General features: G+C 66.2%; 47 protein-coding genes and 1 pseudogene (1 of these 48 running past the window's edge). 23 read left to right on the forward strand and 25 right to left on the reverse strand.

Annotated features, from left to right (window positions below; all coding sequences use genetic code 11):
• The first annotated feature begins 143 nt into the window (after positions 1-143).
• Both HYQ63_RS00005 and HYQ63_RS00010 read left to right on the forward strand, forming a co-directional pair.
• Positions 144-428 carry a hypothetical protein gene (locus HYQ63_RS00005; RefSeq protein ID WP_179931914.1) on the forward strand — a complete coding sequence of 95 codons (285 nt, stop codon included), beginning with the start codon at positions 144-146 and terminating at the stop codon, positions 426-428.
• 47 nt (positions 429-475) lie between these two features.
• Positions 476-937 carry a hypothetical protein gene (locus HYQ63_RS00010; RefSeq protein ID WP_179931915.1) on the forward strand — a complete coding sequence of 154 codons (462 nt, stop codon included), beginning with the start codon at positions 476-478 and terminating at the stop codon, positions 935-937.
• A 97-nt stretch (positions 938-1,034) separates the two neighbouring features.
• Here HYQ63_RS00010 and HYQ63_RS00015 read toward each other — a convergent pair whose 3' ends face one another.
• Positions 1,035-1,310, reverse strand: coding sequence for a hypothetical protein (locus tag HYQ63_RS00015; RefSeq protein ID WP_179931916.1), 276 nt, complete (start codon positions 1,308-1,310; stop codon positions 1,035-1,037).
• Positions 1,311-1,369: 59 nt separating this feature from the next.
• Between HYQ63_RS00015 and HYQ63_RS00020 the strand changes: the two genes are divergently transcribed.
• The 4 genes from HYQ63_RS00020 to HYQ63_RS00035 all read left to right on the forward strand — a co-directional run bounded on the left by HYQ63_RS00020 (position 1,370) and on the right by HYQ63_RS00035 (position 3,841).
• The gene (locus tag HYQ63_RS00020; RefSeq protein ID WP_179931917.1) at positions 1,370-1,675 is read left to right on the forward strand and encodes a hypothetical protein; all 306 of its coding nucleotides are present in this window, start codon (positions 1,370-1,372) and stop codon (positions 1,673-1,675) included.
• Between the two features lie 226 nt (positions 1,676-1,901).
• Positions 1,902-2,435, forward strand: coding sequence for a Ku protein (locus tag HYQ63_RS00025; RefSeq protein ID WP_257231482.1), 534 nt, complete (start codon positions 1,902-1,904; stop codon positions 2,433-2,435).
• Between the two features lie 215 nt (positions 2,436-2,650).
• Complete coding sequence (locus HYQ63_RS00030) at positions 2,651-3,199, forward strand: GNAT family N-acetyltransferase (RefSeq protein WP_179931918.1); 549 nt, start codon at positions 2,651-2,653, stop codon at positions 3,197-3,199.
• 69 nt (positions 3,200-3,268) lie between these two features.
• On the forward strand, positions 3,269-3,841 hold the full coding sequence (locus HYQ63_RS00035; RefSeq protein ID WP_179931919.1) for a hypothetical protein: 573 nt from the start codon (positions 3,269-3,271) through the stop codon (positions 3,839-3,841).
• Positions 3,842-3,991: 150 nt separating this feature from the next.
• Here the strand turns inward: HYQ63_RS00035 and HYQ63_RS45780 are convergent.
• From HYQ63_RS45780 to HYQ63_RS00045, 3 genes and pseudogenes are all read right to left on the reverse strand, one after another.
• Positions 3,992-4,237: pseudogene (locus HYQ63_RS45780) on the reverse strand (IS5/IS1182 family transposase); the annotation flags it as partial.
• Between the two features lie 22 nt (positions 4,238-4,259).
• Positions 4,260-4,922, reverse strand: coding sequence for a trans-aconitate 2-methyltransferase (locus HYQ63_RS00040; protein WP_179931920.1), 663 nt, complete (start codon positions 4,920-4,922; stop codon positions 4,260-4,262).
• A 564-nt stretch (positions 4,923-5,486) separates the two neighbouring features.
• Positions 5,487-5,681 (reverse strand): hypothetical protein, encoded by a 195-nt coding sequence (locus tag HYQ63_RS00045; protein WP_179931921.1) that lies wholly within the window; start codon positions 5,679-5,681, stop codon positions 5,487-5,489.
• 309 nt (positions 5,682-5,990) lie between these two features.
• Here HYQ63_RS00045 and HYQ63_RS00050 point away from each other — a divergent pair, with 309 nt between their 5' ends.
• The 3 genes from HYQ63_RS00050 (at position 5,991) to HYQ63_RS00060 (ending at position 8,167) form a co-directional block, all read left to right on the forward strand.
• Complete coding sequence (locus tag HYQ63_RS00050; protein ID WP_179931922.1) at positions 5,991-6,440, forward strand: hypothetical protein; 450 nt, start codon at positions 5,991-5,993, stop codon at positions 6,438-6,440.
• 681 nt (positions 6,441-7,121) lie between these two features.
• Complete coding sequence (locus tag HYQ63_RS00055; RefSeq protein WP_179931923.1) at positions 7,122-7,352, forward strand: hypothetical protein; 231 nt, start codon at positions 7,122-7,124, stop codon at positions 7,350-7,352.
• 59 nt (positions 7,353-7,411) lie between these two features.
• On the forward strand, positions 7,412-8,167 hold the full coding sequence (locus HYQ63_RS00060; protein ID WP_179931924.1) for a helix-turn-helix domain-containing protein: 756 nt from the start codon (positions 7,412-7,414) through the stop codon (positions 8,165-8,167).
• Positions 8,168-8,265: 98 nt separating this feature from the next.
• On the opposite strand, the gene HYQ63_RS00065 is transcribed toward HYQ63_RS00060, so the two are convergent.
• The 9 genes from HYQ63_RS00065 to HYQ63_RS00105 all read right to left on the reverse strand — a co-directional run bounded on the left by HYQ63_RS00065 (position 8,266) and on the right by HYQ63_RS00105 (position 21,002).
• Positions 8,266-9,018, reverse strand: a complete 753-nt coding sequence (locus HYQ63_RS00065; protein ID WP_179931925.1) for a hypothetical protein — start codon at positions 9,016-9,018, stop codon at positions 8,266-8,268.
• A complete protein-coding gene (locus tag HYQ63_RS00070; protein ID WP_179939583.1) occupies positions 9,015-11,234 on the reverse strand; it encodes a Mucin-19 in 2,220 nt (739 codons plus the stop codon). The genes HYQ63_RS00065 and HYQ63_RS00070 overlap by 4 nt, the downstream gene beginning before the upstream one ends.
• Positions 11,235-11,283: 49 nt before the next feature.
• Positions 11,284-11,892, reverse strand: a complete 609-nt coding sequence (locus HYQ63_RS00075) for a helix-turn-helix domain-containing protein (protein WP_257231483.1) — start codon at positions 11,890-11,892, stop codon at positions 11,284-11,286.
• Positions 11,893-12,871: 979 nt separating this feature from the next.
• Positions 12,872-14,824 carry a DUF3732 domain-containing protein gene (locus HYQ63_RS00080; RefSeq protein WP_179931926.1) on the reverse strand — a complete coding sequence of 651 codons (1,953 nt, stop codon included), beginning with the start codon at positions 14,822-14,824 and terminating at the stop codon, positions 12,872-12,874.
• 29 nt (positions 14,825-14,853) lie between these two features.
• Positions 14,854-15,330 carry a three component ABC system middle component gene (locus HYQ63_RS00085; RefSeq protein WP_257231484.1) on the reverse strand — a complete coding sequence of 159 codons (477 nt, stop codon included), beginning with the start codon at positions 15,328-15,330 and terminating at the stop codon, positions 14,854-14,856.
• A gap of 2 nt (positions 15,331-15,332) precedes the next feature.
• Positions 15,333-16,538: an ABC-three component system protein gene (locus tag HYQ63_RS00090; protein ID WP_179931928.1), complete on the reverse strand. Its 1,206-nt coding sequence runs from the start codon at positions 16,536-16,538 to the stop codon at positions 15,333-15,335.
• Positions 16,539-17,336: 798 nt separating this feature from the next.
• On the reverse strand, positions 17,337-19,295 hold the full coding sequence (locus HYQ63_RS44140; protein ID WP_179931929.1) for a DUF3732 domain-containing protein: 1,959 nt from the start codon (positions 19,293-19,295) through the stop codon (positions 17,337-17,339).
• Positions 19,296-19,299: 4 nt separating this feature from the next.
• Complete coding sequence (locus tag HYQ63_RS00100) at positions 19,300-19,869, reverse strand: three component ABC system middle component (RefSeq protein WP_257231485.1); 570 nt, start codon at positions 19,867-19,869, stop codon at positions 19,300-19,302.
• Positions 19,818-21,002 carry an ABC-three component system protein gene (locus HYQ63_RS00105; protein WP_179931931.1) on the reverse strand — a complete coding sequence of 395 codons (1,185 nt, stop codon included), beginning with the start codon at positions 21,000-21,002 and terminating at the stop codon, positions 19,818-19,820. The genes HYQ63_RS00100 and HYQ63_RS00105 overlap by 52 nt, the downstream gene beginning before the upstream one ends.
• 291 nt (positions 21,003-21,293) lie before the next feature.
• On the opposite strand from HYQ63_RS00105, the gene HYQ63_RS44145 reads away from it, so the two are divergent.
• Positions 21,294-21,533, forward strand: a complete 240-nt coding sequence (locus HYQ63_RS44145; protein WP_257231486.1) for a DUF6207 family protein — start codon at positions 21,294-21,296, stop codon at positions 21,531-21,533.
• A 168-nt stretch (positions 21,534-21,701) separates the two neighbouring features.
• On the opposite strand, the gene HYQ63_RS00110 is transcribed toward HYQ63_RS44145, so the two are convergent.
• The gene (locus HYQ63_RS00110) at positions 21,702-22,889 is read right to left on the reverse strand and encodes a serine/threonine-protein kinase (protein WP_179931932.1); all 1,188 of its coding nucleotides are present in this window, start codon (positions 22,887-22,889) and stop codon (positions 21,702-21,704) included.
• 239 nt (positions 22,890-23,128) lie between these two features.
• Here HYQ63_RS00110 and HYQ63_RS00115 point away from each other — a divergent pair, with 239 nt between their 5' ends.
• The 3 genes from HYQ63_RS00115 to HYQ63_RS00125 all read left to right on the forward strand — a co-directional run bounded on the left by HYQ63_RS00115 (position 23,129) and on the right by HYQ63_RS00125 (position 25,508).
• Entirely contained in the window at positions 23,129-23,785 is a 657-nt protein-coding gene (locus HYQ63_RS00115) for a hypothetical protein (protein WP_179931933.1), read from the forward strand.
• Positions 23,786-23,819: 34 nt separating this feature from the next.
• Positions 23,820-24,332, forward strand: a complete 513-nt coding sequence (locus HYQ63_RS44150; RefSeq protein WP_257231487.1) for a hypothetical protein — start codon at positions 23,820-23,822, stop codon at positions 24,330-24,332.
• A gap of 777 nt (positions 24,333-25,109) precedes the next feature.
• Positions 25,110-25,508, forward strand: coding sequence for a hypothetical protein (locus HYQ63_RS00125; protein WP_179931934.1), 399 nt, complete (start codon positions 25,110-25,112; stop codon positions 25,506-25,508).
• 67 nt (positions 25,509-25,575) lie between these two features.
• Here the strand turns inward: HYQ63_RS00125 and HYQ63_RS00130 are convergent, their stop codons facing one another.
• Entirely contained in the window at positions 25,576-27,480 is a 1,905-nt protein-coding gene (locus HYQ63_RS00130; protein ID WP_179931935.1) for an AAA family ATPase, read from the reverse strand.
• Between the two features lie 353 nt (positions 27,481-27,833).
• Between HYQ63_RS00130 and HYQ63_RS00135 the strand changes: the two genes are divergently transcribed.
• Positions 27,834-28,676 carry a MerR family transcriptional regulator gene (locus tag HYQ63_RS00135; protein ID WP_179931936.1) on the forward strand — a complete coding sequence of 281 codons (843 nt, stop codon included), beginning with the start codon at positions 27,834-27,836 and terminating at the stop codon, positions 28,674-28,676.
• A 189-nt stretch (positions 28,677-28,865) separates the two neighbouring features.
• Here HYQ63_RS00135 and HYQ63_RS00140 read toward each other — a convergent pair whose 3' ends face one another.
• Positions 28,866-29,093 carry a hypothetical protein gene (locus HYQ63_RS00140; protein ID WP_179931937.1) on the reverse strand — a complete coding sequence of 76 codons (228 nt, stop codon included), beginning with the start codon at positions 29,091-29,093 and terminating at the stop codon, positions 28,866-28,868.
• A gap of 276 nt (positions 29,094-29,369) precedes the next feature.
• Between HYQ63_RS00140 and HYQ63_RS00145 the strand changes: the two genes are divergently transcribed.
• The gene (locus HYQ63_RS00145) at positions 29,370-29,708 is read left to right on the forward strand and encodes a hypothetical protein (protein WP_179931938.1); all 339 of its coding nucleotides are present in this window, start codon (positions 29,370-29,372) and stop codon (positions 29,706-29,708) included.
• A gap of 145 nt (positions 29,709-29,853) precedes the next feature.
• On the opposite strand, the gene HYQ63_RS00150 is transcribed toward HYQ63_RS00145, so the two are convergent.
• Both HYQ63_RS00150 and HYQ63_RS00155 read right to left on the reverse strand, forming a co-directional pair.
• Complete coding sequence (locus HYQ63_RS00150; protein WP_179931939.1) at positions 29,854-30,786, reverse strand: phosphotransferase; 933 nt, start codon at positions 30,784-30,786, stop codon at positions 29,854-29,856.
• A 4-nt stretch (positions 30,787-30,790) separates the two neighbouring features.
• Positions 30,791-33,451: an ATP/GTP-binding protein gene (locus HYQ63_RS00155; protein WP_179931940.1), complete on the reverse strand. Its 2,661-nt coding sequence runs from the start codon at positions 33,449-33,451 to the stop codon at positions 30,791-30,793.
• A 503-nt stretch (positions 33,452-33,954) separates the two neighbouring features.
• Here HYQ63_RS00155 and HYQ63_RS00160 point away from each other — a divergent pair.
• Positions 33,955-34,848: a carbon-nitrogen hydrolase family protein gene (locus tag HYQ63_RS00160; RefSeq protein ID WP_257231488.1), complete on the forward strand. Its 894-nt coding sequence runs from the start codon at positions 33,955-33,957 to the stop codon at positions 34,846-34,848.
• 761 nt (positions 34,849-35,609) lie between these two features.
• Positions 35,610-36,854 (forward strand): hypothetical protein, encoded by a 1,245-nt coding sequence (locus tag HYQ63_RS00165; RefSeq protein ID WP_179931942.1) that lies wholly within the window; start codon positions 35,610-35,612, stop codon positions 36,852-36,854.
• Positions 36,855-37,184: 330 nt separating this feature from the next.
• On the opposite strand, the gene HYQ63_RS00170 is transcribed toward HYQ63_RS00165, so the two are convergent.
• The 3 genes from HYQ63_RS00170 to HYQ63_RS00180 form a co-directional block, all read right to left on the reverse strand.
• Positions 37,185-38,477 carry a hypothetical protein gene (locus tag HYQ63_RS00170; protein ID WP_179931943.1) on the reverse strand — a complete coding sequence of 431 codons (1,293 nt, stop codon included), beginning with the start codon at positions 38,475-38,477 and terminating at the stop codon, positions 37,185-37,187.
• A gap of 42 nt (positions 38,478-38,519) precedes the next feature.
• Positions 38,520-39,416, reverse strand: coding sequence for a hypothetical protein (locus tag HYQ63_RS00175; protein ID WP_179931944.1), 897 nt, complete (start codon positions 39,414-39,416; stop codon positions 38,520-38,522).
• Positions 39,417-39,814: 398 nt separating this feature from the next.
• Positions 39,815-40,294, reverse strand: coding sequence for a hypothetical protein (locus HYQ63_RS00180; protein WP_257231489.1), 480 nt, complete (start codon positions 40,292-40,294; stop codon positions 39,815-39,817).
• A 253-nt stretch (positions 40,295-40,547) separates the two neighbouring features.
• On the opposite strand from HYQ63_RS00180, the gene HYQ63_RS00185 reads away from it, so the two are divergent.
• The gene (locus HYQ63_RS00185) at positions 40,548-41,252 is read left to right on the forward strand and encodes a hypothetical protein (RefSeq protein WP_257231490.1); all 705 of its coding nucleotides are present in this window, start codon (positions 40,548-40,550) and stop codon (positions 41,250-41,252) included.
• A gap of 340 nt (positions 41,253-41,592) precedes the next feature.
• Here the strand turns inward: HYQ63_RS00185 and HYQ63_RS00190 are convergent, their stop codons facing one another.
• From HYQ63_RS00190 to HYQ63_RS00200, 3 genes are all read right to left on the reverse strand, one after another.
• Positions 41,593-41,937, reverse strand: coding sequence for a hypothetical protein (locus HYQ63_RS00190; RefSeq protein WP_179931889.1), 345 nt, complete (start codon positions 41,935-41,937; stop codon positions 41,593-41,595).
• Positions 41,938-41,946: 9 nt separating this feature from the next.
• Complete coding sequence (locus tag HYQ63_RS00195) at positions 41,947-48,852, reverse strand: polymorphic toxin-type HINT domain-containing protein (protein ID WP_179931946.1); 6,906 nt, start codon at positions 48,850-48,852, stop codon at positions 41,947-41,949.
• 120 nt (positions 48,853-48,972) lie between these two features.
• Entirely contained in the window at positions 48,973-53,289 is a 4,317-nt protein-coding gene (locus HYQ63_RS00200; protein WP_179931947.1) for a LamG-like jellyroll fold domain-containing protein, read from the reverse strand.
• A gap of 535 nt (positions 53,290-53,824) precedes the next feature.
• On the opposite strand from HYQ63_RS00200, the gene HYQ63_RS44155 reads away from it, so the two are divergent.
• The 3 genes from HYQ63_RS44155 (at position 53,825) to HYQ63_RS00210 (ending at position 55,691) form a co-directional block, all read left to right on the forward strand.
• On the forward strand, positions 53,825-54,037 hold the full coding sequence (locus HYQ63_RS44155) for a DUF6207 family protein (RefSeq protein WP_257231493.1): 213 nt from the start codon (positions 53,825-53,827) through the stop codon (positions 54,035-54,037).
• Positions 54,038-54,184: 147 nt separating this feature from the next.
• Positions 54,185-54,697, forward strand: a complete 513-nt coding sequence (locus HYQ63_RS00205; RefSeq protein WP_179931948.1) for a GNAT family N-acetyltransferase — start codon at positions 54,185-54,187, stop codon at positions 54,695-54,697.
• Between the two features lie 556 nt (positions 54,698-55,253).
• The gene (locus HYQ63_RS00210; RefSeq protein ID WP_179939590.1) at positions 55,254-55,691 is read left to right on the forward strand and encodes a lamin tail domain-containing protein; all 438 of its coding nucleotides are present in this window, start codon (positions 55,254-55,256) and stop codon (positions 55,689-55,691) included.
• Positions 55,692-55,739: 48 nt separating this feature from the next.
• Here HYQ63_RS00210 and HYQ63_RS00215 read toward each other — a convergent pair whose 3' ends face one another.
• The gene (locus HYQ63_RS00215; RefSeq protein WP_179931949.1) at positions 55,740-56,651 is read right to left on the reverse strand and encodes a Ku protein; all 912 of its coding nucleotides are present in this window, start codon (positions 56,649-56,651) and stop codon (positions 55,740-55,742) included.
• A 106-nt stretch (positions 56,652-56,757) separates the two neighbouring features.
• On the opposite strand from HYQ63_RS00215, the gene HYQ63_RS00220 reads away from it, so the two are divergent.
• Positions 56,758-57,264, forward strand: coding sequence for a DUF6233 domain-containing protein (locus HYQ63_RS00220; RefSeq protein WP_179931950.1), 507 nt, complete (start codon positions 56,758-56,760; stop codon positions 57,262-57,264).
• A 347-nt stretch (positions 57,265-57,611) separates the two neighbouring features.
• Positions 57,612-57,671, forward strand: partial view of a maleylpyruvate isomerase family mycothiol-dependent enzyme gene (locus tag HYQ63_RS00225; protein WP_179931951.1) — the beginning only. It continues 741 nt past the right edge of the window; the window shows 60 of its 801 coding nt (coding positions 1-60); the start codon lies at positions 57,612-57,614; its stop codon lies beyond the right edge, outside the window.

Here is a 57,671-nt window from a genome sequence, read left to right on the forward strand (position 1 = left end):
GCACCCCATGCGGTGGACAGGGCGAACGAGCTCGAGCACGGCCAGGAGCAGCGGCAGGATGACAGCACGACGGTCGGGAACAGCGCGGCGGCGCGGCCGCGGGATTGTGCGAAGTCGCCGCGTCGTATCGGTGGTGGGGTGAGGTGCCGTGGGCGCTGGCGTCGAAGTCGCAGTTGGGGCGGGCGGATCTGCCGCGTGAGCCGGGCGGGCCGGTGCGCGGCTGGGTGACCGGGCGGGATTTCCGCGGCCGTGAGATGGACATCGAGCTGTACGCGGTGGCCGAGTCGGTGCCGACGAAAGCGAGCGGCGGGCAGCTGGCGGCCGCCGACCGGCGCCGGACCGCCACGGTGCGCGCGTGCAAGGCCCTCCAGGCGGCCCTGGGTGGCCGCAGGCGCATCACCTGGACGGCCGATACTTCAAGCCCGTGACGGAGCGTCTGGCGGCTCTGGGGCACCCTGTACAGCTTGGTCCGGCCATGCCGCACGGTCCCGCCGAGACGGAAGTCTGGAGCCCGCACCGCAGGGTGTGGCCGGGGCAGGTACGCGACCGCCTCGCGCAATGGCGCGGCGAGCTGGACCCGGCGACCGGGGAGCTGCGCGTTCCATGGCTGCCCGGCACCGCCGACCGACTCCTGCTCTGCCTCCAGCGCATCGCCGACGGCACCGGCGCGGGACGGCCCGGGAGCAGCCGGGGAGCACTCCGCGAGAACGAAGGCGCCCGGCCCGAGGGCGCGTACGAGGTGCGGATCGCGGTCACCGGCCCGGCCGGCGCCGCCGAACGCCTCGCAGGAGTCCTGGCCGCCATGGGCGCCGCCGAGCACGGCTCCCTGGCCGGACCGGTGCCCTCCCGCGAAGTACCCGGCGCCCAGGTGACGTACTTCGCCGGGAACCCCGAGGTACTGCTGCCCGGGGATGAGCCCGCCGGTACCGCGCAGTGATCAAGGTATGGCGTCGCGGCGCGGCGTGACAGTCAGCGTGACACCTGGCGTGACAGGGCCAGCGTGACAGCCGTCCGGGCGTCTACCTGCCCCGTGATCAGCGTTCCAGCTGCCACCTCTTGAGCGGGGGGATCAGCGCCATGGGGCGATGCCACAAGCGCCACCTGCCATTCACGTCGATCCGGGCTACCCAGGCGAAGTACGCGACCCCATCCATGAATTCCGCACTGTTGCGGAAGGTGTTGGCCAGCCAGAAGGGGTGGGAGGGCGGACAGCGCGCTTCCAGGTCTTCGACGGACTTCCGCAAGGTCCAGGGCTTGTACCAGGAACGCAGAAGTGCGAGCTTCTCTGGCTCCTCCAGGTCGTTCCACAAAGAATTTCCTGGGGTGGCTCGGTCTGACGGGCGGTGGCCGGGCCGTAAAAGTGGGATTCGTGGGCTTCTTCCAGGGCGTCATCGTCGATGTTCTCTGGATACCAGTCCTTGTACAGGCTGTCGCTGGCGAACGGCGGGCCGACGATGCGCCAGAACAGGTGCCGTGCGGCGTCGCGTACGTCCCTGGGCGCGCGCAGTTCGATGGCGTGGAGGGCGGCGTACAGCTCGTCCACGCGCAGGGGTATGTCGTCTCCGCCGTCACGGCGCAGGCGGTAGAAGGTGACGCACAGGGCCAGGAAGCGGTCGTAGACGACTGCCCGGTCTTCTCTGCGTCCGTGGCGTACTGCCACCAAGGGGTTTGTTGAAGCCTGAGCCATCCGCATCGCCTGGGCTGTCGCCCGCATTGCTGCGCCTGTGACCGGTTCCGCCATGCGCGGACCGTAACAGCCCCGGGGGGTACTTTCCTGGGGCTTGCACGGCCCAGGGTTCCCGATATGCACGGTCAACCTTCAGTGGCAATCGTTCAAGGATCGATGGCACGGGACATCTGCGGGCGTTGCGATCATCGCTGCTCAGGGGTGGGATAGAAGCGTGCCGCAGACGATCGTCCGCTTGCCCATCGTCTGGGGTCTGGTGAGCATCCCGGTGACGGTGCACGCGGCTGTCGAACCCCATTTGGTGCCGCTGCACCAGGTGCATACCCGGTGCGGTGGCGGGCGGGTGCGCCTGCGCCGGTACTGCGAGCGGGAGGGGATTGAGATCCCCTACGAGGAAGTGGCACGCGGGTACGAGGCCGCCGACGGCCGCTTGGTTGTCCTGAGCGAGGCCGATCTGGCTGACCTGCCGCTGCCGGCCGCTCGGAGCATTGAGGTCCTGGGCTTCGTCGACGCGGGCCGGATCGACCCGCTGGCCTTGGACCGGGCGTACTTCCTCGGCCCGGGCGAGGCGGCGGTGGCCCGCCCGTACACGCTGCTGCGGGACGCGATGCGCGAAGCCGGGCAGGTAGCGGTGGTCCGGGTGGCGCTGCGCACGCGGGAGTCGCTCGCTGCGGCTGCGGCTGCGGCTGCGGCTGCGGCTGCGGAACGAGGTTATCGGCAGGTTCGGATATTCGACAGTGCGGAATAGCTACTGACCCAGACCTTGAGAGCGCCAGGGCGTCCACACCCAAAGTCGGAGAAATGCATTGCCGTGCCAGAGGTTCGGTCGGCATGCTCACGGCTGTGATCGCTGCAGAAAAGTCAACCGATGCCACTGTCGTTGGTGAGGGTGGGGCCCGGGCCGGTGGCTTGATCGGTCTGCGAGTCTTGATCGCTGCCGAGCCTGCTGATTAGGTGGCTGGCATGCCTGAGCTCGGACTCATCGCCTGGCCACTTGCCCCGATCAGGACCGAGAGGCTCGTACTCCGTGAGCCCGAGGCCCGGGACCGTGCGGCGTTCATCGAACTGCTCGCCTCACCAGAGGTGCACACCTATCTCGGTGGCCCCCGCCCACGTGACCAGCTTGAGCGCGAAATGCCCGGGGCGCCCGAGCGGTGGCCCGGGAGTTTTGTCGTTGATCTCGACGGGGCGATGATCGGCCAGATCCTGCTCAGGAGAGCACCGGAGCACCGTCGCCCGGCTGCCGAAGGGAAAGTCGATCTCGGCTACCTGTTCCTGCCGCGGGCGTGGGGATTCGGGTACGCCGCCGAGGCGTGTGCTTCGGCACTCGACTGGTTCGACAGCGTCCTTCCCGGCGAGCCGGTGGTGCTCACCACCCAGACCGCCAACGTCGGCTCGATGCGCCTCGCGGCGAAGCTGGGGTTCACCGAGGTAGAGCGATTCCAGGCCTGGGACGCCGAGCAGTGGCTCGGCATGCGGTCCCCGGTCACGCCCTCTGAGAAACCATCTTGAACTCCGGTGGGCGTCTTCGCCGATGACGGGTTGGGATCCTTGGCCTCTTGGCCGGGTGGAGGAGGACGCGTGACTGTCGAGGAGTCGTGGGAAAAGATCGAACGCTGGATAGCCCAGCACGCCCCGGAGGAAGCTCCATTACCGGCTCCCTGTACTCGCGCAGACCTGGAGCTCTTGTACGAGTCTCTCGGGGGGCAGCTGCCGGAGGATGTCGAACGCTCGCTGCTACGTCACAACGGTTCAGGCCTGACGGTGATCCTCCCGCCCAAATACACGCTCCTGGGCGTCGAGGACATCCTCAGGAACCGTGCGACCTGGTTGAAGTACGCGGCACCTGATGACGCGAACCTGGAGGAGGGAGACAAGCCCTTCCTGGTTCCGTTCGCGGCGTTGAGCGTTATTCAGCTCCTGGTCGACATCAGGACAGGCCGCCTTGGCTGGTGGGACATCGAGCAGGGCTTCGCCTGGGAACGTGATCCGTTCTGGCGCTCCTTCACCAGCGCCCTGGACTTCGTCGGGAACCTGCTGGCCTCGCCGCCTCCCTGGATCGCGACGCTGCCGGGCGACGAGGAGTGGGAGGTAACGGACAGGCACCCGGATTTCCCCGGGGCGCTCATATGGACCGAAGATCTGGTCGACTGACGGTCAACCGTCTGGAAGCAGGCTGCGAGTACCCGGGCATCGAGCTGGCCTTCCCCTTCCGGGATTTACTCGCGAACAGGCGTCGTGTGATCACCCTGCTTGAACTGCCGAAGCTGGCCGGGGAAGTGCGGCTGTCGGGTGAATGGGCGGTCGGGCGATCCGGCGGGTCATGAGCGTGATCGTGGCGAGGTGAGCATTGCTTCGGAGTGCTCGGGACGGGGCTTGTAGTCGCGCACATTGCGGCGCGCGTGCACCAGCCACGCCGGTGACCTCTCCACAACGACGCGGCAAGATCACGAACACTTGAGCACCCTTGGGCCTGCTCACAGTCTTGATCGTCAGACGGAGGAACGACTTCGCCCAGTCCACGAGCTTGCCTGCCAAGGCCAAGTTGGCTCAGACGATGGGGCCGCGGAAGTCAGGCCGGACTGTGCCCGGCGGGGGCGTCGTAGACGAGGCTGTATCGCCAGAACAGGCGACGCCGGATCCGGGCGCCGGGCAGCTCCTGCGCGGCCGCAGCCCGTATGTCCCTCAGAGTCTCCTGCGGAGCGGTGGTGGGCGCCGTCATGTGCAAGGGCAGCACGGTGGCGCGGGCCGGATGCTTGACCAGCCCCATGACCGGATTCAAGAGCAGGGCCAGCAGGGAGACGAGCAGATCGACGCGCCCTGCCTCCCGATAGCAGCCGACGACCACAAGACGTCCACCCGGAGCGAGACAGCCGCGAAGTTCCCGCAGGCTGGCCACCAGCGGCAGGTGATGCAGGACGGCGACCAGGGTGACGGCGTCGAAGCGCCGGTGCGAGTCGCGCCCGGCGAAGTCGGCTTCCACGATGGTGACCGCCGGGTCGTCGGCGAAGCGCTTCGCCGCCGCGCGGGCCATCCCGGGGTCGGGTTCAAGCCCGGTGACGATGACCGCCCGACGACGCAAAAGCGCGGCAAGATTCCCCGCACCGCACCCGACATCGAGGACGTGGTGAGCCTTGGACGCAGCCACCTGGCCAGCGGTCCAGGGGCCGTAATGGTCGTTGTGGCTCCATGGATGCCGCTGATTGAAACGGTGGAGGTAGGAAAGCAACGCCATGGCGCCACGGTAGACAGAAAAGGCACCTCACGGGGCGTGGTCCCAGGCGACGGGTGGCGGCTACGTTCCAGACCGTAGTCAGCCGCATGGGATCGATCGCGATGCAGACCATGGTGTGGCCGGACGAGCTGCGCTCCACCGAGGACATCGCGGTCCCGAAGACGCCGACGGCCGGGCGCCAGGAGCTGCAGATGGCTCACCCCCTGATGGACGCGCTCGGCAGTGACTTCCGTTTCGAAGAGCAGCAGGACGCCTATGCCCACGCGCTGGAGCGGGTGGTGGCCGCCCGGTTGGAAGGGGCGGAGCCGCCTCACGCGGCCGCCACCGGTGGAAGGCGCACTGGTGGACTTGATGGCTGCTTTAGAGCAGAGCGTGGAGGCTGCGCGGGCGCGCCGTGCCAAGCCGTCCAAGGAGAAGGCGGGGACGAAGAAGACTGCCCGACCCCGTCGGGATGGCTGACGCTGCCGGTCCCGACATGGGTCGGGTCCCGCCGGTTGGCGGGGCCCGGGGTTGTGATGTCCTTCGGAGCGTCCGGGGCCGATTGGCGCGGTCCCGGACGTCTGCTCACTTGCTGTAGCCGAGGCCTCCGTAGTTGTCGCCGTTGACGACGACCGCGCCCAACTCGCTGATGTTGTCGGTGTTGTGGATGTGCACGTTGCCGTTGAGGACCACAGGCCCGGTCGCGCCTTCGATCACGGTGCCGACGTCGCCCGTGACATCCCCGTACTGGTTCTGGCTGCCCTCGTTGTTCCTGGCCATGATGTGTGTGCCTCCTGGGTGGTGATGGTGCGTCTGCTGCTGGGCTGGTTGATCAGACGTCGCGGTTGTACCCGTCGAGCGCGGCGTCGAGCCGCTCGGTGGCCCGCTGTTCGAAGACGGAGTCACCGGACTGCCTGGGCCTCCTGCTGCACCTGGCGGCGGTGGGCGATGCGGGGCCCTCCCACTGCTCCTTGGTCGCGGGGACAGAGCGAGGAGCAGCATGGCGAGACTCCTCCTGGCCTGCCGACCGGTACGCCGTCCCCGCTTGGCCCTGTTCCCGGCGCCGTTGCCCCGCCGGACGAGACCGCGATGGCGTCGTCGGGTGAAGCACAGTCGGGTGAAGACCCGGAGGCGGAGGCGAAGCCCGACGAACACCGCCAGCACTTGCGCGGCCTACTGAAGGCGGCCGCCATTGCGTGTGCCCGGCTGGTGTGCCACCGGGACACCTGGACGTTCGTGATCGAGCAGACCTCCCAGCACCCGCATTTCCGCCATCCAGATCAGGTCAGCGATCTCAACGACGGGCAGATCGAGACGATTCTGTCCGGTCGGTCCCTGCTGGCGATCCTGGTCACGATGCGGAAGGTCCTCGATGACTGTGTCGGAGAGGACTCGGATCTGGCGACCTGGGCCCTGGCCGATGCCGTCTACCGGCGCACGCAGATGGCTGTTGCCGAGGTCAAGTACACCCGCCCTGACGGCAGCGAGGTCACCACCATCGTGCTGGACGATCGGCCCGCGCCTGCCGACGCGTCCTGACCGCCAGCAGACACACTCGTGGCCCGGCCGAACTGGCCGGGCCACACGCGGTCCTCGACTTCGCTCCCTCGATTGGGGTGTGCCGAGAAGTTGGTGGGGGTTCCCGCTGCAACGGAAGCTCCCCGTTTGTCCCTGGTGCGTCCACAGCAATACGGATCGTCGCCCGGGAGCGCGGTAAGCCGCGCTTCAACAGGTAAGAGTGTGGCTGGTCGTCTTGATCAAAAGCAATCTCTCGGCACTGACAATTACGGAACACGAAAAACTTGCCTTGATGACCTGCGGAAACCCGGGTGTGGCATGAGCAACCCTTACCCGTTATTCGCGACAGATCCGCGACACCTCGCGAACAATGCAAGAAAGCGGAGCGCGGATAGTTATTTACCCTCTGTCGGAGGATTGCAAGATTTTCTTCCACCGCAGCTGCAGAGGGTGTGACCTGCAAAAACGCAGCTCCCTGGTTCCCGGAAACCCACCTTCCCGGCGAATCCGCGCAATCTGGCCGACTGCGCAGCGTGCCACGCGTGTCGCGGCGACAGGACATGGTTGACCACGTGTGCGAGTACCGCAACTGCCTCCATACACACGCACGTTGCTCTCAGTAGCGTGAGAAACAGTCCTGTCCACCGGCTGCAACCGGTCCAGGACACGTCCACAGCAATCCCGCCCGGACCTGGAGTTCGCTTGTCCCTGATCCTTCCTGACAACCACGGCACCCCCCAGCCTCCTTCCCAGCCCGAGCCCACGGCTCCGCGCCCCCGCCTGTCCTGGATCGACGTGGTCCTCCTGGTCGTGGTGCTGGGCGCGCTGGTCGCCCTCCTCGCACTGGGGATGGACCTGCCGGAAGCCATGGCCGTGGTAGGCGTTGCCGGGCTCGTCAGCGCCGAAATGCGCCGCCGTTTCACCCAGTCCTGACCCTTCCTCCGGCCCGGGGCCCCGCGCCCCGGGCCGCGGGCTCACGGAAAGGAGACACGGTGGCCCGCCCCATGAACCCCCTGCCCACCAGCGACGGCGAGGACAGCCCGCTGGTGGACTTCGCCTCCACCCTGCGCACCCTGCGCGCCCGGGCGGGGGCACCGACGCTGACCGAGATGGCCCAGCGCTCCGGCGTCTGCACCGCCTCGCTCTCAGACGCGCACAACGGGCGCGCGTTGCCCACCTGGCGCACCGTGCACGGGTACGTCCGTGCCTGTGGCGGCGATCCGGCGCTCTGGCGCTCGCGCTGGGAAGGCGTCCGGCTTGCCCAGCGCACCGGCCATGCCGAGGACCGCCACGCTGCGCTGATGAGCAAATGGGCCCGCACACGGCAGCTGACTCCGCCTCAGTGGGTGAAAAGCGAGGCAGAGCTGGCACGGCTCCTGGACCACATGCGGCGCTTTCGCGGCCTGAGTCTGAGGGACATGGCGCGGCAGAGCGGCGGCTTCTCCCACCACACCTTCGCGGCGGTTCTGCGCGGTGACCGGCCCGTGACCGCCGACATCCTCATGGCCATCCTCCGCGCCTGCAGCGTGGATCCAGGAGCTGCCCAGCGCTGGCTTTCAGCACTGGGCCGTGTGCGGCCCGCAGAGGCACTACGGGTGCAGACGTATAACGCGAGCATCGAAAAGTACCGGCGCACGCGGCTCGCAGGAGGGCGGCCCCGGGCCCCGCGCCAAGACCGGCAGCGGAACGGCTTCACGCCCATGTCCAAGCAGACGGGGGTGGCCTCCCGGATCACGTCGAATGGGTAGTGCTGGATCATCCGTAGACCAACCGCACGGTCGCCGAGCCAGTCGATGATCGGGGAGCTGCCGGTGCGTCCAGGCGGCGGCAGCTCCCCGATGAGGCGTCAGGTGGGTGTCCAGCCGCGGACTTCGAGGTGGGTGAGCTGCGCGTCGGGTGCGAGGCGTCCGGTCTCCACCATCCAGGCGCGCACGGCGGCGGCGACGTCGCCGCCGTGCGCGTCGACCCGGTTCTTCCACTCCCGTGCGTCGAACCCGGCCTCGCCCAGGCCGGGGCCGGCGCTGTTGCCGTACGCGCGCTCTTCGGTGCTGTCCTTGCGCTGGACGACGTTGCGGCGTACGCCTGGTGAGTCCCGCATGCGGCCGGAGTCAATCAGGAAGTCCCTCTTCTTGGCCCGGACGGTGAAGGCGATCCGGCCTTCGGCCGCCGCGGTGTTCTCCACCACCGGCCGCAGCCGGGAGGCGCCGGAGGCGATGTGCTGCTTGGCGGCGCGGGCCATGGTGGAGCGGCCCGGGGTGGCGATCACGTCTTTGGTACGCACTCGGGCCGTCTTTCCGGCCTTGGTGGTGCGGCGGTGGACGTACGGCTGCGCCACCGCCTTCAGCTCGGGGACCGTGGTCGCGGCGCCGACCTGGAGCTCCTGGACCGCGTAGCGCAGCGCCTCCACGTAGGAGGCGCCTTTGCCCTTGGTGAAGAACTGGCTCACCAGGGACGGGTTGCGTCCAATGATCTCGCCGACGTCGCGCTTGGTGAGGCCGGCGTTCAGCAACTCCTGGGCCAGCCGCGCCGCCTCATTGACCTGAGATCGTCCGGCACGGCCGCGGCGGCCGCCGGTTCCCCTGCGCCTGCGAGGCGTCATCGTCCGGCCTCCTGTTCCTCAACGAGGTGGGCGCGGCCGAGGGTCTGCAGGGACAGCAGTTCCTCCTCGGTGCGCGGGCCGGTGAACGGTCCGGGCAGGTGGCCCTTCTTGAGGTAGTCGCCGGGCCGGCCGTGGTAAGGCCAGGGAGCGTCGTGGGTGGTGTAGATGGCGTCGGTGCGGAAGCCGACGATCGACTCGGGCGGCAGGTGCAGCGCGCCGACGGAGACGTTGTCCTCGCGCATCTTCGTCGACAGCAGCGCGGCCCGGGCGCCGGACCACACCCCGGCCGCCCACTCGGGGTGCGCGTAGGGGTCGCGGGAGAATCCGGCGCTGCGCTGCCAGGTGATCATCTCGCCGTCGGAGCCGATGATCTGCGCTCCGGCCGGAATCTCGTGCTCGTGGCCGACGGGCACCGAGCGGGTGGTGATGCGGGGGCGTTGGGCGAAGCCGCCGATGCCGTACAGCAGGATGCTGCGGACCGCGCGGGAGGCGAGGTGGGCGGCGGTGCGCTGCCGCTGGTCGCCGTGGTTGGCCGCGAGCGCCTGGAGGGATGCCCAGGCCTCCTTGAGGTGGGTCGACCAGTCGCGCAGCGGGGTGCCGGATTCCCACAGCAGGCCGTCGAGGATCTCGATCCGCCAGGGGGTGATCGGGTTGCGCAGGGCGAGGTTGACCTCCGCTCCCCCGGCCCAGGTGGTGAAGGTCTGGCCGGGCTCGGCCGGGTAGTACCAGGCCCGGTCCCCCGCGGCCGGCGCCGGGAGGATCCCGACGTGGTTCCAGCCGTCGGGCACCGTGACGCGGATCTGCCAGTGGCTGGGGGCGAACAGCGCGTTCGTCTGCTCCTTCTCCGACATGGCGGCGAACGCGGCCGCGGTGATCCGGCGGGGTGCGCCGACGCCGGAAGCCCAGGTGTGCTTGGCGTAGGCGAAGGTGCGGTCGTACTCCACCAACCGCGGCAGCTTCTCCGGCACCCGCGGGGGGAGGATGAGCTCGGTGCGGCCCTGCCCGGCGGTGGCGTGCAACAGACCGCGGATCTCCTCCGACATCACCGGATACCCCTCGGCCCACCGCGACCCGGCCTTGGCGGGGATGGTGCGCGACCACAGGTCGCGGCCGGTCTGCGAGGGCGAGCCCATCAGCGTCACGTCCGGCCAGTGGTGGCGCAGCTGCTTCCACAGCAGCACGAATGCGTCCCGCACGGTGGCCGGGTCGGCGCCCTCGGGGTCGAACCACTCCCCCACCGACCGGATCTCGGTGTGCTGGTCACCGCGCTGCCAGCGGCCCACGGGGTTGCGCGGGTGGACCAGGTGCCCGGCCAGGCGGTCCTTGCCCCGGGAGGACTCCACGCTCCAGCCGGGCACCGGCGCGTTGAGCCAGGCGGCAACCGAGTCGCGCAGGAACGGGTACCGGTCGGCATCCCGGTGCCACGGGTCACCGGCAGTGATGTAGATCCGTTCCACGCTGTTGGGGACGGTGGCGTACACGGCGGTCAGGATCTCCGAGACGCTGGCGGTGCCCAGGTCCAGGCGCGCGGTCTGGTCGCGGTGGACCAGGACGCCGGTGGTGGTGTCGAGGAAGGCCATCTGGCGCGGCTGCTGAGTGAAGTTGGGCCGCTTGGAGGCCAGGTTCGGCGTTGGGACGCACCAGGCGTCGCCGCTCTCCCCGGCCGGGATCGACGGCAGCTCCCGGCCCTGCTCCACAGCAGGCACGGCGACCGGAGCGGGTGCGGGCTGCTGCTCCTGGCCGTGCTGCCCGGACGGCTCCTCGAGGGCGGGCGCGGCACCGTCGGCGACGGCCTCGCCCTCCGGTACGTGTTCGCCGGCCGCGTCGTGCAGCTGCTCGTCGGTGTCGTTGTCGGCGGCCGCAGGTCGGGGCTCGGGGCGACGCAGGTCAGGGGCGAGCGCACCGGCCGGTCCGGGCGCCGGGGCGGCGGCCGCGGCCTGGACGTCGTCGCCGGTCGGCTCCGGCTGCGCGGGGACCGACGGCGGGGCCGCCTGCTGTCGGGGGCCCAGATGCGGGACCAGGGTGACGACGTCAACAACGGCCAGGCCAGCCGCGGGGGCGATTCGGTCGGCCTTGGCCTTCCCGTAGGCTCCCAGCGCCACGATCCGCTTGTCCCGGTCCGCCTCCAGCCGCTGCAGCTCCTTGCGGACTGCTTTGATGTCATCGCGGACTTGACGCAGTTGCCCGAGAGCGGCGGTGAATTCCTTGCTGTCCATCATGGTCTCTTCCGGGCGTCGCGTCGGGTTAGGGGATGGCTGATGAGAGCTATGCGGGTGTCGTTTGTGTGGTGACGTAGGCGATGGTGCCGCCGGCGTGGGACGTCAGGTGCGTGCCCAGCAGGAGATCAGCCAGTTCACGGTCGGCGGCCTTCGGTGCGGTCAGCTCTTTCACCGGGCACGCAAGGTCGGTGATGTAGCCAGCCAAGGCCGCTTCAGGGAAGCCGTGGCGTCCGCGGCTGTCTTTTTCCCAGTGCTTTAGGCCGGTCAGGACTGCGACGACGTAGCCGGACAGTGTTACGGGCAGCACTCCCCCGGCTGCGATACTGGCCGCGTCGCATCGCCACCAGCCCCGCAGTGCCTTCAGCAGGTCCTCCGGCGGCAGTGAGGCCGAGAAGCCAAGCCACTGACGATCATGTTCCTTCACCGGCTTGGCCACATCAGCCCGCAGCACTCCGACCTCCCGGGCCTTGAGGTGTTCAAGCGGCGCGGCCACACGGTCCCGGAGAGTTTGCACGACCTCCAGCGGCACCATGACACGCACTCCACGACGCGACAGGCCCGGCAGCACTCCGGCGTGGATGAGGCGACGGAAGGTGGTGACCGCACAACCCAGCTCTTCCGCAGCTTGCCCTGTTGTCAGCAGCACATCATCCACCCGTTCAAACCGACTTCGATATCTGATGAGGCATCGAAATTATCGAATGCCGGATACCCAAGTCAACGCAGACCCGCACTCGACCTGGTGGAGCATCTTTGGATGCCTGTGCCAGATCGCGGTCAGAGTGAGCTCCCAGCCACGAAGAGCTCCCTGGAGATGGTTTCGGGGCGCTGGGAGGTCGGTGATGCCACGCATGGGCCTTCGGTGTAGGCCACGGCCTGGAAGAAGCCGAGGGTGCCGCTGGAGTGGCAGGCCTGGCACACCTGGCGATTGCGTTCCGGGTGACCTGCTGAACGTGGGGTCTCACGCCAGGCACGCGGGGCCAGCGGCCGGGCTGCATGCAGGCCCGCCCTCATCAGCCACTCCGCCCGGACCCTCTATGGTCAAGGATTGGGCCAGCAGATTCCCTGAACACGGCCACGAATCGCGCGCGCCCACCGGTACCGGGATGCGGCCTTCTGCCGGCATGATCCAGCCCTCATGGAAGGCACATTGGACCAAGCGCTGAACGCGATGGACGCCTGACAGACGTACGGGCGACGACGATGCTCATGCCCCTGCGTCTGCCGCCTCAACCTTTCCCGGCCCGCAAGCCGAGCAGACGTTGTCGTCGTTGACCTCGGAGGGCATTCCAGACGGAATGAGATGATTGGTTCGGCAGGCGGTGCAGAGATCTCCGCCGCATGTACGGCAACCCACGTACCGTCCGCCCGCGTACTCGTAACGCCGCTTTTCAATCCACGGGTCGTCGCACGCCATGAGCAGTCCTCGTCGTCCGAAATTTCCATCCGCGGCAGGTACAACGACCACTTCTCTGCCAGGTTCTCCAGTAGATCGTAAGGTCGCTCGTCGACGCGGCAGGTCCCTTCGACGGGCGGCCCGGCGCACAGATCCAATGTGCTCTGCCTCCCGCCTGCGAGGAGCGCCGGACGTTGCCCGATGATGTGGACACCGCCCAGCGCCCCGGTGGCCAGCGTCAGTCGACCCAGTCGGTCGGGATCAAGGCTTTGCGATGCCCGTCGACCGGTCGCCAGTCCTCCACGATGGCCTCCTGAAACCAGGGTTGCTCGGTGAGGTTGGCGTGGTCGCACACGATGATCTGTAGGGCGCCTTCATTGAGGTCGGCCACATCCCGCAGGAGCTCGAAGTAGGCCGTGACAGTGGCCCAGTCGGCATCCTGAACGGTGGTGGCGTCCTTGATCTTTGCGGGGAAGAAGGCCTGGGTCGGCTGGTCCAGCATGAGGAAGTTCGGGACCGGCCGGTTGTGGAGCCGGAAGTAGGTGTGCAGGGCGAGGTGGGCGACGAGGTGGTAGCCGATCCAGTTTTTCGCGCTGCCGATGCGGTTCAGCGGGAGACGTCCCAGGGGGCGTCGGACCACGACATTGAGCTGACTGAGGCTGATAGCGACTTCGTCGGCTGAGGCGGCCTGTCCAAGGTTCAGACGCTTGGCCCAGGTGGTCATGTTGGCGGCGATGTCGGTGAGCCGTCGTTCCGTCTCGGCGGTGACGTCGTCCTCGTCGATCAGGGCCTGAAGTGTAGCGACGTTTTCCTGGGCCAGGACCAGATCGTTGCGCAACCGGCCGATGTCGCCAACGGATGATCCTGTACCGGCGGTGAGCGCTTGGTCGATCCGTCCCTGGACCCTGGCGATGCGCACATGCTGTTCCTGAAGGTTGCGCATGCGTTCGTCGCTGGCGGCGAGTTCCCGTAGCTGTGCCCCGTTGACTCTCAGGCGTTCGACGACGGCTTCCCGCTCGGTCTGGAGGGAGCGGCGGTGTTCGTCGCGGATGGGCTGGATGGTCTGGGCCTGATCGAGTTCCGCGGAGAGCTGCTCAGTGAGCCTGTTGATCTCGGCGGCTGACGCATCCGGTTCGTCCAGGGGACGCGTGCACATCGGGCAGACGGTGCTGTCGTGGTCGCGTTCGGGCCCGAGGAGGTCGAGGGACTTCAGGCGGCCTAGCTGAAGGTGCAGCTCACCGGTGAAGGCTTGTCCCTGCTTTTGCCAGCGTTCCACCAGTGCAAGCGCTTCATCGAGCTGCTGCAGCTGTTCACGCAGATCCCGCCGCTCGTCATTCAGCGCCTGGCGCCGGTCCCTGAGGTCGACCGGGCCTATGGTCGACACCGTGACGGTGAGTGCCTGCTCGAGCAGAGCTCGGGTCTCCTCGGGGGCGGGTGCCGCCGGGACCTCTTCCAGGATTCCTTCGCTTTGAGCGAGGCGAAGCAGGGCAAGGCCACTGGCGTCCACGGCCGCAGCGTGGCGGTGGGCATCGTCGAGCTTGCGCTGGGCGGCCCGCTGGGCTCTCTGGGCCTCGTTCAAGTGGTAGCGGCGCAGGGCCTGTTCAGGCCCTGCGGCCCCGAGGAGATAGGGAAGAGTGTCTTTGAGAGCCTGGGCGATGCCGTTCTCGGTCTGGCGGTGGAAGAGGGCCTTCTTGTCGGCGATCTCATTCTGGTTCTGGAAGCACAGGAGAGCTGCCTGGCCGATGGAGACGTCGAAGGCAGCACGTGCGGCGCCGGGGGGAGGCTGGAAGCGGAAGTCTTCGATTCCCAGGCGGGCGCTGAGTTGGCTGCGCAGCGCAGCGACGTTCGAATTTGGCGTCAGCTCGTCGGCACGGGGGAGGTCGAGGGTCTCGTCACCGGTGCGGATCATGGCGTGGGTAGTCGAGGCGCCTGCGGGCCGGGGCCGCGCGAGAACCATACGGCTGTCGCGGAAAGCCACCAGGAGTGCATACCAGCCCACGGTCCGGTCGATGGGTTCGTCGGGCAGGTTGGGGGTGCTGCGTCCCAGGCAGTAGTCGACGATGTCGAGGATCTCGGATTTCCCGGTCTCGGACTCACCGGTGAGGATGTTCAGCGCCCCGGGGCGGAAACGCAGGACCCTGGGGGTGGGTCTGCCGTCTCGGTGGTAGAGGGCCAGGGCGAGTAGCTGCATGGTGGTTCGCGAGCTCCTTGTGGGGGTGGTTAGGGGCGGACGCCGAGGAGGTTGAAGGCGAGGGAGGGGTCGACGACTGCAAGCCAGCGTCCGACGAGGCCTGCGCGGCGGGCGCAGTCGGCGACTTCCTCACTGGCGGCTGCCGAGGCGGGTTTCGGTGCGCGGGGGCAGCGCAGTCCTGAACCGGTGACGTCGATGGCGTGGTGGCGGGCCGCGGTGCGCAAGCTGGCGCGGGTGTATTCAGTCAGTGCGGCAGCGCGTTGCGCGAAGGCGGCTTGGTGCTGGGGGTGTTCGTTGAGCCACGCAGACATCGAATGGACGGACTGCGTGGGCAGCTCCTTGCGTGTGTCTGCGGGCAGTACGAAGGGCAGCACGAGGAAGGCGCTGGGCCAGGGCATGGGGCGGTCGGCCTTCTTATTGGCGGCGTGGACGCTGGTGGCCAGGAGGTAAGCGCCGAAGGCCGTGTTGAGCACAGCCTGTGCTTCGGGGACGCGATGGTTGGTCATGGTCACTGGCCCTGCGGCTCGTTGTGGTTCTGGCACAGGTCGGGGTAGTCGGGGTGCCAGCCGACGGAGTCGTCGTCATGGGCGGTCTGCGCCCGACCGGCGAGGCTGTGCATGGTGCCGCGGCCGATCCATCCTTCGGTGGTGCTCCCGGGGCGGGCGGGTTTGTCAGCGACCTTCTCCATGGTGTCATCCAGGACGCGCTTGCCAGCAGCCTTGCGTTCCGCGGCGGGAGTGTCATCCTCGATCGTGTCGGTGTGCCGGGTGAAGACGTGGTCCCACTCGTCCCACAGGAGCCGCTCGTAGTCCTCAAGCCCCTCTTCGGTGATCTTGAAGGTGCGAAGCCATTCGGAGCGCTGGGCGCGGGCGTAGTGATAGTCCCGCAGGTGGGTGGCGATGGTGCGGTCCTTGAGCCCGATCCACTGCATCTGGGCCACGACCAGGTCGTCCTTGTAGGCGTCGATCTCGGCGACCGTGAGGCGGCGCAGCGTCTCGGTGATGGGCAGGTTCTTCCCCGCATACCGGTCGGTGATCTCCTCCAGGCGGCACTGCAGTTCCTGGGCGGTGACCGAGGCCCGAGTCCGGTTCTTGCGGTCCAGCAACTCGACGGCCATGCCGTACCACCACCCCTTGATGTCGTCGAGGATGGCGCGGGCGTGCTGCCCAGGCCTGATCCCCAGTGTCCGGGCCAGATTAGAGTTGAGGTCTGACATCAGCGGGGACGCGTCGCTGATCTCGATGGCAGCAACGAGCCGGTAGCGCTGCGCGGGCGTGAGCTCGGTGAACTTCTTGCGGTCTTTTGCTGTGTTGTCGGGCTCAGATGCCTGGGCGATCTGCTCCATGCCAGCCAGGGCATCGGCTACGGAGCGCCCGGGGCCAGGGCGGAGCTGGTGGAGGAAGGTGCCTTCGGCCGCCATCTGGGTGGTGACCAGCCGCAGCAGGGGCATCGCCCCGGCGGACAGGCTCCCCACTACGGTCAGCGCATCGATCCACGAGGCGACAGATCGCCAGAAGTCCTTGCCAGTCTCACTCAACCGCCCGGCATTCTCACGGTGTTTGGACTGCAACAGCTCGAACGGGTCGTCCGTGTCCTCGTACAGGAACTCGATGTCGTCGAGGACCTCCATACGGACTTCGACCGTGATGTCGTCCCAGCTGCGCTGGGCGAGCTCCAGCAGGGCCAGCTCGCACTGGTAGAGGTACCCGGTCATCTGGCCTGCCGCCGAATGCGACCCCGTTTGCGCCACGTTCCCCACTTGTGGTCGAGCCTGTACCAACGACAGTTCCCTCGCCGGGCATGACAGCCACGACGAGACACGGCGCCGACGGCTGCAAGCGATTCCCCCACGAACCAGCCCACCGCTCCCCTGTTGGCGTAATCTAGCACCTCCCGGACAAGCGATATCCAAACGATCAGCGGGGCCACGGGAGGCAGCTTCTTGGGCGGCCGGGCTGCAGAACAGCACGCAGCAGTCCTCGTCGGTGACCGCCATGGCTCTTCCTGCTGGCGCCAAGATGGTCGACGACCTCAGCGAGAGTCCGCAGCCACATGCCCGGGCGGACGGTACACCCTCACTCAGCGAACAGGGCCGCACCTCGCCCGATGGCCCGGGTGATGATGGAGCGGTCCACGCCGAACCAGCAGGCCAGCACGTGTCGTGCGTGGTCCCCGTGACAGAGATGGACGAGCGCGACCAGACTGCTCGACGATTAGCGATCACTTCGGCCGACGGGCCCGTGATCCTTTGGTCACTGGTGATCGCTCACGAGCCGCGTTCCCTACCACACAACCATGATCGACAATCAGGAGTCCGACGTCTCACCGCCAACCGTGCGCGCAAAGGGCGCCGCGGCATCGCCGAAGCTGCTGACCCTGGGCACCTCCCGCGCAGGGAGCGACCGAATGAGTCGGAGAGCCTGAGGCAGGACAGCGTCAACTAACGGCGGCCTGTATGCAGGTGAGAACAGTCTCGTCGCGACGCGGTGACAGGCCCTGTGGACCTGCATCACTACGCTTCGGGGTGTGTGCTGCGCGGGCTCGTTGTATCCATCCAGTGTGCTGGTACGAGCTTTTCGCTGTCCCGCCAGTTCTGTACCACGGTTTCCTGAAACCACGGTGCCGGGAGGTTCACATGGTCACACACAATGACCTGCAGTTCGGGTGCCAGTTCCTGAACCACTTCCTGGATTAGCCTGAACAGCCGTTCTGCCGCCAGATGATCTTTGTGACCCTGCTCGTCGCCATCGTGAGTCATGGAGGCATACCAGGCTTGTGAGGGCTGGTCCAGGAAGAGGATGCGCGGAACCGGTCGCCGCTGGCGCACGAAATAGCGGTGTAGGGCCAAATGGGACAGAACATGATAGCCAACCCAGTTCTGTCCGCTACCCACACGCGAAAGGGGGTGCCTGCCCTCCTGGGTGTCGAACTCAACGGTCAGCCGGCTTAGGTTGAGGTGCACACCGCCGTCACCGTGCTCGAGCTGCAGCTCATGGGCCCATAAGGTGATGTCCCGGCTGATGGGAACGAGTCGGGCGAGGAGCTGGTCACGCTCTGCTTCGGGGTCGAGTTCGGATTTAAGGGCCTCTACTGCGGCCCTGGCTGTGTCCCGTGCCCGCCTGAGTCGTGTTAGGTCAGCCCCTGAGTTGCGCTGTAGTGCGGTGAGCATGCCGTGGATGCGGCCACGGACAAAGTCGCTGCGATCCGTGTACGGGAGGCGCCCGCTTGCTGCCTCTCCCTCCGCGAGAGCCTGTAAGGCGTGCTCGGCCGCGTTGAGCTGGCTGCGCAGTCGAGCGGTCCGCTGCTCTATGGCCTCGAGGGCCGCTCGCCTTGCCGGGCGTATCGAGTCGATGCCGTCCAGTTGTCTGTCGAGCCGGTGGAGGCTGTGCCTGAGCGTCGCCACTGTCAGATCCGGTTCAGGCAGAGTGGAACCGCACAGAACGCATGTGGTCGCGTCGTCGTCCGCAGGTGACGGGATGAGACCGAGGCTCGCCAGCCTGTCTCGTGGGATACGTGCGGCGGCTGAGTAGTCGTCCGCAGCGGCAGTCTCCGCCAGGAGCAGTCGACGGTCTGCCGCGAGAGTTCTGAGCTGGTCGCGCAGGTCGGCGCATGTCTGCTCGAGCTCAAGGGTGCGCTGACTCTCGTATTCCGCACTGGGCATCTCAGCACGTGATTGGACGGCGTCGTGAAGGGTTTCCAATGCCTGGACATGATCGTCGGGAGGAGTCGGTGATGAGACCAGGCTCAGGGCATGGGCTTCATGCCACAGCGCAGCAAGTGTCTCTTGGGCTGTGTCGTTTGTGCGCTGGGCCTGACTGAGGTTGTTCTCTGCCTGCTTGAGGCGTCTGCGTGCGGCGGTGAACTGCGCGTGTTTACGCGCCTGGTCGTGAGGGGCTGCTCCGAGGAAGTACGGCAGAGTCTGCTTCAGGGCAAATGCGACGTGGTGGTCGCTTTGACGGTGGAAGAGCCGGTTACTGTCGGCGATCTCGCTCTGGCCTTGCAGACACAGCAACGTTGCGTGGCCGAGGTGGGCCTCGGTCCCGATGCCGTCCTGGCCGTGGGTGTCGTGGTTGTGGTTCTCCGCGATCCCGATGATTTGGCTGAGCTGTTGGCGCAGCGTGTGACGGTCAGTGTTCGCTGCGAGGTCCTCGTAGGGCAGGGCTTCGAGATCTGCCCCAAGTTTCAACATGACTCGGTTGGTTGTCTTCCTGCCTGGTCCGGGTGCTGGCCGGGCCACGAACGCGCGCGTCTTGCTCATCTGAAACAGGGCTGCGTACCAGGAGACTGCGTCAGTCATGGGGCCGAGAGGGAACAAGACTGTTTTGCGCCCCGTGCAGTACTCGAAGATATCGAGCAGCGTGCTCTTTCCTGTTGCTGAGTGCCCCGTGATCACGTTGAGTGCGCCTGGCTTGAAGTCCACGACGCGGCGGGCCCCGTCGGTGCTGTATAGGATGATGGCGAGCAGCTGCACGTGCTCAGGGTCTCACGCCGAGACTGGCGAAGACTGCGGCTGTCTCGTTCTTGGCCATCCAGCTGCCGATCAGGCGGGCGCTGTGGAGGATGTCTTCCAGTTCTGTACGTGCGGGCGCCCCTGCTCGCAGCCGTGTCCGCGGTTTGAGGCAATCGCTGCGCAGTTCCAGCACGTCATGCAGGAGTGCGAATCTCAGGCCCGCTTGGACCGGCATCACTAAGGCCTTGGCCTGGCGGGGAAAGCCGGCCCGCAGCATGGGATTACGTGTTACCCAGGTGGAGAGGTGCGTTCGTGTGTTGGCAGGCAACGCCTGCCGCGTGCCTCGGTGCAGCGTCATGGGGGCGACGATGAAGGATAGGTGCCACGGCATGCCCGAGACTTTCTGCCGCTCGTAGGAGCCAGCGGCAACAGACAAGAGGCTGGCGATCAGTGCCGGGTTGAGCATGGCGGCGACGAGAGCCGACGGTTCGCTCCAAGCGGTGTCTGCGGCTGGTGCGTGGGTCTGCCCAGTCGGTGGCGTGGTCACGACTCCGCCAGCAGAGTCTGCATGCGGTGCTGGAAGTCGGGGTGCCATCCCACTCGCCCCGTGTCCGCGAGCTCATGACGTTGGCCGCGGACGAAGAACGCCTCGTGATACCTGCCGTGCAGGCAGGGGCCGTTACGCTGAGAGAGGGCTTTGAGGAGGCTGGCTCCTGCTCGCTGTTTGGCCGCTTCATCGGCCGCACCTGCGAGCTCTAGTCCCATCCATTCGAACTCGCTCTCCCATTCATCGACGAGGTCGCGGCTGAGGCTGCTGAGCTCGTCTGCTGCAACAAGGTCTTCAGCGATCCAGCGGATGGCCTGGGCCTGGGCACGGTGGTAGTCGATGATCGAATGCCGCAGGTTCACCGGCGGATAAGCCACCCACCTCATCTGGTGCACGAAGGGACTGTTGCCGTAGGTCGCGGTGAGTACGTCGTCGGCTGTCCCCTCGTGACCGACGATCGTGGGAAGCCTCTGCCGAGAGAACTGATCACGCAGATCGGCGATGGCCGCACGCGCCATACCGACATCAACGGCCCTCCTGCGGCGCTGCAGCAGTTCCAGAGCCCGTTCGTCCCACCAGCGCCACACCATAGCCAGGAAGAGATCCTCGTGCCCGACTGGCAGGCTCCACCGAAGTTCCGCACGGACGAGAGCCGGAACGTCATCGATATGCGGCGAGGCGTCCATCACGGTGATGCGTGAGAGAAACGCGGCCCGGTCCGCCTGCCCCAGCTCGAGGAACTGCTCGCGCGCCTCCCGGGTACGTCCGGAAGCTCGCCGCAGGGCAGCACGCTCGAGCGCGCTCAAGGCCATTTCGTCATCGCGTGAGTCCGGGCGGAGCGCGGCCATCGCACTGCCGGGGTTCGCTTCTTGAGTGGAGACAAGCACCAGCGTCGGCCCCTCGACATCTGACGGGACCGCCGTGTCCATCCAGGTCTTCAGCGTCGACCACACATCTGGGGAGGCGTCCGTGAGCCGGCGTTCACCTCTTTGATGATGCTTGATCTGCAAGAGCTCCGTCGCTGATTCGGCCTGCTCCCACGCGACGTCGTCATGAAGTTCCAGGGAGATCGCCGCGTCGGGGCGTGCATGATCCGCCCGCAACAATTCCAGCAGCGCCCACCAGGTCTGATGCTGGTAGCCCAGCGCGCTGGCCGCGGCGCTGTGCACGGACTCCCCCATGCCGCCACTCCTCCCTTGGCCGCCAGGCACAACGACGAGACCCTTTGTACCCCATCACAGCCGGCTCCCTGGCCTGTTTGGTTTTGCAGCCTCGACAGGTCTGTTCCGGCAAGTCCGAACGCAGTAGGAGCCCCGTTCTGTCCGTGCCCCTACTCAGAGAGCGTGTCCCCATGGGGAGGGTGCAGTTCGAGAGACCCATCGTGCGAAACGGCAAGGGGCTGTTGTCCGGGGGTTCCCCGCCAGCCGCCCTTGACGTACAAGGCGTTGGCGGTGAGCACCCCGTAGAACGCGGTGCATGTATGCGAGCCGAGCCTGGTAGTTCTGGACATCGCGGCCGGAGATGAGAAGACCGCGGTGGCGGCGATGTCCCGGCTGGATGAGCCGTGGGTGACATGCGGCGTCGGTCCAGCGCGGCGGGTCGCGGGTGAGCCGGGAGTGCAAGCTCGCCTGCATGCGGACATCCGACGTCCTGGCTCCCCCAGCCCGAGTGGCAGTGCCCGCCGGACGGCCACCGCTGCGGTTTGCCGGTGACCTCTACGGACAGGGCGCCATGGCGTAGCGAACCAATCTGGGGAGCGGGATGCTAAACACGCGCTCGGTGTCGTCCACAAGAGCGCCTGGCCAGTCCAGGCTTGATGAGGCTGGTGGCCTGGACGTCGACCAGCAGCAACAGGACTTGAGCTGGCCTGTAGTTTGGGTTCATTCCTTGGGGCGAAAATGCTTGACGATAGTACCGAGTTGGTTGATCCACTCGTCGAGTTCATCTTCATCACCTGTGGTAACTCGGCAACTGTGTGTAGTGCCGTTGACCAGCGTGACGGTGATCGTCAGCCCGTATCCGCGGCCGGTCTCGGCGTGGGTGACACCTCTGACGGCGTCCCAGGAGAAATCACGACAGCGACCATTGCGGCCAAGGGAGATGCCCTGGTCATCGGCAACCACGGCGTTCTTGTGATCCATCGCCAAGAACTCCAACCCCTCGTGTCGTTCTGCCTCCTCTGACTCACTGAGGGTGGCGGATGGGAGGGCTGCAACCGTGGGCGGATATGGCGGTAGAGGGGGCGTAGCGGGTGTCGATAAGGCGGTAGGCGCGTAACTGGCAGTCGGCCTCTCGGCCTGACCCGCGAGCTCGTCCAATAGCTGCTCGGTGGTGGGGCGGTGCTGCGGGGCCTTGGCCAGGCAGGCCGCGACTATCGGTCGCAGCGCGGGCGGCACAGCCGTAACATCGGGTTCGTGGTGTACGGATCGGTACATCAGCATCATCGGCGTGCCCTCGCCAAACGCGTTGCCGCCTGCGGCGGCGACAAGAACCGCGCCGAGTGCGAATACGTCCGCAGCCCCGTTGACGGGATGTCCTTCTGCTTGCTCCGGAGCCACGAATCCCGGAGTGCCCACTGTGGTGCCGGTCGTGGTCAGGCGGGAGCCTTCCAGAGCCCGTGCGATCCCGAAGTCCAGCACCCTGGGGCCGTCCTGGGCCATGATGATGTTGCCTGGTTTCAAATCGCGGTGGACGAGTCCGCAGGCGTGAATGGCCTGCAGTGCCTCGGCGAGGGCAGCTCCGAGTCGGCGGAGCGTCTGCTCGTCCATTGGCTCACGTGAAGCGAGCAGCTGGGACAGGGTCGGGCCCGGTACGTAGGCGGTGGCAAGCCACGGCGGTTCCGCGTCCGTGTCGGCATCCACTACCGGCGCCGTGTGGAATCCGCCCACCTGCCGGGCTGCGGCCACTTCGGCACGGAACCGCTCTCGAAAGCTCTCGTCCCGGCTCAGCTCAGCCCTGGCTACCTTGACCGCCACTGGGCGTCCGCCGCGTGAGCGGCCCAGGTAGACGATGCCCATCCCGCCTTCACCGAGCACTCCCTCGATGGCATACGTGCCAATCTGGCGCATCACAGTCTCCCCCTCACCATCAGGCGTAACCTATGTCAGCGCTCTGCCCCTATGGCGTGTCTCGGCCGCCCCAAAGCGCCACGTCGCAGAGAGAACAGCGTCCCGCTGCCTGTCTTCACTCATGCATCAACGAGTTGAAGCAGGCGAGACACCGTGGCCCATGTATCGATTTGATTTAGCACGCAACCATACAGATCCCTCACAAGTCCTTCACATGCCAGTATCGGCCTGGGGGGCCAATGAACAACCGCATCAGAACCGCCGCAGTCCTCGTAGGGGTGCTGCTTCCGCTCACCGCAGCTTGCAGCAATCACGAGCAGGGCACCGTTCAACGCGCCGAAGGCAGCAGGCCAGAAGGCACCACCAAGGGCTCGGAGGATAAGGACGTCAGCTACGCTGATTGCGGACCCGACTCCGGCCTCTCCCAGGCGGAGTGGATGGAGAACTGCGCTGACGACGCTGGTGACGATCGTGCTCCGAACACCGAACTCAAGATCGGCGACACCTTCCGCTACAACGACGGCCTCAAGGTCACCGTCACCCGCATTGACAAGGTGACCACGTTCGCGGGGTACGACTCCCGGCCCGGCGGCGACCAGACCGCCTTCCGCGTCAACATCAAGTTCGACAACCAGAGCGAGAAGCCTATCGACCTCGACGACTTCAGCGTCAACGTGCAAGGTGCGACCAAGGGCGGCGACGCGGAGCTTACCGTTTGGGAGATCGGTTCCAAGGAGATCGCTGGCCGCCTCGCGCCCGACGTCTCCGACACCAAGAACAGCGACGGCGTCCTCGACAAGCAGTACGGCATGCAGGTGCTTGTGACCGTCACCAGGATGAATGAGGACACAGACCTACTCGCTGAAGATCCTCACTGGACCGGCCCCATCCAGTAACCGCCAGCCGCCGACCACAACACCAGGGGGAAACATGATCGAGAGCATGCCCGAATCCGCCCAGCCCGCCACGCCCCTACCGCCCCCGCCCGCCGAACCTCCCCTGCCCGGCCAGTCGCCTGCCCGGGCGCGCCTCACTCCGCTTACGGCAGGCATCCTGGGAACGGTCATAGGCGCAGCAGCCGTCGGTGCCGTATGGGCCAGCACCACTCTCAGCGACAGCGGGCCCGGAACATTAACGCTCACCGGAACTTTCAGTCTGGCCGACGAGGTCGTCAGTGACGGGGACGGCTGCCGTGGCGGCAGCGGCTACGACGACATTGCTGAAGGCACATCCGTCACGGTCTACGACGCATCCAGCGATGTCGCGGCCACAGGGCATCTCGGCGCATCCACGGTTGAGAGCGGGATCTGCCTGTTCGAAGTGTCGGTCGACGACGTTCCTCGCGGCGAGAAGTTCTACCAGGTGGAAGTTTCCCATCGTGGAAAGGTCCAACTGTCCCAGAAGGAAGCTGAGGGCGGAGAGTTCGGTGCCTCTCTTGGCTAACTCCAGGGCCGCCTCAATGCGGCCGGGCCCCGCAGAGCCTGGCACGCAGCGGGGGCTAAGTGCACTAGTTGGACTGGACGAAGTAGGTGCATCGGCTCAGGTCGCAGGGTGTGAAGCAGACTTCGGCCGGATATGGGAGGTGCTTGTCGCGGCACGTGCGTCCTACCTGTTGGAGGTCTCGCCGCACTATGACGAGGTTTTCCGGGAGGTCGCAGAACGAGCGGAGAGCGCAGGCTGCCTCGGCAAGGCCGATGTCGGGGCCCTGGTCGTGTGGAAGCGGCTGTCGGCGCAGACTCCCTGGGTATCGAAGCTCATGTCCCTGCCCGATGCTGACGTTCGCTGTGTTACCGCTCGTGCAGTGCAAGCGGTCCGTGACACGGGCGTGTCACGCGCAGATGCTGCCCAGGCGGGTCGGGGCGTTGTGTGGGAGCTGCCTGGCTTTCGCACCGGTGACGCCCTGGCATCGGCTGTCCTGACCGCGGCAGCACCTCAGCGGATGGCCGTCTACGATCGTCGAGTCCAGAAGGCCCTGGACACCCTTGGCTTCAGGCTGGCCCGTGTTCCCGGGCGGTACGGCCGCTACATGGACCTCCTCGATACACTCCTGAGCCAGGGCGGCCAACAGGCTGCAGGCTGGACAGCCCGCGACCTCGACACCGCGCTGTACTGGATAGGTGGCGACACGCCTCATCCGGGGAGAGGCCCCAGCGGGGCTTCACCACGGACGAATCGGTGATCTATCGGCAGCGAGCCCGACGGCGCTCAGGCAGGCACACCATGGCGCTGCAGTCTGGCCTGCACGTCCACCGACGTGCCCGGTGGGGTTCTGTCAGCACCAGCGGCGCACGCGCGGCTCCGGGCGACGGTGAGTGGGTGCAGCTGGCGGGTCTGCTGGGCGAGGATGCGCCCGCGTGCGTAGGCGAACGCGAGACGTGGAACAACATGCAGTTCCACAGCGGGCAGAGGGCGGCTGAGAAGACGCAGCGATCGGAGGACGACCCGCAAAAGCTGTTCACGGAGGCGTGCCTTCATGGGCTGCGGGCCCGGCTCAGCGAGGACATCGACTCCCTGGACCACTATTTGTCGCCGCGCGTCGCGGAGTTGGCGCGGAAGGTCGCCATGGTGCTGAAGGAGCGCATCCAGCCCCCGCGTAACGCCCTGTCGTCGCATCGCTGAGCAGTGCGCCTACCGGACCCGAAGGACGTCGTGGCAGGTTCCGGGGCCGTGGCGTGTCCGATGCTGTTCAGGCGAGTGTTTCGTTGACGGCGGTGAAGAGGTGCTCGAAGCGGCTGAGGGTGGTCTCGGAGAGCCCCGGTAGGAGGGTGTCTCGTTTGCGCAGCAGAGCGTCGGCCGGTCGTCCGTGTTCAATAAACGGAGCTCCGCTCGCCCGGCCGATGCGAGCAATGATGCGGTCGGTGCCATTGAGGTCGCTGACCTTGAGCTTGGTGCCAAAGGCGGCGTTGTAGAGCTTGAGGTAGTCGCCCGGGGAGAACAGATCCTCGATGTCGCTGTCCTTGACGCCGTCGGTGAACGTGTCGGTGAGCAGGAGTCGCTTGGGGGACAGCAGGCCTTTGTTGGTGAGGGCCTTGAGCTTGGTGACTCCGGCCGGGGTGCTGTCGATGAGGACGGTGGCCTGGAGGTTGGTGCCGATGAGGGCGACGAAGGCGGGGATGTTCGTGGCGCCGCCGGCGGGCAGGATGCGCCAGCGTTCGTCCAGGTGCGTGCGGCCCGCCTCTTTGAGGAAGTCGCTGATGAGGGTGAGGTAGGTGTAGTCGCTGGTTCCTTCGACCAGGAGGTTGTCAGGGCCCACGAAGAGGTTCTGGGCGATGTCGTAGCCGAGAGCAGCCTGGAGCGGGAAGAGGGAGTCGTCGGTGACCGAGAGAACCTCTTTGGTAACGACGGCCCCGATGTCCGGTCCGCGGTCTTCGACGATCCGGATGCGGTCGAGGTGGGCGGTTTCGACCATGAACGGCGAGTGGGTCGTGTAGATGACCTGGGCTTGGGGAGCGAGGCGCTCATTGATGAAGCGCAGGAAGTCGGCCTGGGCGCGGCCGTGCAGGCTCAGCCCGGGTTCGTCCAGCAGGACGACGACACCGTGCGGATAGTTCTCGAACTCGGAGAACGCGGCGAGGAAGCTGAAGAACCACTGAAAGCCGGTCGAGCGGGCGGAGAAGTTGTTGGTGAACCCGTGTCGGCGGTCCTTGACGCGGATGTCGAGGTGGCTGGCGATGGCCTGCTGCCCCTGAGGGTGCTGGACCGTGGTCTTGTCCAGATCAATCTCTACCGACAGGTCCGGGTTCTGCTTCCAGTACTCGAAGACCTGCTGCGTGATGTCGTTGCTGACCGCTTCAAGTTCGGCCTTGCGCTCTTCGAAGTCCTCCACCGACAGAGCCCCGGCAGTCGTGCTGGCGAGCTCCAGCAGAGCCCGGGCTGTCTGCATCGGGGACGCGCCGGGCTGTTCTTCCTGGCCATTGAGGTCTGTCAGAGCGATCCTGCCGGGAAGGTTCTGGTAGTTGCTGAAGTAGAAGAACTTCGGCTCGCGGTCACGCAGGATGCGTACCGCGCGCTGCCAGGCACTCTTGTGGTCGGCCAGACGATGGCGCGCGGCCCTGATGAAGAGGTCGAGGTCCGCCGCGTCAGAGTCTTCTGCGGCTTGGAGGCCGTCAGCCTGCTCCAAGGCCGCGGCCAGGCTCCGGGAACCGAGGACGCTGCGCAACGCGGGCGGCACTTCCTCGTCGTTGTAGAGGTTCTCCAGTGCCGCGCCCTCGTCGACCAGCAAGTCGACCGAGTGATTTCCCTCGTACGGGATGGAGCGTGAGTACGAGCGCCCTTTGACCACATCGGGCCCGAGTACATCGGCGACCGCTTTCAGGTCATCATCGTCCAACGTGAACGTGCAGGTGATCGGTACCGCATCCTTGATCTGTCCCGAGCGAGTGTCCTTCACCTTCCGCCACCGCGGATAGTCCTGCCCCAGAGCGAAAGAGTGCTCCGGATACACGGGGTGGAAGCGGTAGATCGCCGACAGCAATGCTGTCTTCCCGCTCTCGTTCTTGCCAACCAACGCCGTGACGTCCGGCGCGATATCGACGTCACCGCTGTCAACGATGTTGCGATAGAGACGACTTCGTACCTGAGTGAGCTGCATCTGACCAGTCTGCCCCTAGTCGCCCCTCTACTTCGAGCCATTTGCCTTTTTGAGAGCACGGCACTTCGATGGTGCTGATGGTGGCGCGGGGTCAGTTGCGTGCCCCGCACTTGTCGCCCCAAACGCACCCGTCATGGTGATGGGGCTCCTTGGAAATCCCCAACCCCTGCTCGGGGTGCCATCAGACCTGCTCGACGGATCTCCCCACCCGTTCCGGGCCTGTCCTGGGATGGGACACCAATGGAGAGTGAGCGCCCGATGGCCCGTCAGGGTACGGGTGGTGTGTAGTTGCACATGCCGTAGCGGCATGTGGTGTCGTCGAGGGCACCACAGCACGAAAGGCCCTGTCTGCGATGTACCCCTCCGCCATACCTCCCCGCAAGGTCAAGATCGGCGATGCCGCCGCCTTCGCCGGAACCACCCCGCGCGCCATTCGTCACTACCACCAGATCGGTCTGCTGCCGGAGCCCGAGCGAGGCGGAGACGGACGCCGCCGCTACGGCTACGACGACATGATCCGCCTGCTGTGGATCCGCAAGATGTCCGAGGCCGGCATCAGCCTGGACGACATGCAGACCGCCTTCAACGAAGCCCGGGACGTTGAGGACGTCCTGGGCCGGCTGGAGGAAACCCTGGCCGCCCAGGAGGCCGACATCAAGGGTCAGCGGGCGGCAGTCCAGCGCCTGCGGGTCGTGGGCAGCCCACTGGGCTTGCTCTCCCCGTTGGTCACGGACCGGCTCAGCCACCTGCCTTCTGGCGCACTGCGCCCCTCCGACCTGGACGCCCTGCTGGTCACGGAACGGATCTTCGGGCCGCTGGGAGCCGCAATTCAGGCCAGCGTGTTCATCATCCTGGCGACCCATCCCGGCCTACGGGCCGAGGCAGACCGCCTCGACGCGGCCGACGCCGCCCTCGATGACAGCGTCGACCCCCACGACCCGCAGGTCGAGGAGCTCGCCGCGCAGCACTGCGCCCACCACAAGGCCCTGAACCAGGCCATTGAAGCGGCCGGACTGGACGTGGCCGAGGAGAAGCTCTTCGATATCTACGACGCCGAGGCGAGCGGCGAGGAGGAGGTCCAGATGAGCGCCTTCGAAGCGATAACCAAGATGCCCTACGGCTTCTCCGCGGCCCGGACACGGTGCGTGGAACTCACAGGACAGCTCCTTGCCAGGGACCTCTCCACAGACAGCTGATCGCTGGTGTGGCCGTGAGTGAGGATCCCGGATCGGCCACCGACACGAAGCCAGCGTCTCGACGTCTCGACACGGCCCGCACACTCCACGAGCGGGAAACCCAAGCCGACGACTCGGGCCACGCTCCTTGAAACTCCCCACTTCGTTGAACACCAGAGCGAGTGATGCGAGGAGCATCCCCGGCCGTTTTCAAGAATCGCCATCATCGCCACCGAACATCGCCAGCACGTCCCCCTCCTGCTCTACACACACCTGACCACCGTCACCGACCTGATCGACAAAGGCCTCTACACGCGGCCGGTCGGTCAGCGGCTGCATATCCTGGCCGCCTCGCTCGCCCAGACCGCTGGTTGGCAGCGCTTCGATGAACGCAAGCACGCCACTGCCAGCCGTTTCTGGCGCGCCGCGCTCCACCACGCTAACGCCGCTGGGCATCGCGACCTCGGCGCCGGGCTCCTGTCTGACCTCGCCTATCAGATGCTATGGCTCAAAGACCCACGCGCCGCAGTGGCCGTCCTCGACGATGCCATCCCCCGCGCACAGCACCCCACCGCCCGCTCCCTCCTCCACCTACGCCAAGCCCGCGCCCAGGCCGCACTGGGCGAGAACGGAGCCTGCCGACGCTCCCTGACAGCAGCCGAGAAGGCACTCGGCAAGGTCAGCGCAGACCCCGTCCCCGCGTGGTGCTCTTGGATGTCCCCCGCCGACCTGGCGGTGGACTCCGGCCGGTGCCTGGCCGAACTCGGCAACGCCCGGCAGGCCCACCGGCTCATCGATGACGGCATCGCCACCCTGCCCACTGCCCGCAACAAGACCCGGGCGGTGTTCCTCGCCTACAAGGCAGAGAACTACCTCCACACAGGCGACCCCGAACAAGCCGCGGCGGCAGCCGCCGCCTCCTGGACTCTCGCCCACCGCGTCAACGCCCCACGCTGCATCAACATGGTCCGAGACCTTGAACCCCACTTCACGTCACACGCGAGGGCCACTGGCATCTCCGACCTCCTCGAGACCTTCCGAGCAGCCAGCTGACCCAGGGCTCCCGTAGTTCGTCTCGGATCAGGACGGAGGCCGCTTTGTTAATCCTCCGTCGGGGCCGCTGTGCTTCTGGGCTGCTTGGGCCTTCCTTCAGGTGACCGCTCACGTGCCCGGCGTGCACGGCTGCGTTGGCTCTCCCTCAGCCTGTCTTGATTACGCTCTCCACGGAGTCCACGAACCTGATCATTGCGCGGTGGATGGTGCTCTTGGCGGGGTCCGGGAAACGGATGTTGTGCCGGTAGTAGCGGTGGAAGGCGATGATCAACGCGGCGTGCATGACCTCCAACGGCAGTGCTTCGGCATCTTGGTCCGACAGCGGTGCGATGTCCCGGTACCCGGCGAGGAGGGCCTCCAGGCGCTCCGGGTCCAGCACTCCGTCGTCCTGGGCCAGTCCTACAGCTGCCATGCCGAGGTCGAGGAGGGGGTCGTCGAGCGAGATTGTCTCCCAGTCCAGTACAGACAGCTGGCCGTCCTGGCGCACGACGACGTTGTCGGCGAAGAGGTCTCCGTGCACTACCGTCCTGGGGCGTGGGTTCCCTGCTTCGGCGGTGTGGACGCGGTCGAGTCGATCAGTGAGCCAGGCCGCGAAGTCCCGGTCGGCGAACTGGGGGATGGCGGCGAGGTGGGTGTTGGACAGTCTCCGGGTACCGGCTGGGAGGTCTTCGAATCCTGGCGATTGTGGTGAGAGGGCGTGTAGTTGGGCGAGGATGCGTCCGGCCTCGGGCAGGAGCGGGACGGGTAGTGGCTCCTGGACTGTCCCCGCGATGTATTTCTTGAGGATCACCGGCTGATCTCTCAGCTGGGTGGTCAGCGATCCGTCGGGTGCGGGGACGACCTCTGTGGTGGGCACGCCCAATTGGAAGACTGCTTGGGTGTGTGCTGCCAGACGCTGGGCGCTGGGCCAGTCGTGGTTGTCGAGGATCGTCAGGACGAACTCGTCGGAGGTGGTGGACAGCTTGAAGCTGGAGTTAGCTGCGCCTCCCGCCAATGGCGCCAGCTGGGCGTTGTCCAGCTTGTAGCGCTGGGTGAGGGCGGGTAGATCGATTTGGTCTGAGGTCGTGTACTTCGCCACCGGCTTATTCTCCCCTGTTCGCGGCGGCTTCCAGGCGTCGGTCGTCGGCGATGGCGGTCCAGCGTGCCTGGACCTGGTTCTGGTCGTCCAGCCACTGTGCGCGGGGCAGTTCAGCCGGAGGTTCTTGGCCTGCCATGAGGTGGGACAGTTCCATCAGGTAGGCGAACTCTTCGCCTTGCACGCATTCGCCCAACTGGTCTCTGGCTTCGGTCAGCGGGGTGGGCGAACCGAGGACTGTTGCGTGCAGGCAGGCTGCGAAGCGGATGTAGGCGACTGAGGAGGTTAGTCCTGCTTCGTGGGCGAGCGTGGCAACTTCCTCGGCCCGTTCAGGCAGGTCTGGTGCGACGCCGGCGTCTCGTACGAGTTCAGCGATCTGTGTCTGGATCTCTGCCCAACGAATGGAGACCCCGCTCAGCAGTTCGCGGGCGCGGGTGATCTGTTCTGCTGCGCGGGGGCGGTCTTGGAATGCGGCTGCGAAGGCCAGGCATGCCTGGGACAGTGCGGCCTCGCCCGGCTGGCCGAGCTGTAGGGCCTCGTCGCGGCTCTTCGCGTATGACGAGCAGGCCAGTGCGATGTGTCCCTGGGTCCACCACAGGTCGCCGAGCACTCGGTCACGGCGGCCCTCCGCCCCTAGGGTTTCGGCGACGTCCCGTACCTGGGGGAAGCGTCCTACTCGGCGGGCGAGGTGGGCGAGGCCGCGGGCGGCCGTGGGTGCGAGCCGTCCTCCGGCGTCGACGACCTGCTGCATGCCCTCGAGGGAGCGTTCGAAGTTCCCCAGGTCCCGGTCGCACTCGGCGAGGAAGTACCGCGGCAGCTCTATCAGCGGCTGGGGCAGGCGGCCCGATTCCAGGACAGTGCGGAGTTGCTCGGCTGTGTGGCCGCGGTGCCTGCGTTGGCGTTGCGCGATGGCGGACAGTGCTGTGGCCAGGGCCTCTGAAGGGCTGCCGCTTACTTCATCGCTGGCCCCGGTAGAGGGGAGGGCCGGGAGTTCGATGGGCTCCCAGACGAAGTCGTCAACGTAGCGGAACGCCGCGTCCGCGAGCCAGCCGAGGTCCAGTTCATAGTCGCGGGCCAGCCGCATGCCCTGCCGTAGGGCGGCAACCAGGTGGACCCGGTCCCCGGATGTCTCGCGTCCCAGGGCGTCGAAGGCCCGCTGCGCTGCCCGCTGCCAGTCTGCTTCGCTCCAGCGGTCTTCACTGATGGAGTCAGCCTCGCGGACTGCTTCCCGGACCAGTTCGTGCACCCGGTAGGGCCAGGGTGCTCCCGGGTCGGTATCCACGAAGGGCCGCTCGACCAGTTCCAGGGCCGGGGCGTCGTGGTCGAGGCCTGCTGCGGCCGCGGCGAGCTCGATGGAGAAGGAGTCCAGCAGGCTCACTGCCCGCAGTACCTGTCGCACGTTCGGGGACAGGTCCCGGAAGGTGCGCGCGACGAGGGCGGGGAAGTCGAGGTTGAACTCGTGTGGTTCCGGAGCCCGTCCGTGACGTCGGTAGAGGTCGAGGAAGCGCATGACTGCGAGGTCTAAGTACAGTGGCAGCCCGTGGGAGTTGGCGGTGACCATGTGCCGTGTGCGGTCGTCCATCAGCGGACGTCCGGCAATGGTGAGCCGCTCGCACAGGTAGGTTTCGCAGTCTTCTGCTGACAGGTATCCGACCGTGTGCTGGCGTGGTTCCTCAGCCGCGCCCCCGACGAGCAGAGGCCAGAACTGGGGGCCAGCCCAGTCCAGTTGTCCTTCGAGTTTCGGGTCGTCCCACTGCAGGCGGTTTCGCCCCGTGATGACGAACAGTGCGTTCGGCATCAGCCATACCACGCGCTGGATCAGCCGTTCGAGATCACGGTGCACGCGGTCCCCGACGTCCTCGAAGGTGTCCAGCATCACCACCAGCGTCGCCCGCCGCTTCTCCGGGACCCTGCTGAGGTCCCAGGCGAGCAGGTGGGAGTAGTAGCTGAGTGCCTCGAGATCGGGATCGGCCTCGAGTAGATCAGCCAGCCGCTGGCACTCGGCTAGGGAGCGGACCTGGTGCCGTCGCTCGCGGAGAGCACGCACCAGCGACCGCAGCCCCTGCCCGACCAGGGCGCCCGCGGTCCCGGGAAGGGCGACGGCTTGCGCGGCATCCGACAGCGCGGACTGCATCTGGCCTGACAGCGATCGCGAACCGGGGAATCGGCTGAACCAGGTACGGCGGCGCAGGTATTCATCCAGCGGTTCACCTGGGTGGTTGCGCTCCCAGTAGCGCTGAAAGGCGAGGTCGAAGGTAGGCATTGGCTGCCCGAGGTCCGCGGCTGCGAGCCGCAAAGCAAGCATGAGGGACTCGAAGTCCCCGCCCGATTCCCGGGAGAGGTCGACGCGGACGGGCACCACGCGTCCCACCTGCGGATCCAACGGAGGCCAGTCACTCTCGTGGCCTTCGCTGTCCGCCAGGTGGTCGACCAAGGTGCGCGACAGGGTGGACTTGCCGATGCCGCCGACGCCGTAGAAGACAAGCACATTACGCCGGGGAGCTTCCAAGTCCTCCACGTCGGCTTCTGATCCGTTCATCCGCTGTGTGTGGCGGATGAGGCTTGCTGTCACCGTGCTCCACTCGCCGTGCCGGTCGGCGAAGAAGTCGACTGCCTTCAGCTCACGATCGTTAGAGCGGAACAACGCGCGCAGATCCGACCGAGTCACGTAGGCAACCCCCGACGTAGACGGATGAACCAAGTAAGTGCAATGGCCCGACTTCAGACGACCAGTCAAGCACAGACTGAGCAGCCGCCAGGCGCTGTACTCAGTGTGGCCCAGCTCAAAGAGGCGGAGGCGAGGAGACTCTGGTCGTGGCCAGCACGGGTGTCTCCAGCGACGACCCAACGGCACATCGTCATCGCAATGCCGCAACATGGCCGGGCGCGGCCAGGCAGCTCCTGAGCTCGGGAGAACGCCACCATCAAAAGGTGAGATTCCATACATTATCGGGCTCTGGCCGCCCGGACATGCTGTTGGCTCTCTTCGTGACACCGGCCACCGCCCCGCGGTGGCTGAGTCAAGCAGGCATCCGGGCTCGGCCAGCTATCAGGCCCTGCAGGACGGCGACGAGCCCCAGTGGGCCGCCTCGCCGGGGCGCGTATCCGGACAGGGCTGGCACGGCTGTCAGGGTGTTGGCCGTGAGTCCCGTCTGCCGTAGCGTCCGGGGCGTGGCGAGGACATTGCGGTTAGCGGTCGCGCAGAGCAGGGTGCCGGAAGACCCCACCGACCGAGGGGCGCTGCGGGCGGCCGGGCAGGAGGTCCAGGCCCTGATGGTCAAGGCCGCCGGGGCGGGTGCGCGGCTGGTGCAGTTCCCCGAGGGCGCACTCGTCTATCCGCACAAGCGCGTGATGGCGGCCGGGCCGGACGGCACCCTGATCTCGGCCGACTGGAGTCGTGCCGCCTGGGATGTCCTGCGCGAGGAAGCGGAGTCGATCGCCGCGTTAGCGGGAAAATTGGGCTTGTGGACGGTGGTCGGATCGATTCACCCGCTCACACCGCCGAACCGGCCACACAACAGCCTCTATATCATCTCCGACCGGGGCCGTCTGGTCGCACGGTATGACAAGCGGTTCCTTTCGCACACCGAAATCTCCTTCCTGTACTGCCCGGGGCGGGAGCCGCTCGTCTTCGAGGTGGACGGCATCCGGTTCGGCTGCGCGCTATGCATCGAGGCCAACTTCCCGCAGGTCTTTGCCGAGTACGAGCGCCTGGACGTCGACTGCGTCCTGCTGTCGGTGATGGTTGATGACGCGCCGCGCGCCCGCGTGGCCCAGGCGTACGGGACGCTCTACAGCTACTGGCTGGGCTACTCGGTACCGGCACAGTTCAGCGCCACCACACCCGCTGGGATCGTGGGGCCCGGCGGGCGGTGGCTATCGCGCTGCCCCGCTAACGGACGGCCCGCCCTGACGATCGCGGACATCGACCTCGACTCGCAGGACGAGGACATCGACGTCGCCATTCGTTACGCCCGCCCATGGCGCCGATCAGCACGAGCTGGGCTCTACGACGAGCGGATCCCAATCGGCGACCCCCGCAGCGACACCCGCACAGCCTTCTAAAGCCGCCCGGCTACCGGGGCTTCCTCAAGGCCGAGCCAAGACAGCGAAGCCTCTCCGCGGTGGTCGAGGTAGTCGGCGGCGCCCCCTGATATCGCTTGTGCGAGCGTTGCTTATGGCCTCGGGGTTCCACTCACGGCCGTCGTTGGGCCTCGCCTCCGGTCCTGCGAAGACGAGGTGCTGGACGCGCCCATGCAGTCTCGTAGCTCCCGCGCACCAGCCTGGGCAGCCAGCTCCCGGGCGTGTCAGGGGGTGCTGGGGGAACCGGGGCGGCGGCCAGGACGCATCCGGAGGCTCGGGGCAGTTCCGTGAGCGTTGTGGGCGCGTTCACGGTGGGTGGGGCGCTGGAGGTTGCCCAGTTGGAGTGGGCGGCGCCCATCAGGGCGGTGGTCGCCAGCACAGTGGCCACACTGAAAGCGGCCCAACGACTCATCATCATGGCCAACGCGGTTACGTGCCACGGCGCTCCGAGGGGGGCCTCGGATGGCCTGTCACTCGGATGGGTCGCTAATCGCGGGGAACTCCAGCGGTCGTTAAGCGGCTTGTGTCTTGTAGCACCGCAGTGAATTGCGTTGGCCTTGTCCTCTTGGTCGTCCCACCGTCCTCGCGGCCGAGAGGCTCACCCTCGCGATTCATCGGCGCCGGGTGCAGTCCAGAGACAGCAGTGTGATAAGAAAGACGGCTCGTTCACCCGGGGGAAGCGCGAGCGATCGATGCTGCTGGATGGGCGTTGCCCCCTGAACTGGAAGGTTGGTGCAGTCAGTATGGGCGCATGGGAGGGCCTATGGGTCGAGGGTCACCAGATCTCCCGCCTTCGGGACGGCATCGACAACCCATTGCTGGCGGCATTTCAAGACGAGATGCTCCAGTGCGAGGAGGTCAGTGCACGCGACGTCTTCGGTCCAGGCACTGGTTCTTCCGAGCACCTCGTCTACACGTTGCGCGGGCCAGGACACGAAATAGCTCAGCGCCTGGGGCTGCTGGGCTTCACCCGTGAAGCGGCGATGGACTACCTCGACGAGCTCCTGGAGCAGGAGCGCTCGTGGGCGTTTCCACTCTCCAGGAAGGTGGAGCGTACCCCCCGTGAGGAGGCGGAGCGCGAGTTCCTGGAAGGGTACTCAGCTGCCGACTGGGTGCGGGACCTGCGGGAAGCGCAGCCATCTGCAGAGCCCCATCCCTTCGGGTTCGGCGAGCCGACCTGGCTTCTTGGCCACCTGCGCTACGCATTCCCACCGCTAGCGCTCCGGGCGGCCCTGCTGGCCCTGCCGGATGCGGAAGTGGTGATGTACGTCGAAGAGTCCGAGGGTGACCCGGATGCGGAGCTGTTGCAGTTATGCTCCCTGGCGCGCGATGCCCTTCACAGCATGGCCATGGAACACGCTCCGCTGGTCGTCCTCACTGAGGGCAGCACCGACGTCGCCATTCTGAAGCCTGCTCTAGAGTTACTCTATCCGCATCTGACAGACCTGGTGCGGTTCATGGACTACGGAACCCGCCCTCAAGGCGGAGCAGGCGGCCTGGTGACCACGGTGCGGGCATTCGCCGCCGCGGGCATCGCCAATCCTGTCATCGCCCTGTTCGACAACGACACTGCCGCGTCTGAGGCTTTGCGTCCGCTGGATCGCGGAACGCTTCCGCGCAACATCAAGATCCTGCAGTACCCGCCACTGAGCTTGGCCTCCAGCTACCCCACCCTGGGCCCTCCGAGCATCGATACACCCGAGGGCAGTACCACCCGAGCGGACGTCAACGGCCTGGCCGGATCGATCGAGCTTTACCTTGGCCGAGACGCGCTGTCCCTGCCCGATGGAAGCCTGCGCCCCGTCCAATGGCGGAGCTACAGTCCTGCTTGCCAGCAGTATCAGGGCGAGGTCACCGACAAGCGAGCGGTCCAGCATGCCTACGCCTTGCAACTAGCCCGGGCGCAGCGTGATCCCTCAATCATCAATACACAGGACTGGGCGGGAGTACGGGCCATCCTCGACGCTGTCATCCACGCTTTCGAATAGGAGCTCAAGTGTGGAGAAGCACAGCTTGGCTGACAGGCGCAGCGTTATCGGCTGCCTGTCGCTGTTGCGCTACCCAGACTGCCAGAGTCCTTGAGCATGGCGTTTAAGAAGCAGCACCTCCTTATCGCCGGCCACCATCCGGCACACCGCGCGCAGAGCACCAGCGACGTCCTCGGGGAGCCTCGTGTCCGGCGTCAGGGTGCTGCTGCGGCCCAACAGCGCCGAACCGGCCAGCGCCGGGTAGAGCAACCACGGAACGTGCTAGCCACATGGCCTGCATCACCGGATGTCAGTGGGCCTTGCCACCATGGCGATCACGAGTCCTCTCTGTCATGTTCGCTTGGGCTCGTACGGGCTCCAGCCATGCAGGTATGGGCGCAGGTCTTCCGGTGTGATCGCAGGGGGATCCGGCAGCCCTGAGTTCTGCGGCACCGGGTCGATACCGTCGGCATGGGCCCGAGCCCAGGCGATCCAGGCAGTGACTGCTTCGGCTGCGCCGGCTGTCGTGTCCTGGTGGTCCTCCAGGGCATCGCAGTAGGCGCGGATGGCGGTTGCCTGCTGCCAGGCCTGCACCTGTGCTCGGAGGGCCTTCATCCTGTGGTCTTCCACGAGGGCGGTACGGGCTTGCTGCATCGCAACCAGCCAGCGTTGACGGGTCTCCTGCTCTTTGCGCTGTTGGGCCAGCCGTCGTTCGTTCTCCGTGCGTGCGCGGTGGGCGATTTCTCGGAGGAGGGCAGGGAGTTTGTCTTCCAGATGCCAGCGTTGCCGGTCTCCCCAGCGGTAGCGGCGGCCCAGATGGGCGTAGGAGTGCTCGAGGCTGAGCTCGAGTTGGTGGGATGGGCGCGTGGTCCGCGACGTCACGCGCTGCCAGGAGTACTTCACGCTGCTGGGATCGGGAACCTCGTCGGAGCCTTCGTTGAAGAAGAGCGGAAAGGAGCTGTCGGCGGCGGTGATCACCAGGCTGCCCGCCGAACCGGTCGGCGGGGTGCTGACGGTGTAGTTCTTGTCTTCCACGGCGCTGCAGAGGGCGTGGAGGATGCGACGGGCACGGGGCTGGCAGCTGGGGCAGACTTGGATGTGCGCTTGTGCAGCGGCAGGGTGGAGGTGGTCTGGGTGCAGGTCGTCGAGGACGGGGACAGTTTCGTCTGCGGGTGTGGAGCGGGGGGTCGGGGATCCGGGGCGCAGGGTGATGACCAGGTCGCCTTTGTCTCGTCCGGTGTGACGCAGGTGGTGGCCGTCGGGGATCAGGTGGTCTGATCGTGCGGCGTGGAGGGTCCGGCGCCAGTGGGCGCGTTCGTCCGGGGTGGGGTCGGTGATGTGCAGGGTGCCATCCGCTTGCTGGAGTCTGGTGATCAGCTCGGCCGCCTCGGTTGCCGCTGCTGAGTTGGAGGCAGACGGGCGTGGTGCGGACGTGGGGTGGGTCTGGGCCAGGTGCTGGCGGCCAGCCTCGGTAGGTGCCGCGGTCCAAGAACCATTAGCTCGTGTCAGGGTGGCCAGGCCGCGGTTACGCAGGGCGTAGACCGTCACGGCAAGACCGCAGTCATCGGAGGTGACCGGGTCATCGCCGTGGCAGATGCGGCGCAGCACGTCGAGTTGGCGCTTGTTCAGCTTGGTGCGGGCCACGGATCTGTTCCTGTCGTTGGTGCCAGGATGGTCGGGGTGGTGTCAGTCGTCGCGCTCGGCCTGGCGCAGTGTTTCGAGGGGGATTCCGAGTTCCCGCTCGAGGCGGTCGGCGGCTTTGGTCTGTCCGGCGTGGCGGAGGCAGCCGATGGCCTGCTCCATGAGCTGGCCGATGCGGAGCACTTCCTCACGCAGGGCTTTGAGTTCTTCGATGCTCTCCACGGCTTCTGCTCCGCACCATTCGCGCAGCAGGTCGCGGGATGGTTTGAAGTGGCGGTCGGTCTCGGCGCAGATCTCGGGGCTGATGTAGGTGCCGGGGTTTTTGCCGCGCCCGCGGTAGTGATGGCCGTAAATGGCTGCGCTCTGCGCCTTGCGGTCTTGCTCGTCCAGCAGTGTTACCAGGTGATCGGCTTGGGTGCGGGCCAGTCGGCGAGCGACTTCCAGGGTCGTCGGCCAAGGAGCGATGACGACACCGTCGGAGTCGGTGAAGGTGCGTGGGTCGGTGTGGAAGAAGCTTTCGGGGACGTCCAGGAGAGTCTTCAGCGCGGCCATGTCTTCGATGTACAGCACTCCTCGGTCGCGGAGGTTGAGGCCGAACGACACGACCCCGTCCCACAGATGTTCGTCATACAGCGTGGTGATGGCGTGGAAAGCGGTGTCCTCCGCGTCCGGGCCGTCCTGGGTCAGCTCGTTCCACCGCTTGTCGCGCGCCAGCCAAGTGTCCTTGTTCTGCCAGCGGATACGCAGCCGGGCCGACGGTACCCATTCCTCCCGGCCTTCGGCCTCCTCGGAGACGAAGCGCACCTTGATACGCAGTGGGCGCTGCGAGCCGATCTTGAGAACTTCGACCTCCTCGACCGGGCCGTGATGCGGTGCTGCTCGGTAGGCCCACCGCTCCCCCACCTCCATACGACGCTCCTCCTCTCCCTCGAAGCTGTGCATCCACCATCCTGCTCCTGCCATCGCCGCCCAGCCTTGTCCGCGAGGTGCCACCGGATGCACCGGCCGGACGCGGCGGGCACGGGGCCGGCTCCGCCCTTGCTCATGACGTCCGGGGGCGTTGCAAGAGACCTGGCAGGGCTCACGCAAACCTTGCCCACTGCGGGCGGGCAGCAAAGGCGCCGGAACGCGGTGCCGGTAGCGGTTTGCATTTTGAGGGCGGTGCGGTCGTGCTCTTCTCAGCGGCGCAACCCGGATGCGGTGGCGTCACGGCACGGATGGGGGCGCCGGTGGTGTGAAGGTGTGGACTGCGCGCTTGGCCTCGGTGCCGCCAACTGGCGTGCTCGCTGAGACGTGGCTTGCAACCGTTGACGTGCAACGGTGGAGGCGCCTGACTGGCGTCAGGCGGCCAGGGCGGTGTTCTTACCGAAGACTTCTTCGAAGGGATGGGCCCGGTGTGTGGCGACCAAGGTCCAGGCTCCGCTGGGGTGGTGGCGAGTGTGCATGCTGTAGTGGCGAACCTCGGAGGGGGTCAGTACTTTCAGGTCGCCGAAGACGTAGTAGAGCGGCGTTGGGGCGTGGGTGGCGGTGAAGAGTAAGCCGGCGTTCAGCGTGGTGGTGCTGATCGCGTAGCGGTCTGTGTGGGTGCTCGGCATACGGTCCTTGGCGTCGATGGTGACCAGTTCGCTGTCGCGGGCGGCTATGAGGTCGGGGAAGTACCGCAGCGCGGAGCCGGTGCGCACCAAGGCCTGCCGGATCACTGGTGGGTAGGTGCCCTGCCCGCAACGCTGGACCGTCCAGCCGCGCGCCTGTAGCTCGGCAGCGACGCGTTGCTCGTGTGCGTCGCCGACCTTTTTGCGGTCCTGCCAGTGCGTCACCACGCCTGTCCCTCCTACCACTTCGGATCACGTGATACGAACATCTCTCTTTTCGTGCTACCTCTGCACGACTATGATGCCCCACATGGCGGCATACGTAGACCCACGCTTTCGTCCCACGCTTTGGCCGGGGACGCCCGTCCCGGCTCCGGAGTTGCGGCCCGTACCCGGAGCACGGGCGGATGGCGGATGGATCGTCTGGGAGCCTCATCTGCGTTCCCAGGGAGAGACTGTTCCGCTGCCAGAGGACTTCTACTTGCGTGAGTTCATGGAACTCGACCCCACCGATCTCGACGCCGTGGCCACCATGATGCGCACTTACGGAGACCTGGGCGGCAGCATCAACACCGGCGGCTGGGACGAGGACGAGTACGAACGCCTCAAGGAACTCACCGAGCGCGAACACCCGCGCTACTGGGCATTCTGCCTGCATGGCGAACTGGCCACGCTCTACATCACACAGGCACAGGCGGCCATCACCACCTGGCTGGCCCTGCGGCGCAAGGGCGGACTCGACGCGCTCATCGAGCCCGACGTCTGTGAGGAACAGCTCACACAGTGGCGTTCCGAAAACACCGACCGGGAGCAGGCATGGCCGCGTGACCTGGACCACCTGCGCGAACTCGTTCTGGACATGAAGATTGGTGACCTGGTGAGCGAGCTGAACGCCGCACTCAAGCCGTTCAGCATCGGCATCGGCAGTCTGGACGACCGCTACCCCACCATCCTGTCGGTCGTCTTCCTCCAGCTGTACAACCACCTCGCCGAAGACGCCACGATCCGCGAATGCGCCAACGAAACCTGCCGCCGGAACTTCGTACGCCAACGCGGCCGCGCCGAGTACGGCCAGAACCGCACCAGCGGCGTCAAGTACTGCACCCGCGAATGCGCCCGCGCCCAAGCCCAACGCGAACACCGCCGACGCCGCAAGCAGGCCAAGGAGACCCAGCCTCACTCCTAGCCCAGCGGCAGGCTGTGGCGCTCGGGCGGTAGGCAGCGCAACAGCCACGCCACAGCAATACCGTCCGGGGGCGGTCACATGTTGAGGTTGATCCGGCACCGGCGAAGCGCAGTTCGAGGATCAGCGAGAGCAGTTCTCACGGTTTGTCGGCGAGATATGCGCCTTTGCTGGGTAACCCTGAATCTTTGTTCCAGCGGGGAGCAGCTCCCCCCTCCACCGACGACCCACCCGCCCAGCAGTCGTCCGCTGACGTTGCCGTCACCGTTTCCGGTCAAACGCCCTGAAGGCCCGGCCGGAATGCCCTCCGTCCGAGCCTCCAGGCTTTTATGTGAGCAGCATGCTACGCCTTCTCCAGCCGACTGACCCATCGCTGACATACGTCCACGCTAATCGGCTCGAACAGTTCAGGACTCGACACCTCAAAGAGGAATTGAGTCAGCATCTCAACGTCCACTTCATCGACCTCGACACGGTCCAACATGTGAACCGACCCAGCCCATCGAGGCAATTCCAGAACGTCTAGCTGTCCGGAAATACACCGCTGTAGAATGTCCCTCACAGCATGACGATCCAGCCGCACAGAAGGACCCTCATGCAGATCGCATTGGTTGGCGGCACCGATCAGGTCATCCAGCGAAGATTCCCAGCGAATCAGGCTTGTCAGAGCCTGGAAGTCCGATTCCATCGATCATCCTCACTTGAACTTGATGTGCGCGATGCTGCCATCGGGGAGGAACGTCGTTTTATAAGCTAACTCCGTGACTCCTTCAACGTCTACCCGCTTCCGATACACCGCGTACGACCCGGGAACCCTTCCGGGAACCTTGTAGCTGAACTCCGCACCGCCTCCGGGGAGTCGAATGATCTGCGGAATCTCGGCATCCCCAGGACTCTTCTTCATGAAGCCGGTAAGGTTCTTACGCAATGCTGGAGACAGATCCTCGACACCCACCGCAGCAGCAACCTTTTCACCTCGTGTCAGGTTTGTCCCGCAGGCTCCATTCGAGTTGTGAACGAGGACCGGCGTCTCGCCCGCCAGCACATAGTACGTGTGGATTCCGGCAATGGTGAGGTCGTGGGTGCGCTGGCGCTTGGCAAAGTGGCGGGCTTCCTTGACGATGACAGTGTTGCCACTTGGAGTATGGAGGGTCATGCCGGACCTGAGGTCTCCGGCTTTTATCCATTTCCGCTCAGAGTCCACCCAGAAGGGGTGTGTTGCGGTGGAGATAAGGGCTGCTGCACTCCTACCCTTGCCCGTGTCGACCGTAAGGTCGACGAACTCCTTGTCGTCCTTAGTGACGATGGCGCCGACGACTTTGCGTGCGGTGGTCTTGCCCGTTTTCGGGTCGGTAACCTTTACAGAATCGCCGAGCTGGACATCCTGTATTGGTTTCGTGGCGCCATCCGCTAGGAGGACCTCAGTGTCCGGCGTGAAGCTGTGACAGGCGGACTCTACTTTACTGGAAGAGGAATCATCTTTAGATTTCTTGTTCCTGGCGGCCCAAGCTTCTTCTACCCCTTCGATCGCCTTCTTGGCGACTTGCTTCAGTAGGCGGGCTTTGGTAACGCCAATCATATCGAGGCCCGCAGCACTGCACGTGTCTGCATCCCACTCGCCTGGACACTCTCTCGCGTTTTTAGTTGGGTCGAGTAGCTCTATCGCCTTAAATGTAATTTTTGTTATGACATCCCATGGGTCCGCGATAGCAGCGTTTTCCGCCATCTTCTTTCTGGCGTGGGCGTCGACGCTGAGGCCGTAGCCAGTAACCGATCCGATGCCGTGCCGGTATTGCGCCCTGGCGGCAGCTCCGGTGTTGACAGGGCTGCTGTAGCCGCCGCCTCCACCACCGTGTCCCCGGCTGCGGTGTCCACCACCTCCGTGCCCACCACCTCCGCCGCCACTTCCGGGCCATCTGGGGCCCATCGGTCCTCTCCCCGCGCATGACTCCTCCGGGCACATGCCGGTGGGGTCGCTCATCGTGACGGGTGTGTTGTTGGCGTAGGCGTATCCGTTGATCTGCTGGGGGTCGGTCAGGTCCATGACCGGGTCGACGGAGATGAAGCGGCCGGTTGCCGGATCATATTCGCGGGCGCCGAGGTGAGTGAGGCCCGTGGTGGTGTCGATCGTGCCGCCGACGAAGCCTTTGGTTCCAGGCCAGGCCGAAGGTTGCTCGCCGCGTGGCGCGCCGAAGGGGGTGGTGCGGCGCTGGGTGAGCTTCAGCGACTGGGCGTCGACGGCGAGTTGGGCTGTTCCGTGGTGGTCGGCCAGGGTGAGGGAGACGGTGTTGTCATCGGAGCGGACTGCTTGGTTGCCGCCGCCTAAGTCGGTGTAGCGGGTGGCTTTCGGGGTTTTGGAGTCCTTGGCGAGGGTGATTTCGGTGGGGCCGAGGTAGAGAGTGGTTTCTGTGGGTGTGCGGCTGATCAGGCGGTTGCCGTTGGCGTCGTAGAGGTACTCGGTGACCTGGTCTGTGCCGCCTTCGCGGGGCTGGCTGACCTTGGCGAGGTGGCCTTCGGCGTCCCAGGTGAGTTTCTGGGTGTCGCCGCTCCGGGTGCGGGTGGCGGTGTTGCCGGCTTCGTCGTAGCCGAAGGACTCTTCGCTCTGGCCAGTGGGTCCGGTGGTGTCTATTGAGGTGAGGGCATGGGGTTGCCTGCTGCTGGCTCCCGGTGCGGGATAGTGGTATTCGCGCTTGGTGTCCTTGGCGGAGTCTGCCGGGTCGTGTTGGGTTTCAGTGAGACGATTACCGGTTTTGTCATAGGTGTAGGACTGCCAGTACGGAGCTGGTCCGCCCGTTGCGCCGGCGGACGGGGTGTCCGCGCAGGTCTTTGTCGGCTGTGTCCAGGCCTCCGTGAGACGCCGCAGGTAGTCGTAGGTGAAGCACTGGGTGTCGGTGCCGCCTCGGGAGACGTCGGATACCGAGGTGACGTTGCCGACCGGGTCGTAGCCGTAGGTGGTGTACTGGTCGACGCCCGCGATGTCCTGGCGGTCCACACGGGTGGTGGCCAGTCTTTGTGTGCCCCACTCATAGGTGTTGGTGACGGAGGTGTTCTTCCCTCCGCTGACGCCGGTGAGCTGGTAGGCGTATGGCTTGCCGGTCAGGCTGTATGAGGTCGTGGCGGTCATGCCTCGGCCGTCGTAGACCTTGATCGGCCGGAGGGTGTCGTCCTCGTAGGTGTAGTTGACGCCGCCGCCGGGCAACGAGCCGGCCGCGGAGTAGCTGGTTGCTGCTACGAGGCCGTTGGCGTGGTAGTCAGTGCCCGACTCGTAGGTGCCGGCCAGTTCGTGTTCGCGCTCTGGGATGACCGTGGCGGTCTTCATCGGCCGGTAGAGCCGGTCGTACATCGTGATTTTGTTGGTGTAGGCGGCACCGTCGACGTAGCGAGTGGATTCGGCGAGCTGTCCTTTGGCTCCGCTGATGGTGTCGAAGACCCACTTGGCGCGCAGCGGGCCGTCGGTAGTGCCTTCGTGCAGTTCGGTGCGGCGGCCGAGGTCGTCGTAGGTGTTCGCGAGGGTGACACGGCGTGCGTCGGTGGTGGAGGTCAACTGGCCACGGTCGTCGTAGGCGCTCTTGGTGGTGCCCTTGTCCGGGTCGCTGGAGTTGATTTGCCGGCCGAGTTGGTCGTAGTCGTACTTCCAGACGTTGCCTGCCGGGTCTGTGACCTGTGCCAGTTGCCCGGCGGGGGTGTAGCGGTAGTGGGTGGTGTCGGCTGCCGCTTCAATCGCGCGCGTGTGGTGCTGCTGCAGTTCGGTGGTTTTGCCGCGCGCGTCTGTCACGGTGGTGGTCGCTGTACCGCCCTCGGGGGGGATGACCGTGGTCCGGTCGCCGCCGTAGATGGTGCGGGTGGTGGAGAGGATGGTGCCGCCGTCGCCGTTGCCAGCGATCTGCTTGGTTTCGGTCTCGCGTCCCAGGCCGTCATAGGTGTGGCGTGACTGGGTTTCGACGCTGAGCGCGTTGTCTGGTTCGAAGAGTCTGGTTTGGGGTGTGGCTTCGGCGTAGTAGGGAGCGAAGGTCTTGGCTGTGAGGCCGCGTTCGTCGTAGAAGGTGTCGGTGATGATGCGGCCGCCCTCGGGGCCGGGGGCTTGGGTCTGGCGCGCTCTGAGGAGGCCGTCGTAGAGGGTGTAGGAGGCTAGCTGTGCGCCTCCTGCGGGGGTGAGGGTCTGGGTGCGGACGGCGACGGCGTCGCCTTCGGTGATGAAGTAGGAGAACTCGTAGGTGGGCAGTTGGCTGGTGCGGCGGTCGGCGAGCCAGACTTTGGTGGACCTGCCCAGGGCGTCGTAGGCGAACTCGGTGCGCTTGTTGTTGGTGTCTACTTCCGCGAGTGGCTGGCCGCGTAGCGGGTCGAGTTCGGTGGTGGTGGTCTGTGCGGTGGTTGCGTCGCCCTTGGTGGCGGGCGGGGTGGTCACGGTGGTTTTGGTGGGGATACCGGTGGCGGGGGTGTAGGTGGTCTTGGTAGTGCGGCCGTCGCTACGTGTGGAGCGGGAGGGGGCTCCGGTGCTGGCTGCGGTGACGGTTGCGGTCAGGTCGGTGCTGGTCAGCTCGCGGCCATAGGAGTCATAGGTGGTACCCGACTCCAGGTAGGTGGCCTTCTTCCCGTCGTGTTCTTTGAGGGTCGCGGTTGCGGTGGCGTCGCCCTTGGTGGGGGCGGCGTCGTAGGTGCCGCCGTCGTAGGCGGTCCGGACATCGGAGATGACGTCTTTGGACCGGTCGGGGGTGTCGTCGCACTTGACGGCCACTGTCTCTTCGCGGGAGGGCAGCGTCAGGATGTTCGCGGTGGTGTTGTCGGCGTAGGTCGTGCGGGTGCACTGGTTGTCGTCGGCGGTGGTGGCGTCGCCGAAGTCGTCGACCTGCACAGGGCGTCCGGCGACGGTGTCAAGGCTGGTGGACGAGCTGGTCGTGCGCCATTTCTGCCCGTCGCCGTTGTCGAGGGAGGTGAGGTTTTTGGTGTATGAGGTGCCGGTGAGGTTGGCGGTGACGGTGCCCCAGCTTCGGACTCGCTTGGCGGTCTCGTGGTGCCAGGGGCGGTTGACGGTCTTCTCGAGTGCTTTGCCGCCCGGGCCTGAGAAGGTCACCGACTTGTATGTGAAACCGGCGGCCGACTCGTGGTCGGTGATGGGGTCGCCTTCGCCCTCGTCCAAAGTAACGGTGGCGTCTCGTGTGCCGCCGGAAGGGGATTTCTTGTCGCCGTCCATGCCGCGCAGGAAGTAGGTCTCTTCCTGCGACTTCATGCTGTCGGTTCCCTGGCCGCCGGTCTGTACGCGTACGCGTCCGTAGCCGCGCCACTGGGACCAGGTCTTGTACTTCTCCTTGGTCAGGCCGTCGTCATCGTCGTAGTGCCAGGCGGCGCCGTCGAGATAGGTGTAGCGGGTAACTTGGTCCGGTGCTCCGCCCGTGCGGTCGGTCGCGGTGACCGAGTCGACGACGTATTTGTTGAACCATTCTTCGTCGGGGCCGTCGCTGGAGCTGCCGCCGATGTACTGGGGGAAGCAGCGTGTGGTGTTCGTCTGTGGCGTGGGCAGGGAGTCACGGGCGCAGGCCGGGGATGAGTAGTTCACATCGGTCTGGCCGCCGGATTCATCCGCGACGGTGGAGAGGCGGGCTTTGATGAACGGGGCCTTGCCGTCGCCTGTTTTGTCGAGGCGGTTGGTCTGCTGGGTGTAGGTGAGGGTCGTCTTCGGCAGGGTGATGGGGGTGGCAGCGCTGTGGCCGGTGTGCTGGATCTCGTCCAGGAGTAGCTGGTAGTCGACGTCTGCTGTGCCCCAGTGGTGGCCAAGTTTCCAGGAGTCGACCTTTGCGTATGTGTCGTCTTTGAGGACGGTGGTGGTGACTTCGGTCAGTCGCTTACGGGTCCAGAAACTAGGCGATAGCCGCCCTTGATCACACTTGGTGCCAGATTTGCAGTTGAGGTCCCAGGGCGTGTCGTACCAGTAGGGTGCTTTGCTGTCGATGGTGCCGGGATCGCAGGTGACCTGTTGTTTGGGGTCGGGAATGCAGCGTTCGGAGCTGGAGAAGGTGACCTTCGCCAGGGCTTTACCGGTGTAGACGTTGGTGGACTTCAGGCCGTATTCAATACGGTCGAGATAGCCGCCGCGCACGTAGGGCGTGTCATCTGCTTCCTTGAGGTCGCGGCCGTAGGAGTTGGTTTCCTTGTCGTAGTAGTAGGCAACCGCGTTGCCGTGGACGTCCACGATGTAGTCGAGGTTCCATCGCCATGCTTGCTGGCACCACGATGCGGCGAAGGAGGCGGCATGGCAGGGTTCGTCGGCGTCGTCGCCGAAGACGGGAACGTTCCAGGCGGAGTTGGTGGTTTCCTTGCCCGATGCCCAGCCGCTGAGCTTGTTGTAGCCGAAGTAGTAGCTGGTGCCCTCGGGGGTGGTCAGTACCCAGTATTCGCCGTTGTCGTCTCCGTTGTTGCGGTCTTTGTCGCTGACGCGTTTGATCTTGGTGCCGTCGTCCTGCTTCAGCTTCCACTCGTCGTGTCCGGCAGGTACGAGTTCGCCGGCCATGCCGTTGAAGGAAATGGTGGCGTTGTCGTATCCCCAGCACAGGTCGCCGGGCTTGTTGCCGTCGGCGTGCTCGATGCCGTCGTCGGAGCAGGGCTTGTAGCGGCGTTCTATGTAACCGGGCCACATTTCGAAGCCGTCGCCGGCCCATGAGGACTGGTTGTTGGTGCCGCCGGTCCGGCCGTCGATGGCGCCTGAGGTGTAGGAAAGCCCCACGCTCGGCTTCAGTCCTCCGGGGACCTCTGGTGTCGGCATGTCGTAGGACCAGGCGAAATCACCTGTGTTGAGGTTGGTGGTCCAGGTCGCGGACGGTGACAGTGAGGTGGCTTTGTAGTCGCCCTTCTCGCCTTTCTCCGCAGCTGCTGCTGCCAGCACCGTCGTGGCGCCGCTGTGAAGGGGGACGCGGTCTGTGGTCAGCGTCCGCTTTTCCTCGTCGTTGACGGTGTGCATGGGGGTGCCGGAGCGGCAGGCGGGCTTGTGGGGGGTGGTCAGAGCACATGCGGGGAGTTCCAGTAGCTGCAGTCGGGATGCATAGCTGCCGCCGAACATTTCGGAGAACGTGGAGTAGTCGACCTTCACTGCGGCCCGGTCGCTCTGGTCTCGTCGCTCGGCTTCGGGGGTCAGAGTGAACAGCAGGCCGTTCACGCCGGCTTGCTGGGCCTTTTTGTGCTCGAGGACACGAACGCGGACGCTGCGCTCCGCGCTTCCCGGGCCGTCCGCGGCTCGCTTGGCTGACCCGGCAGGCGGCCGGAGAGTCAGCGCGACGGGAAGGTTTCCGGCCCGGGTAGGCGTGGCAGAGCGCTTCGTGGTCGAGGTCGGGAGGTGGAGGAGAGCCGACCCGCCATCGGTCCAGCTGGCTTTCGGTGCGCGCGCTGGTGTCCTGTGGCCTTTGAAAAGGGTGCGGGGCTTGGCCTTCCCGGCTGCTTTGCCGGCGACCGGCTTCTCCAGGCCGGGCGGCATTGCCGAAGGCTTGCTCCGGCTGCTTGCCGCGCTTGGCGGGGCGCCTGCGCCCTGGAGCAGCGCGCCGACCATGACAGCGGATATGGCGATGGCAACCTGACGGCGTGCTGAACCCATGCGGAGTCTGGGTCTGCCCTTCATACCTGGTTCAATCCCTCACTGCGAGCGCCACAGGGTACGGAGCCGTGTGGCGCGGATGTTGTGTGAACCGAGCTGTGTGTCGGGCGGCAGCAGGGTGTGCTGCCGCCCGGGGCGGCGTGGCTACTCGGTCTGTGGGACCTCGGTGGGTACGTCGGTCCAGTGCCCGGCGAGGAAGGCCACTTGTTCGTCGGTGAGTGCGCCTTGGAAGGCCCATGCGTCGTCCACGGCGCCTGGCCAGTACTCGCCCCAGGTGCCGGCCGTTTTCGCCCGGCCGATCTGCAGCGACTTGGTGGCTTTGAAGGTGAGTGTGTCCTCCGCCCACGGGATGCGGTCGGCGCAGGTGGTGTCGTCGGCTTCGCCGTCGCCGTCGGCGTCGGGGCAGGCGATCTCCTCCAGTTCCCCGTTCACGTACAGTCGTGCTTGTTTGCTGAAGCCGTCGTAGACGAGCGCGAGGTGGTTCCAGTCCCGCACGTCGTAGAACTGTTCGTTGTCGACGCTCACCAGGGAGGCGCCGGTGGCGTCACGGTCGGGCAGGGTGACCTGCCATCGTCCTAGGCCTTCTGGGTCTTTCTTGTCTGGTTCGAAGCGCACGGCGAACGCGCTTTGCTGGCTGCCTTCTGCGCTGATCAGTGCGGCGCTTTTGGTGGGGGTGGCGGCGGCCTGGGCCCAGCCGGTCACGGTGAAGCTGCCGCTGGTGTCGACTGGCACGGTGCTGGTGTCGGCGTAGTCGCCTGTGCCGTCGAGTTGCAGTGCGCCGTCGTCGATCATGCCGGTGCCGATGCTTGCGTTGCCGTGGAGGGCCATGGCGTGGCGCTCGGGTGTGGCATCGGGCGAGGTGGCTGGTGTGCCGGAGGCTGTTTCGAAGTTCCAGCGTCCTTGGAGCTGGGGGCGTTGCCGGAAGAGCTGCAGTACTTCGCCTGAGGAGACGGGGCGGTCGTAGAGGCGGACGTCGTCGATCTGGCCGGGGAAGACGTTGTCGGGTTTCTGCTCGTAGGAGCCTGCGCCGATGAACATCGGCCCGTCGGCGTACCAGGAGCCGCCGAGTTTGACCGAGTCGGCTTGTTGGCCGTTGACGTACAGGGTGAGGGTGTCGGCGACGGTGTCGTGTACGCCGACGAGGTGGGCCCAGGTGTTGCCGTAGGCGTGGGTGCCTTCGGGTTGCATGGCGCGTACGGCGCTGGCGTCGGGTGCGTCGGAGGTGTGCTGGTTGAGCACCCACCGGTCGTAGGTGGCCGAGTAGTAGAGCTCGAAGCCGGCTTTGTGGGTGCCGCCCTGGGCGATGGCGACGGCGGAGCGGCTGGGTTTGGACTGTGGCAGTTTGGCCCACATGGAGACGGCGAAGCTGCGGGAGGTGTTGAGGTGGGGGGCGCCGACGCGGGCGTGGTCGTCCACGCCGTCGAGGGTGAGGGCCTTGCCGGCGATGCCTGGGGTTCCTGGTTTGGCGCCGCCCTGGAGGCGGGCGGGCAGGACATCGCCGTGACCGGTCACGGTGGTGGAGCCGGGTTCTTCATCGAAGGGGAAGATGGCGATGGCGGGGCGGCCGGGATCGCCGATGCGTTCTTTGGCGTAGAGCCGGGTGACCTCGTCGTCGCTGATTCTTTTGTCGAAGATCTGTAGTTCGTCGATGGTGCCGGGGAAGAAGGCGTCGGGCTGGCCGTCGTAGGAGCCGGCGCCGATCTGCAGTCCGCGGCGGGCGTTCCACGCTGAGGTGTAGGTGGTCTCCCCTACCTGTTTGCCGTTGACGAACAGGTGCAGGCGTTGTTCGACGGAGTCGAAGGAGCCGACCAGGTGGGTCCACTCCCCGGCTTTGACTCCGCCGGGTTTGTTTGCCATGGCGCGGGCGATGCCTGCGTCTGCGCTGTCGGAGGTGTACTGGTTGAAGACCCAGCGGTCGTAGGTGGAGGAGTAGTACAGCTCGAAGCCGGGCCGGTGGTTCCCTGGCTGGGTGGCGATGACGGCCGCGTGGTCGGGGACCTGGGAGAGCTGCACCCAGGCTGAGACGGTGAAGCCTCGGTCGGTGTCCACCACCGGGATGTCGGTGTCGGCGTAGCCCGTTGTCCCGTCCAGTTGCAGCGCGGAGCCTTGCACGCCTGTGGCGCCGGTCTGGGCGCCGCCGTGCAGCTGTGCGACGCGGGGCGGTGCTGTGCCCTTCTCCTCGGTGGCGTCCGTGTCCTCGTCCATCTGCCACATGGCGCGCTCGGGTTGTCCGGCCTTGACCCGGAACTGGTACGTCCGGATCTCAGATGCGTTTCCGGCCTTGTCGAAGGCTTGGGCGGTGACGAAGTTCAGCCCGGGTTTCGAGGGGAGGAGCTTCACCACCTTGGCGGCGCCGTTAGAGGTGGTGATCTCGTGTTTAGCTGACGGGCTGCCGTTGACGCCGTAGCGGTAGCGGTTGACGTCGGTGGAGGTGGAGTCGAGGGTGAAGTCGCCGTACTGTCCTACGCCGTCGAGCCAGGGGTCGTCCGGGTTATCCGGGTCTGAGGCCGGATACTCCCCCGAGGACATCCCGGGGGCTTTGGGGATGCTCGTGTCGTAGAGGAAGTAGCAGCTGGTGGCCGATCCTGCGGATGACCACGGCGAGTACTGGGCGCCGTCGTAGGAGCGGACGTACCAGGAGACGGTCTTGTTCGACGGCAGGGAGGAGGGCAGGGAGATCCGGAAGTCCGCACCGGACTTCTTGGCTGTGGTGCGGCCTGGTTTCCAGCGGGCGATGGTGCCCTTGCCGTCGCCGGAGTCCCATGCTGCCTGGAACTGCACGGATATAGCGTCACGGTCGGGGTCAGTGACGTTGTTCGCGTAGATCTGGCCCCGGGTACGGACCCGCGGGGCGTCGCCGGGTCTCTTGCACTGGCCTCCGTACTCCATGAGGAGCTGGTTCATCTTGATCTGCGGGGGCGGGCGGTTGTACTTCACCCGCAGGAAGGCCTTGTCCGAGAAGCGCTTCCACGCGTACCGATCTGACTCGCTCCCGGCCCGCAGCCCGAAGGTCATCGTCGACCACTTCTTCGACGCCGCCTCCTGTACCGCGCTCCTCACATCGAACTCGGCATCTCCGGCGGCGCAGCCCTCGTAGCCGTAAGCGAAGGAGTACGTCTTCAAGTGGTCGACCCAGAAGCCGGCGGCGTTCTGCGAGTTCCAGGTCGTCGATGAGCTGATGTCCTTGGTCCGCCACAGCTCCACCTCCCGCTTCGAGCAGGACGCCGACCAGGTGTTGCGTACGACGAACTCGGCTGACAGGACCGTCTTGCCGGCGAAGGCGGAGGTCGGGATGCGGTAGAAGAGCCGTTTGGTGTCATACGGGTTGCAGTAGTTCCACTCGCAGTACCCCAGGCCTTCAGTGGATTTGCCGTTGAACTTCCACTGCGGTGAGCTCGCCCAGTACTTCGACGCCATCGTCCATGCCGACGAGCGGGGCGAGTGCCACTGGGGGTCGATGAACACCGGGTACACGGTGTCCCCGCCGCGCAGGACATCACGGTCCGGGGTCAGCACCAGCTCCTGACCGTCGGTGGGCACATGCACGCCGATGGGGGCGAGCTTCCCCGACTCCCCCGCTCCCGGCTCGTCCTCCGCGGTCCCTTGGAGCGCCTGCTGTGAAGTGTCCGGGTTCTTCATCGGTCCCTTGCGGGGTGCGGCCGGTTTCCTCGCTGTGGTCTGGGAGGTGGCATCGCTGGAGTCCCACATCAGGGGTGTGGAGGCCTCGAAGACCGCGGACTTCGCTCCGTTGTCGACGGCTTCCAGGCCTCCGTCGGTGGTCTGCTGTACCTGGATGTTCTGTGTCCGCAGCTTGAGGCGCAGTTGCTCCAGACCAGGGCTTGCCGCGGCTTTGGCTGACTTCACCACGAGGAGCTGTGAGAATCCGTCGGCATCTGACGAGAGTCTGAGATCCACCTCGGGCAGCACGTCCTGGTAGGTGGCTGTGTTGCCTTCCAGAACCGGGGCCGGCAGCGCGGTGGGCCAGGACAAGGCCAGTTCCCGGCCGGCCCGGCGCATCCGCACCATCGGGCCATCGCCACCGCCGGAGAACGCCACATCGAGGGCCGCCGCTTTCGGCGCGACCGTGCCGTCGCTGGTACGCGCCAGGTCCGTGTCGATCGGCTTCCACTCGCCGCCCGCCCGCGTCCGCACCGGTCGCAGGTACTCGTTGGCCTCGAGGTAGCCGTCCGGCGTGGCGAACACATCACGTGTCTCGCCTCTCAGGGGAACCACTTCCACCCTGCTGCCGGAACGCTTCGCCTTGGCCAACGCATCAGTCTCAGAGACAGCCGTCTTGCTCTTCTCCTTGCCCGAAGACGATGTCACCTGGCGGTGCGTCGCACCTGGAACCGCCGCTAAGGCCTGTGGAACTGCAGCAGGCATCAGCCCCAAGCACAGGGCCACGGATAACCCACCAGTGACAACCCCACCCCGGCCGCGCCTGCGCGCACGACGAAACATCCCCCGGCCCCCCAGCCAAAGACATAAAGATCACGTGAACAAGACGAGACGAGAACGTAGAGCAACAAAACAAGGCGGTCTATGCCATCAAAGTGCACTGAAAGGGACAGAAGCAGTCTCTGACGAGATGAAGGGAGGCATGACTTGAACTGCTTTTTAACAAGGAGTCCAACTCTCAGAGGATCTTCCGGTCCTGCACCACTCCCTCTCGATGAATCCTCTATCAAGGCTTGAGCCCGCATTCACCCAGAAGCAGCCGAGTTGGAGCGCCCACTTTCCCCAACAGCGTCCCGGACCGGACGGCATCTCCCGCAGGCAGCGATGGCGCACACCTGCTCTATCCCGACCTTCACCGCATTCGTCGTGAAAGCCACACCGCAGGGCGCCGGCCAGGGCAAGGCGGGGGCCGTGTGTGTTTGTCCAGCGCAGAGATCGAGCGACGGGCGGTATGCCGGCTGCGGGCAACAGGCCACTCTCACGGGTGACGTAGAGGCCGCCAGCGAACCGTCTCATCCTCCGACGCGTCAGCCCAGGCATGGATCACATCGACGCGCAGCACGTAGCCGAGCCTGGCCTGGTGGTCCTGGACATCACCGCCCACGATGAACAGACCGCGCAAGCGGTGATGTCCGCACTGGACCGATGGTGGGCCACCTCCGGTGTTCCTACGGTGCGGCGCGAACCCGGGTCCGCTGGGGTGAAGGCTCGTGTGTACGCGGACATCCGACGGCCCGGCACGCTCGCGTAGGGACACGCGAGCTGAGTGACGTCATCGCTCCACCGCCACGAAAGCCTTGAGGAGTGGCAGGTCAGCTGGCCCGACCTGCCAAGGCCATGCGGGTCCCAGCGGACGCACGTGCTATCGAGACTGCAGACCAGGGGCACTCTCAGCTGCATGACCTCGCATCCCGACAACTTATGCCTCTCCCCTGCTTGGACCGTGTCGCCGGTTAGATACGACGCTCCCTCAGTACAGCCGCTCCTGCTGCAGCTCCACCTCGCGCAGGTCCAGATGTACGGCTTCGCTGACGACCCCGCTGACACGCCCGCCGATGACTACACCCCACCCAACGGGCTCTTCCTCCTGGGCCGAGACGCATCCGGGCAGGCAGCCGGATGCGGCGGGTGGCGCCTCCTCGACCCACGAACCGCGGAGATCAAGCGCATGTACGTGCGCCCGGACGCCCGCGGGAAGTCTCTCGGGCGGGAGATCCTGCGCCGGCTGGAAGCTGACGCCCAACTACACGAGATCACCCACGTACAGCTGGAGACGGGCGTCGCCAACCTGGCAGCCCTCTCCCTGTACCGCTCACACGGCTACCAGCCCATCAAGCCGTACAGGCCCGGACGGAATCCCGCAGTGAACCGCGCACTCCACAAAACGCTGCAGGGAACGCTGGCACCGTAAACATCTGTCTCGAGTCACCGAATGGAGCCGATGCGGCGCTTGCTCAGAACGCGAGGCCTCCCGGACGCGGCTCGTACCTGCCCAGGAGCTGGCCGCGTCCTGTATGCGAGGCCTACCGGGGCTCACAAGGGCCCGCTCGTCGGGCCCGGCTCCGGGCAGCAAGTGAAGGTCCCACCGAAACGGTAGCCCGGTGCGCTCGGAGCGTTGCCACGGTGACTGCGCCTCGGCCACAGCTCGCCTCGACACCGCTGGCAAAGCCGTTCCACCCGGCGTTATCCAAGTGGAGTGCGGCCTTGAGCCGGTCAACGGCTGGCGGCCCCTGGAAGAGTGCCGTCTTGTCTCTGAGCTGCGGCAGGGCGAGCATTCGGAACACCCCTCCCGGCCTCCCCACGGAAAGGCCGACAAGTGTCTGCCATTTTCGAACGGCTCGCACTTCATGTCCCGGATCGGTAACGACACCCCGTTGATACCGCTGTACCCGTAGTGTGATCGCCCTCGCCGGGACCATGGGGGGTGCCCGGCCTGATCACGAGGACGAGTCTTGCTTCGTACCCGCATGCTCGCTGCCGCTGTTGCCGCAGCGGCTTCCGCCAGCGTCGCTCTGCTGCCCACCCAGGCGCAGGCCGCCGGCTCGATCCACCTGTACAAGGTCTACTACGACTCGCCCGGCTCGGACACCCGCTCCAACAGCAGCCTCAACGCCGAGTACGTGCAGATCAAAAACAGCACCAGCAGGGCCGTGCAGATCAAGGGCTACACGCTCCGCGACAAGACCGGCTACATCTACACCTTCCCCTCCTACCGGGTCAGCGCGGGGAAGACGGTGAAGGTTCACACCGGCCGCGGCAGCCAGAGCGCTGGCCACGTCTACTGGGGGCGCGGGGCCTACGTGTGGAACAACGACAAGGACACCGCCACACTCCGCACGCCGAGCGGCGCCTTCCGGGACTCCTGCTCGTACAACAGCACCCGCTACGACTACAAGATGTGCTGAGCTGAGCGATTGCGACGCCCCGTCTCGCCGAGGCGGGGCGTCGTGCGGTCAGGATGCCGACCGCTTCCGGGCCGTCTTCTTCGCCGGGGCCTTCTTGGCGGTCTTCTTTCCGGCCTGCTTCTTGGCCTCGGTCTTCTTCTTCGGCCGCATCTCCCGCACCTCGCCCTCGCCGCCTGTCTCGCCGCGGTTCTCCTTGGCTGCGCGCACGCTGTCCTGGAGGGCGGACATCAGGTCGACGACCCGCCCCTTGGGCTCGGCCGGTGCCTCCGTCTCGGGCGGCTCGCGGCCTTCGGCTTTGGCCGAGATGACGGCCTCGACAGCTTCCCGGTACTGGTCGCGGTACTGGCTGATGTCGGTGCCGCCGATGATCTCCATCAGCTCCATGGCTTCGTCGACTTCCGCGTCGGACAACTCGACGCCCTTAGGGGCGAGCCCTTCGCTCGAGCGGATCTCGTCTTCCCAGTGGAGCGCTTGGAGCACGATGGCGTCGCCGACGACCCGGAGTGCGCCGAGCCGTTCGCGGTTGTGCCAGGCGAATTTCGCGATGGCGACCTTGTCGCTGCGCTGGAGCGCCTGGCGTAGGAGCGTGTACGGCTTGGCGGCGACTGCGCCGTCGCCCTGCAGATAGTAGGGGCGGCCGAACCGGATCGGGTCGAGACGCTCGGCGTCGACGAACGCCTGCACGTCGATTGCTTTCGCGGTGGGCAATGGGAGGTCGTCCAGCTCTTCGTCGGTGATGGGGACGAGCTGGTCGCGGGATTCTTCGTAAGCGCGCCCGATCTCGTCTTGGTCGAGTACGCGGTCCTCGATTTCGCACACCTTGCGGTACCGGATCCGGCCACCGTCGGTGGTGTGGATCTGCCGGAAGCTGATGCTGTGGTCCTCGGTGGCTGGCAGAACCTTGATCGGGATCGTCACGAGACCGAAACTGACGGCCCCGCTCCAGACTGGGCGCGGCATGGCCTACCTCCCAGGAGCCCCCCTGGGGTCGGCTCCAGCCTAGGCCAAGCCCGGACGGGACGCCCCTGGCCAGCCCTTACGCGGCATTCGAACTAGAATCCGAATCATGGATGCGAAGGAGGAGTGGCGAGCCAAGGCCGGGCCATGGGCCAGGGCCACACTCCCCGACGGCCAGCAGCTGGACGTCGTGGTCCTCGGACGCACCCGCACCGTGGACGGCCGCTGGTGGTACGAGTGCGAAGCCATCCTTCCCGCTCGGCACGAAGGGCCTGACGGCACCACCAAGACCACGGGCGCGCCCACCCCGATCAGCGTCGAGGCTGATGAGATCGCGCAGATCCCCGGCGAGGACTACTCACCGGTGCCGACGCAGGGTGCTGTCGCGGGCAGGCAGTGGGTGGTCGAGAAGCTCCACCAGTACGCGGTCGATGATCCCGCCCGCCGCTTGCATCGCCGCGACTGCTGGCAGGCCCGGAACAGCCACGACCGCATCACCACCGACGACGCCGTCGACCTGCTCGCACGCAAAGCCATCGCATGGTGCGACGTCTGCCGCCCGGACAAGGCCCTGCGACGCCGCCCCACCGTGCGCCAAGAGGGCGCCGGAGAATGATCGCCTACCTGTAGCCGTTGGCGGGGCTATCCCTCCAGGTAGGCCACGATCACCAGCATTATCTGGGGTTGTCAACCTGAACTCGCTGGTCAGGGAGAAATCAGGCGTTCTGTCACATGAGGCCCACTCAGCCCCGTGGCGTTGCACAGGTGACCTGCGACAGCGAATCTTGAGCGGCTGTTGCCGTTCCGATCCTGTGGGGTGTTTGGTCGAACGGGAGTACCGATGCTGCGCATGAGAACAGGGCACCGCGCCATCCGAGGGTGCGCGGCCCGTGCCGCGCGCCCGCCGCGTCGGCTGTGAAAATCCGCATGCGGTCGCACGGGGCGCAGTGATAGACATCCGGCGTGCAAAACACTCTGGACTTCCCTGACCTGCTGCGACTCATCGACGAACGGTCGGCCGCC

The organism is Streptomyces sp. Rer75, from assembly GCF_013414305.1.
Classification (GTDB): Bacteria; Actinomycetota; Actinomycetes; order Streptomycetales; family Streptomycetaceae; genus Streptomyces; species Streptomyces himastatinicus.

Bases quoted from the DNA above. Each gene is read 5' to 3' on its own strand.
- HYQ63_RS00010 (WP_179931915.1), top strand. From the start codon at position 476: ATGCCGCACGGTCCCGCCGAGACGGAAGTCTGGAGCCCGCACCGCAGG.
- HYQ63_RS00030 (WP_179931918.1), top strand. From the start codon at position 2,651: ATGCCTGAGCTCGGACTCATCGCCTGGCCACTTGCCCCGATCAGGACC.
- HYQ63_RS00040 (WP_179931920.1), bottom strand. From the start codon at position 4,922: ATGGCGTTGCTTTCCTACCTCCACCGTTTCAATCAGCGGCATCCATGG.
- HYQ63_RS00045 (WP_179931921.1), bottom strand. From the start codon at position 5,681: ATGGCCAGGAACAACGAGGGCAGCCAGAACCAGTACGGGGATGTCACG.
- HYQ63_RS00050 (WP_179931922.1), top strand. From the start codon at position 5,991: ATGGCGTCGTCGGGTGAAGCACAGTCGGGTGAAGACCCGGAGGCGGAG.
- HYQ63_RS00065 (WP_179931925.1), bottom strand. From the start codon at position 9,018: ATGACGCCTCGCAGGCGCAGGGGAACCGGCGGCCGCCGCGGCCGTGCC.
- HYQ63_RS00070 (WP_179939583.1), bottom strand. From the start codon at position 11,234: ATGGACAGCAAGGAATTCACCGCCGCTCTCGGGCAACTGCGTCAAGTC.
- HYQ63_RS00080 (WP_179931926.1), bottom strand. From the start codon at position 14,824: ATGCAGCTACTCGCCCTGGCCCTCTACCACCGAGACGGCAGACCCACC.
- HYQ63_RS00085 (WP_257231484.1), bottom strand. From the start codon at position 15,330: ATGACCAACCATCGCGTCCCCGAAGCACAGGCTGTGCTCAACACGGCC.
- HYQ63_RS00090 (WP_179931928.1), bottom strand. From the start codon at position 16,538: ATGACCGGGTACCTCTACCAGTGCGAGCTGGCCCTGCTGGAGCTCGCC.
- HYQ63_RS00100 (WP_257231485.1), bottom strand. From the start codon at position 19,869: ATGGCACCCCGACTTCCAGCACCGCATGCAGACTCTGCTGGCGGAGTC.
- HYQ63_RS00105 (WP_179931931.1), bottom strand. From the start codon at position 21,002: ATGGGGGAGTCCGTGCACAGCGCCGCGGCCAGCGCGCTGGGCTACCAG.
- HYQ63_RS00110 (WP_179931932.1), bottom strand. From the start codon at position 22,889: ATGCGCCAGATTGGCACGTATGCCATCGAGGGAGTGCTCGGTGAAGGC.
- HYQ63_RS00115 (WP_179931933.1), top strand. From the start codon at position 23,129: ATGAACAACCGCATCAGAACCGCCGCAGTCCTCGTAGGGGTGCTGCTT.
- HYQ63_RS44150 (WP_257231487.1), top strand. From the start codon at position 23,820: ATGATCGAGAGCATGCCCGAATCCGCCCAGCCCGCCACGCCCCTACCG.
- HYQ63_RS00125 (WP_179931934.1), top strand. From the start codon at position 25,110: ATGGCGCTGCAGTCTGGCCTGCACGTCCACCGACGTGCCCGGTGGGGT.
- HYQ63_RS00130 (WP_179931935.1), bottom strand. From the start codon at position 27,480: ATGCAGCTCACTCAGGTACGAAGTCGTCTCTATCGCAACATCGTTGAC.
- HYQ63_RS00135 (WP_179931936.1), top strand. From the start codon at position 27,834: ATGTACCCCTCCGCCATACCTCCCCGCAAGGTCAAGATCGGCGATGCC.
- HYQ63_RS00145 (WP_179931938.1), top strand. From the start codon at position 29,370: ATGTCCCCCGCCGACCTGGCGGTGGACTCCGGCCGGTGCCTGGCCGAA.
- HYQ63_RS00165 (WP_179931942.1), top strand. From the start codon at position 35,610: ATGGGCGCATGGGAGGGCCTATGGGTCGAGGGTCACCAGATCTCCCGC.
- HYQ63_RS00175 (WP_179931944.1), bottom strand. From the start codon at position 39,416: ATGCACAGCTTCGAGGGAGAGGAGGAGCGTCGTATGGAGGTGGGGGAG.
- HYQ63_RS00190 (WP_179931889.1), bottom strand. From the start codon at position 41,937: ATGGAATCGGACTTCCAGGCTCTGACAAGCCTGATTCGCTGGGAATCT.
- HYQ63_RS00195 (WP_179931946.1), bottom strand. From the start codon at position 48,852: ATGAAGGGCAGACCCAGACTCCGCATGGGTTCAGCACGCCGTCAGGTT.
- HYQ63_RS00200 (WP_179931947.1), bottom strand. From the start codon at position 53,289: ATGTTTCGTCGTGCGCGCAGGCGCGGCCGGGGTGGGGTTGTCACTGGT.
- HYQ63_RS44155 (WP_257231493.1), top strand. From the start codon at position 53,825: ATGGATCACATCGACGCGCAGCACGTAGCCGAGCCTGGCCTGGTGGTC.
- HYQ63_RS00205 (WP_179931948.1), top strand. From the start codon at position 54,185: ATGACCTCGCATCCCGACAACTTATGCCTCTCCCCTGCTTGGACCGTG.
- HYQ63_RS00210 (WP_179939590.1), top strand. From the start codon at position 55,254: ATGCTCGCTGCCGCTGTTGCCGCAGCGGCTTCCGCCAGCGTCGCTCTG.
- HYQ63_RS00215 (WP_179931949.1), bottom strand. From the start codon at position 56,651: ATGCCGCGCCCAGTCTGGAGCGGGGCCGTCAGTTTCGGTCTCGTGACG.
- HYQ63_RS00220 (WP_179931950.1), top strand. From the start codon at position 56,758: ATGGATGCGAAGGAGGAGTGGCGAGCCAAGGCCGGGCCATGGGCCAGG.